A 57,671-nucleotide genomic window follows, 5' to 3' on the forward strand; every position below is an offset into this window, starting at 1 on the left:
CGGTCAATTAAAGGGTTTGACCAAAACTACTCAATTACACCGTAAGTCGATAGAAGCCATTAGCAAACTGGTATGTATTCAATAGCAATCCGTCAGCACCTGCCCGTGGGCCTGGTAATGGCTGAGGGGTTGGCCGAGTTGAGTCTGGCAGATGGTTTCCAGCAGCGCGAATACGTCCCGCTGCATGGCCAGCGAACCGCAGATCATCACCACGCCGTTGCGTTTAAGCAGACTGGCAATCTGGTCGGTGTCGCGGGTAAGCAGGTCGCTGACGTACTGCCGGTCGCCCTCGCGCGAGTAGGCCACGTGCAGGCTAGTGAGCTTACCCGACTGCCGACTCGCATCCAGTAACGTGCGGTACACGTCGAACGAGGTCTGCTGCCGGAAGCCGCAGTACAGGTGCGCGGGCACGTTCGCTTTGTTCTGACTAATCATCCCCAGAAAAGGCGCAATGCCGGTTCCGTTGGCGATCAGCAGCACAGCGGGCGCTTTTCGGGGAAAATGGAAATGAGCATTATCGACGATACGGGCGCGAACGATCTGTCCCGCAGCCAGTTCGTGCAGAAACGTCGAACCAAGGCCACCGGGGTGCAGCCGAACGCTTAGTTGCAGATCGTCGTTGCCCGCTTCCGCAAGTCGACCGATCGAATAGAGCCGTTCGCGGTAGTCATTGGCGGGGTAAATCGCCAGCAGGTCGCCGGATGTAACGCGCTGCCGGCGCGGGGGGCGTAGCCGGACCAGGAATGTCCCGTCGGGCTGGGCGGTGCGGGTGTTACTCGTCACGGTCAGCGTCGTGAGCGCGGTGGGTACGTGGCGCAGGTCGTCGGCCAGGGGCATCGGTCGGTCGGCCTGCTGTGACCACGCGTCGGCCCACAACCCAAACTCAGCAGGCGATTTGTCGTTGACGGTGTGGATGTCGACCAGCGCCGTCGCCCACGGTTGTTGCGCGAGCAGTGAATTGACGTCGAACGCAAACTGACAGAAATCGGGATAGGCCCGCGACCCAAAGCCCACCACGGAATACCGCACCGGTTGTGTCTGCGGGTATTGCTCCAGCAGCGACGCAAACTGCCGGGCGTTGGTCGGGGCATCCCCCAGGCCGTAAGTCGCCGTCAGTACGATCAGGTGTTCGGCTTTCGGGTAGGTCGTATACTGATTCAGCTCGGCCAGGTGTACCGGTTCGCCCTGTTGCAACAGTTGCTCCTGCACCGAGCGGGCAAAGCGGAACGTGCTGCCGTTTTCCGACCCAACCAGAATAACGAACCGGCTTTCGCCCGCACCGAACTTATTTTTGATCCGGTTGGCCCGGCGTTTCAGCGTGATGGCAAAGCCCGACCAGATAAAGAACAGGATATTCCCCGCAGCCAGTGCCAGTACCAGCGCCCAGATGGTGTTCGTCCGGCCCGTGTGCAGGTTCAGGCTCAGGTTGGCCAGCAGCACCGTAGTCGGGTACAGCGTTTCGTTCAGGACGTCGCCGGTGATCTGGTTGACGGTCAGTTCGCGATCTCGCAGTTTGAGGACGTAGAACTCTTCGGGATCGTCGGCAAACGGAAACTCGATGCTGCGCACGTCGGCCAGCCGGATCGTCTGAAACACCGGCATGTCGGCCAGCTTGCGTTTGGGCGCATCGTTCACTGTATCGAGATCGATATTGGCCGAGGTCGGCTCCGTTTTACCGAACACCCCGAACCGTTCGAGCGAGAGATACGTGCCCGACAGGGCAATGATAAGAATGGGAATGAGCGACAGTCGTCCCAGCACCACGTGCCAGTACTGCGCAAAATTCTCACGAACGATACGGGTGAAAAAGCGTTTAAGGCCCCGCTGCCGCTGCACGATCAGGGCCGTACCCGAGACGGCGATGAGCAGCAGCAGGAAGGCCGTCAACCCAATAAAAAACCGGCCCAGCTCGTGCAGAAACAGCGACCGGTGCAGGGCTTCGACCCACTCAAAAAATGCGCTTTTCCCGGTGTACAGCCCCAGTACCTCGCCCGTGCGGGGATCGATGTAGCCGTCTATTTTATCGCCCTTGACGTTGTTGCCCTGAAGCCGCACAAAGCCATGCACGTCGACGGAGAGTTTAGTCAGCTCGCTGTAGTTTTTCTGCAACGCCGGCAGTGTCTGCGCCAGCGTAACATCGGCAAATCGTTCGACACGATACGGCCGTAACTTCTGCGTAATGGGCTTGAATGCCAGAATAATACCCGTAACCGAAGTCAGCGTCAGTAGTAAAAACGAAGATACAGCCAGCGCCAGGTGGCTGTATCTCCAGATCGAAATCGTCATTAAATCAGGCTGTTATACATGTACTGAAACTGTCGGCAGCTTCAGATCGGATAGACTCAAACCAGCCGATTCGGGCCGGACCAAAACCACACATGACGAAGATACGACGTAGGCACCTACGTCGTATCTTCGTCGTTTCCACGCGCGACACGCGTAGTACCCATCAGCCAGTGGAACGACGACCGCTAGTACGCGTATCTGGACCGCATCGGCTAGTGCTGATTCCCTTTACCGTTGGCCGGGAAAGCCCCCATATCAGTGCTGGGAAGCGTGATTTCCGTCGACCCAAAGTTGGCGCTGACGGGTACGACACTGGCCGGACTAAAGCTCGTCGTTCCCTTGCCCAATGCCGGCGACGCCGACTGTAGGCGGAAGTTGAACGTATTCACGACCGATACGTCGCTCAGTCGCCGGGTGGTTTGCGGCAGGGGGAAATTCACGAACATCGGGTTGTTCTTACCCACTACGGCCGATCCATCATAGGCCTGACCGGGCTTATACCCCGTCGGCAGGAATGAACTGGGCGTCGGCACGTCGGAGGTTTGCGGTTTGGTCGCGAAGCCGACCGGGTAAATCTGATTGGCGATGGCGACCGAATCGACATAGCTGTAATTATTGCTGTACCGAAGGTTAGCGGTATCGGCTACGACAAGGGCATTTCCCGAGTAATTAGCCGTGGCCCCCACTACACGCGGACCGTATTTACAGTTGACCATCAGGTTGTTGTAGAAACCACCCCGCGCACCTTCCTCAATGTTCAGCGAACCACCCCGGCCAGCCGCAGCCCGGCGATAGCCACAGGCCACCATCGTATTGTTGTAAAACAGGAAGCTCGTCTGCGGATTCTTACCACCGTTGTTCGACGCTTTGGGTCCGTTAGTCGCCGAGCCTACTATGAGGTTATAGGCGAAGTTACCCACCGAACCCGACTTGATGTTCATCGACTCGCCACTGGTGAAGCCGTTCTTTTCGAAAGTATTCCGCATGATGTTGTAGCGGCCACCAAACGCCCGCACCGGATCATCGACCGACCCGTACACCCAGGAATCTTCCAGCACGACAATGGCGTCGGGATTGGCATTGGTCAGCGGATAACTGTTGGCACCGTTCGCCAGGTACGTTACCGGCGACGTACCGAGTTTTCCCCCGCCGAACTCAATGTGCGTCCATTTGAGGATAATGTTTTTGCAGTCGGTTTCGCCCATGATGCCGCCCCACAGACCCTTATACGCCGGATCGGCGGTGGGATCGGCCCCGTAGGTATCGGTTTTCACAGCCGTCGGGACGGTGAAATAAACGGGCTTTGCCTGCGTACCCAGCGAGAGCAGCGTGCCGTGCACGATGAAGCTGTACACCTGCCCCGTACCACCGGGGAAATAAACTTTCGCCCCCGGCTGAATGACGAGCGTATCACCCGCGTTGACGTACACGTCGCCCCCGACCCGGTAGGTCGAGTCGCTTTGCAGGGTTCCTTTTACCGGCCCCGACAGTGGTGTTTTGGTACTCACCGCCTGCCCCACTTTGAAGAGCGGCTGCGACACGACGACCGTTTCGTCGGCTGAGTTACAACCCGACAGCGTAGCCAGTACGGCAGTAGCCAGTAAGCTGGCGCAAAGAAGATGTTTCATTGAACTTTACCTTGGTAAGTAGTTGATTGTGAACGATAATTAGTGTCGGTAGCGCAGACCGAGGATGTATGTCTGGCCGAAGGCGTCCTTCTGCACCAGAATCCGGTCGGGGCGGGTCTGTTCGGGGAGGTTGCCCAGGTTATTGGGCTTCATCACTTCCACGATGACGGGGTTGTTGAGCAGATTCTGAAACTTGCCAAAGACGGAGAAGTGACCGCCAAACCGTTTTTCTGCCGACAGATCGACCTGCGAAGTCCCACGCTGCCAGTAATCCAGATCTTTGTAAGGCGAGACGATGTTGATGCGACGGCCGGTGTACACCCACGAAAGCTGTGCGTCGAACCCATGCGCCACGCTTTTGTAGATGAGCGACAGATTGGCAATATGATCCGACTGCCCCTGGAGCGGGCGCGTCTGGTTCTCGATGCTGTTGACAATGTTGCCCGATGCGTCGCGCCCGTACACCCGCTTGCTCGTCGTGATGCGCGAATGGGTATAGGTGTAATTGCCCGACACGCCCCACTGGTTGATATACTTGGCGAATACCAGTTCAGCCCCGTAGTTGACGGCCGTGCCGAAGTTGAGCGGCACGTAGACGTAGGTGTTGTTGGTAAACTGGTTGAAGCCGTACTCGATCGGGTTTTTGATGTTCTTCGCGAAGCCACCAATCAGCAGTTGGTCGTTGTTTTTCGCGAACAGCTCGTAGCGCAGGTCGATGTTGTCGGCAACGGTATGCTTGAGGGCGTAGTTGCCCTGCTCGCTGAAGTAGTCGCCGGGAAACATGGCCGGTACCAGTTCGAAGTAGCCTGGCCGGCTGATACCCCGGAAATACGACAGGCGCAGATTAGCCCGGCTCGACAGCGGGTACTTCAGGTGGAGGCTCGGCAGCAGGTCGAGGTACGAAATGGTACCCGATTTACCCGTGGCCGTCACCGGTATCTGCGAATCGTAAGCCTGCTGCGTCTGTTCGGCCCGCAGCCCGCCCAGTAGCTGAAGCTGGTTCGGCAGCGTCACCTTAGCCTGCACGTACCCGGCGGCAATGCGCTCCTGCGCCGTGTAGTTGTTGCCGTTGGTACTGTCGGCATAAGCGTAGGACTCGGGGCGGAACGAAAATATGGCCTTGTCGATGCCGGCGAATACCTGCCGGTCGCCACCGGGCAGTACCGTCGCCAGCGTGTAATCGTTAAAGAAATTGCTGCGGTTTTTGGCACGGTACAATCCCCCGGTCGCCAGTTCCAGGCTGGGCGACAGGGCATAGGTGAGATTCAGATACCCCGTCAGGTCTCGGTCCTGATTGTGCGTCCAGTAGTGGGTTACCGGATCGATGTAGATAGCCGACGCGACGGGTTTCCCCTCCGCATCGGGGGCCGTCCGGTACGTCAGCGACTGATCGACCCAGTCGGGCGTCTGGCTGATGGCCAGCGACTGTACCGCCGACCAGTTCATCGTCAGCCGGTCGGTCAGTTTGTGATCACCCTGTAGCGTGACGTTGGCGACGTTCTGCCGCCGAAACACGGACCGATCTGTAATGCTTACGTCGCCGTACTGTGTCAGCTGGTTCCCGTATATGTTCCGGTGTTGCTTGTCGTCGAGTTGCATGAACAACCCGTACAGGTTCAGCTTGTGGCGCTCGTTGAACACGTAGTCTAGCTTGAGGTTCAGCCCCAGCCGCCCCTGCTCGTTGGAATAGGTGCGTTTCTCGACCATTTCGAAGATGGGCGTGTTGGCCACCGGGTCGGGTCCGGGTTGCCCGTTCAGCCGGAAGAACAGCGAGTTGCTGCCCCGGTACGTGTGCTGGTAGCTGCCACCCAGCATAAAGCCCAGTCGCCGGTTGAGCAGCCGGTTGCCTACCGACAGGCTAAACAGGCCATTGACGGGAAACGAAACGGTACGGTACTGAAGCGGTTTGACCGAAAAATCGGATGGCTGGGCCGCGTACTGATTCCCGTGTAGTTCCGACGGCGATTTAAACTGTGTTCCGGCGGTACTGAAACCCGAAAACGGCTGACTCGAAAACAACTGGCTGTACCCACCCGAGGCCGTAGCCGACACGGTCAGGTGATTGGGAGCCGATTTCATAATCATGTTCATCGCCCCGCCAATCGCGTCACCTTCCATGCTGGGTGTCAACGCTTTGACGACCTCCAGCCGTTCGAGCAGATCGGCGGGAAAAATGTCCATCGGTACGTAACGGTTCTTGTTGTCGGGCGAGGGGATTTTGATGCCGTTGACCAGCGTGTAATTATAGCGTTTGTCCATCCCCCGGATCACGGCAAACTGCCCGTCGCCGGTGGCGTTGCGCACGACCGACACACCCGATATGCGTTGGAGCACGTTACCGACGGTAATGTCGGGGAGCAGTTGAATGGCTTTTGCCCCGATGATGTTCAGCACATTGTCGGCTTTCTGTTCGGCTTTACGAACGCTTCGGTCTCCTTCCCGGTCGCTGCCCGACACCACTACTTCGGCCAGGTCCCGGCTGGCTTCGGGCAGTGCGAAATCCGTTGTCATCAGCCCCGCCCCGACCACGACCGCTTTTTCCACCGTCTGGTAGCTGACGTACTGCGCCCGAAGCACGTAACTACCGGCCGGAACGTCGTTGATGTGGTACTGGCCGTCCAGTCCGACAACGCCACCGTAGCGGGTGGCGGTCCCGTTTTTCATCAGTTGCAGGGTTGCCCCGATAAGTGGCTCACCGGTTTTCCCATCGGTAACTGTACCTCGTAAGGTGGCCGCCTGGGCAGTAGCCGCAGCCAGGAGGAGGAATGCGTAAAGCAATAATTTCATGTGTACTGGATGTATGTATTTTCAGTCTGATTCCGCCACCGACGAAGCCCGTCGATCTGGCTGAACTCCGGATCAAATCCGGCAAAGCGTGGCCTGACAGGCTCCGTCGGAAGCCTTGGGATCAACAAGCGTCGTGTGTGGTGAAGAGCTCTCCGTCGCAGCAGCGACGGGGCTGGCAGGCGGGTGGTTTACTCGTTGGCAGCCGGGCCGTACACGTACACCCCGAACGTGCCCGCTACAGGTGTTTTGCCGTCGGCCTGTAGGTCGGCCCCGCTGAGGTAGATCCGGTGGGTCGTTCCCCGGTGAACCAGCGTTTTCTGGCCGGGCTTCGTCGGCAGTGTCTGTACGACGGAATAGGTATCGGGGGAATCCTGATGCATGATCGTCACGGTCCCTTCACCGTTCGACGTCATCACCAGTTTGCGTTCTTTGTCGAAGACGACCGCATCGACCCCGCCCCCGATCGGCACTGTCTGCACGATCTTACCGGTGGCCGCGTCCAGCACGACCAGCGTTTTGCTCTTGCGACAGACCGAGAATAGCCGGTTCGTAGCCGCATCCATCGCCAGCCCCGTAGGCTGTACGCCGGTACCGAGCGAGAATTTGTGTTTTACGGTCAGCGTTTTGGGGTCGAAGGCAACGACTTCGTTGCTGTCCTCCAGGTTAACGTATACCAACCCGTCGTCGGTAGTGACGGCAAATTCGGGCGCTTCACCGACCTCGACTTTACCCACCACCTCGTCGGTTTTGGCGTCGATGGCGATGGCAACCTTATCACCGTTGCAGAACGCAAAGATCCGGTTTGCGTATTTGTCGAACAGGATGGCGTCGGGCTTTTTACCGGGCACGTTGATCGTTTTCAATACCCTGAACGTGTTGTAGTCGAATACCGTAACGGTGCTGTCGGTCCCGTTGCTGATGTAGCCTTTTTTCAGGGCTTTGGCCAGTGCGATACCATGTACGCCATGCAGACCGGTGATGTCGCCGATGGGCTTGCTGGTTGCGAGGTCGATGACGTGTACCCGGTCGAAATGCGACACAAACAGCCGCTCCCGTTCGCCATCCATTTTCAGATAATCCCACTTGCCGTCGCCCGGCAGACTGATCTTCTGGATAAAGGAGTAGGCCGGACTTTTCTGGGCCATTACAGACGATTGAGCCAGGCCCGCCAGGCTGGCAACGACAACGACGTTGTGAAACAGTGAGCGCATAGTTACGATGGGTAGCTGCGTATCCTTCCGATACATCTTCGCTGCAAAACTAGTAGCCCAAGTCCATCCCAAAGTAATCATTTTCCAGAATTAACTATTTGATAACAAGCGAGTTATCTTCAAACTAAACGCACAAAGCCATACCCACTCGACGGTAGTTCTCCTACGTCTCGCGGGTATGGCGTCGCTATGGTGGTACGGCTTAGTTGCTGAAATCGATGTCCGGGCGGTTGATTTTACGTTGACTCCGCTTGCCGGTGTCGCTGCCCAGCGGAACCTGAACGGATAGTTTGTAGAAGCGTACTTCCCGCCGATTCATCGATACCTGATACGCCCCCGGCTGGTCGTAGACGGTAATGAATCGACGGGAGTTGAATATATCGTTGATGGCGAAGGTCAGGCTGGCCCGGTTCTGCCAGAAGCCTTTTCGCAGCGCGAAATCGAGACCGCGCACCGCTTCCCGGTAGCCTTGCAGCGTGGGCGCTTTTCCATCATTGGTGCCGGTTAGCTGAGCCGAGATATTGGCCGGAAAGCGATAGGTCAGGTTCAGCTTGGCGTTGTACGACAGCAACCGGTTGCTGACATCGACGGATTGAAGTATCACGTCGAACACGTTGAGGTTTGCCACCGCGCTCAGGTTCGGTCCAACGTTAAACCTGAGCGTGTTGTCGATCCCGTACCGAATATCCGCTTTGACATTGACGAACGTCGTAATCAGCACCAGCGAGTCGGTGGCGGAGGGCGTCGTAAACGGCTTGATCGTATGGTCTTCGTAGATGTAGTAGCCCGTCGCCAGCCAGGTCAATCCGCCAGCCGTTTTGCTGTAATTCACCTCCGCTGTATTGACGAATTCGGGCCGAACGGCGGGGTTGCCGATGGTGATGTTCTGCCGGTCGTTGGCCTGAATACCGACGAACAGGTGCCGGAACGTCGGACGACCGACCTTGCGACTCAGACTCAGGTTGATATCGGCGGTTTCACTCAGCTTTTTAGCGAAGGTCAGCGACGGGAAGAACGACTGGAACAGGTTCTGCCCGCTAGCTGAAGGATAGTTGTAGCCAAAAGTCGTACCGTCGAAGCGCGACCGACCGTGCAGACTCGACTGTTCGAGCCGCAGCCCCGCCTGCATGTTCAGCCCCCCGCGAAACTGACGGGTGTAGAGCAGATACAGCGCGTTGACCGTTTCGGCGATGCGGGCATTCTGCGAGTAGGCCGGCAGCAACTGGTACGTCTGCCCGTCGCCATCGAGCCGGTTGAACAGGTACTGCTGATCGCGTACGTAGGTGTAGCTCCGCAACCCCATTTCCAGTCTGGTCGAATCGTTGATCGGATGAACGTAGTCGAGTTGGGTAATCTGCTGGTCGCCGATGGTACGCCCCGTGATTTTGTCGCGCTCAGGAAAGCCTGCTTCGCTGTTGCCGCTGGCCGTCAGAGCCGTCGTGTACCAGTCGGCCGCGTTCGACAGGTGATTACGGCTGTACTGCGTCATCAGACTCAACTCCTGGCCTTTCCGGGCGAACTGATGCTTCCAGTCGAACTCCAGATTGAGGTTGGTAAATCCATTCTGGGGAATGGTGCTGCGGTTGCCCGTGCTGGTCACGGTACCGGTATTGTCGCGGTACACATACGGCTGATCGCTGACCGTATTGAACGCCCCACCCACGACGGTTCCCGCCAGCGACAGCGTGTTGTTTTTATTGAGCGCGTAGTCAGCCGCGATACGGCCAGTCTGAAACCGGTTGTTCAGACTGATTTCGGTCGTTTGATCGAAATAACTCGTTGGGTTACCCCGCGTATCCCGATTGATCCGATTGACGTAGCCGGTCAGCGGATTTTTCGTCGCGTTGATCGAATAGAAACTGGTCAGGTTCCACTTACCGCGTCGCCAGTCGAGATTAAGCGTGCCGTCGAAGCGGGCGTTATTACCGACCCCGATGTTGACCAGTCCGTTATAGCCTGGCTGGCGATTTTTCTTCAGCACCAGATTGACGATGCCACCCGACGTCGACGCATCGTAACGCGCCGACGGGTTGGAAATAACCTCGACGGATTCGATCTGATTGGCGGGAATCTGCGCCAGTGTCAGCTGCGTCGGTTTACCGTTGACATAGATTGTCGTGGGCATGTTCCGCAGGCTGGGACTCCCCGTTTCGTCCAGCGTGATGGACGGCACATTTTTCAGCACGTTCTCGGCGGTTCCACCGATGGTCGTCAGGTTTTTGGCGACGTTGAACGTTCGTTTCTCCATCGTCATGCTCATCTCGCTTTTCTCGCCGGTGACCTTTACTTCCTTCAGCGTACTGGCATCCGGTTGCAGCATCAGTGTTCCCAGTTCGGTTCGGGCCTGACTGCTTTGCACAGACTGGCTAAGCGACTGATAGCCAATGAATGTCACCCGCACGATCAGGCGTCCGGCCGGCAGGTTTGCGATCGAAAAAATTCCCTGCTCGCTGGTCTGACTACCCGTCAACAGGCTATCGTGGCCGACCATCGGTTTATAAACCGCGACAGTCGTACCGGGCAGAGGTTGTCGGGTTGCGGCATCGACTACGGTTCCTGTCAATTGATGAGCAGCCGATTCAACCGACTGTGCCGAAGCCGGCCCGACGTACCACCAACCGATCAATATTCCGAAAAGTACCCCCCTTATCCGCATAACGGCCACTAAACTGGGGGGGAATTATGAAGCAATTCTGAAGTTAATGATGAATTAATCTGATCGGCGATCGACTGGCGGGGCAACTTCAGACTGTCTTCAGAATGCGGCCTTTGCTTTGTGGTTGCTGGATGGCATCCGCCAGCTGTTGGCCTTCGCCACAGACCCGATTCGTCTTTATCCCGTTGTTTCCCATGCTTTTTTCTGGATTTCTGTTGTTTGCCGGGGCCGTGCTGGCGTTCTCGCTCAGCGCCGTGTGCGGGGGCGGAGCCGGCTTGTTGCTACTCCCGCTGCTGGGGTCAATGCTGCCGGGTGCGCAGGTTCCGGCCGCTCTGTCTGTCGGAACGGTGTTCAGCTCGGCCTCCCGCATCGTCACGTTCTGGTCGCGTATTCGCTGGGACATCGTACGCTGGTTCGTCCCGCCCGCCCTGCCTGCTGTCTGGCTCGGGGCCAGACTGCTCACGTTCATCAACCCACTGTACCTGGAATTAGCGATGGGCCTGTTCCTGATGGCCAATCTACCGCTGATTTTTCGTTCGTCGGCACAACTGGATACCGCCGATCCGTCGCCCCACTGGGCGCTTTCGCTGATTGGGTTAGCCGCCGGATTCGTGTCGGGTCTGACGGGGGCTGTGGGGTTGTTGTTCAACCGATTCTATCTGCGGTACGGTCTGACCAAAGAAGAAATCGTAGCGACTCGCGCAGCCAACGAAGTAGTACTACACATGGTCAAACTAGGGCTCTATGCCTCATTCGGGCTGTTGACGGGACACGCCCTTGCACTCGGCGGAGTCATTGCGCTGGCAGCTATCCTGTCGGCCTGGGGTATGACCTGGCTACTGCCCCGTCTGAGCGACGGGTTGTTCCGGCGAATCGGCTACGCGGCCATGGTTGTATCGGGGCTTAGTCTGTTCACCGAAGCCACCGGGCAGGTAGTCAGCAAAAACAGGGTCGATCTCGACTACTCGCCGATGGCCAACGGGCTGGCCACGCAGCTACAGTGGCGCAATAAACTCTTCGCGCTGGAATTTGAGTACGACGGTGGGTTTGAATTCGAGCACAGTATTCCGTTTAGCGAACTCCCCGCCGACAAGCAGACGCTGGCTAAAAAACTCAGTCGAGGTGCCGACCGCCTGTTCGTCGAAGAGGTTTTTGGCGTGGGCGAACACGCCTACGAACTGTACGTGTACCGTCACGGTAACCTCCACAAGTTCGATATGGTCGACAGTGACTGATTCAATGGTATCGTAAGTCGTGACGCATTGGCAGTCGATGCTACCCCAAAGCTGGCGATCAACCAGACCTGACAGGTTTCGGAAACCTGTCAGGTCCAGGAAACTCAGGTCTACGTCGGGGAAGCCAGTTGAATCTGGAATACGTGCTCGCCCGTTTCCCGATCGTACTGATACGCCAGTGGCAGCTGGTAGCGATCGCAGATCTGCCGAACCAACGCCAGCCCCAGCCCAATCGAATCGGGGCGGGTCGGGTTCTTGATAAAGCGACCAAACAACTGACTTTCGGCAAAGGGAAGCGGCTCACCCGTGTTGCGGATGGTAAGCACGGATTGGGTCAGGAGAATGGTAACCCGTCCGTTTGCGGGTGCGTGCCGGGCCACGTTTTTAAGCAGGTTGGTCAGCAGTACGCCGGCCAGTTGCCGATTCATCCGCAGATAAACCGCCGGCTGCACCTCGACCCGGCACGTCAGATTTTTGTGCGTGAAGAACGGCTCGAAGTCGCCCAGGTATTGCCCGACCAAATCTCGTAGATTCAGTACTTCTGTCGCCGAAAACTGATCGTTCTCTACCTGCGTGAGCAACAGTAACGACCGGTTGAGCTGACTGAGCCGGTTGAGCGCGTCGGTCGCCCGTTGTAAATGCGTGTAGTCGGATTCGGTCAGTTGCGGAGATTGCCGGATGAAATCCAGTTCGGCGGACGCGATAGCCAGCGGGGTTTGCAACTCGTGCGATGCGTTTTCCGTAAACTGTTTCTGTAACAGAAACTGCTGCTTCAGTTTACCCGTCAGGTCTGTCAGCGAACGACTCAGCAAGGCAAACTCCCGCACGCGGGCCGGCGGAAAAGCAGGTTGCCCCGGCTGATCCAGCCGGAACCGGTCCAGCTCCGCAATGATGCCGTAGAACGGTTGCCAGAGTCGCCCCGCCAGCCCCAGGCCAATACCGACCGCCAGGGCCATCAGCACCAGAAAAAAGAGAATAACCCATACCGACAGATCGATCGTCAACTCGGTAAATTCGTAGTAGGGTTGCCAGACCCGCACCCGGTAACGCTGTCCACCGGCGCTTACCGTAGTCAGCAACTGCCGCATAGCGACCAGTTTACCCGGCTTGAGCGCATTCGGCACCAGCGTATCCGTAAACACAGGCACCAGCGACTGACGGACACGCGTAACGAGCAGGTTGTCGTCGATCGTATCAATGCTGCGAAGCCCGCGCTGACCCAGTCGCCATTCGACCTGCCGGACCTGATTTGTCAGCAGTTCGTCGACTTCATGACGAATTTTCCAGTGAATGAGCGCATAGAATCCGGCCGAGCCAACGATGGCCGTCAGCAGGGCAGCCAGCAGTAGGTAGCGGGCTGTCTGACCGAACAGGCTCATGCGTTTTTCACCGAGAAAAGGTACCCCATGCCGTATCGCGTCTGCACATAGTCGGGACAACCGGCAGCTGTCAGTTTCCGGCGCAGGTTTTTGACGTGCGTGTACAGAAACTCGTGAGAGTCGGCGACATCCATGGCATCGCCCCAGACATGCTCGACGATAGCGGTTTTCGACAGAATCCGCTCCGCATTCGTGGCCAGAAACAACAGGAGTTCATACTCTTTGCCGGTCAGCTTAACGTCTTCCCCCTGCACACTGACGCGCTGCTGACCAGGCCACAGCGTCAGTTCGCCCACCTGCCATTGCTCCTGTCCGCCAAACAGCCGCCGACGCAGCACAGCGCGCAGCCGGGCGTTCAACTCGGGCAGGTGAAACGGCTTTGTCAGGTAATCGTCGGCCCCGAGTTCGAGCCCTGTCAGCTTATCGGCCAGCGCGTCTTTCGCCGTCACAATGATGATACCGGCGGGCGATTTACGCTGTTTCAGCGTACGCACCAGATCGAGCCCCTGTCCGTCGGGCAGCATCAAATCCACGACGACGCATTCATAATCGTAGTCATTGATTTTCTGCGATGCTTCCTGATAGGTACCAGCCGTAGTGACCAGGTACCCTTCTTCGTTCAGATACTGACAAACCGACTGCGACAGCAGGGGTTCGTCTTCCACCAGCAAGAGTTTCATTCGAGTCGATCCGCTACTGACCGCCTGTTTCATCCGGCAGTAGTATCACTGGTAAAGATAGTCAGTCGTGCCGAATCGGGCCGGCTGGTGCAGCTTACAAAATCAGGCGTAGCCGGCCGCAGCTGGTTTTCCGAAACGCGGTGCCTACCAAAACGAACGCACAGCCGGAATCAGGTGGCTGTGCGTTCGGATGCGTTTTCAGGCTTTTTAGTTGGCAGCACTGGGGCTGAACCGTACGTAACGGATGTAGCCCGTCCCTTCGTTTTTGGCGGCAAGGGCTTCCGTCGTCAGGGGCACTTCCAGGTCTTTGACGTAGTACTTGTTATCCTCGACGGCGCTTTCGAAGCGAATCTTGTAGCCTTTGTCGATCGTGGCCGGGTCGAGATCGAGTACGTTAACGGCCCGGTCGCCCCCACCAACCGACGCCCCCGTGATGGCGCTGACCGCCGGGCTTTTTTTCGCCAGTGCCTTGTGCCATTCCTTCAGGTCGGGATACCATTTTTTGTTGGAGCCCAGCACGTATAACGTTTTTTCGTAAGCCCCTTTCGGATTGATCAGCGATACGACTACGTAGGCTTCCTCACCCATGTAGTTGGTCATCTGAATCATGCATTTGTACTTGGCGGTCTGCTGCGCCTGCGACGCGGTAGGCTGTACAAAAGCCAGCACGAGCGCCAGCAGACCGATTTTCGGCAGAAACGACATAATTATTTCAGGAAAGTAAGCGATACATTACCCTTCGACAGCGACTCGTTTTCGGAGGCCAGGTCGTAGGCAGTTTCTTTAAAGTTGGTCGAGATATCTTTCTTCGCGCCGATCGACAGCAGGTACTTCATCATGGCGTCGTCTTTAGCGATCATCGCGGCCTTGTGCAGGGCAGTCAGGCCTTCTTTGTTCCGCGCATTCACGTCGATCTGCAACGGCTCCAGCTTTTTCAGCAGGCTCATGTCGTTTTTGGAAACGGCCAGGTGGTAGAGCGTATTGCCGTTTTGCTGGGGCCCTTTCACGTCGAGTCCTTTCTGTTGAAGCAGGGCTAGTTTGGCACCGAAATCATCGCCACGCGAACCAGCCTGTCCGGGACCAGCCTGTCCGGGACCCATCGGGCGATAGCCCTGAATCAGGTAAGCGGCTACGTTATCACCCGCTTTGTCGGTCACGCCGATGGTAGCGCCTTTGTCGAGCAGAAATGCGACTACTTCCGGCGAATTGCCCCGCACCGCCATCGCCAGCGCGGTTGTTCCCTTCGCGTTACCCTGATTGACGTTTTTCACCTTCGGCATCAGCCGTTCCAGCGTAGCCAGGTCGCGGTTACTGGCAGCAGCATTCATAAACGGCGTGTTACCATCTTCATCGGTCTGATTCACATCAGCACCTTTGCTCAGGAAGTACTCGATCAGGGCCGTCTGACCGGGCCGACGCACCAGCGCATGCAGCGCGTTTTCACCGGTCTTATTCACCGCCGACGGCTTTACGCCCACGCTTTCCAGGTATTGAAACACCTCCATCGGGGCAGGCCCCCGGCGCGAGCCCTGTGCCGCCATAATCATCGCGTTCGGATCGGCAGGTACTCCACGCTGCTGCAAGGCTTTCAACACATCGAGGTTACCACCACGGGCGGCATAGCCAAAGGCGTTGTTACCGGCGGCATCGGTACTTTTCAGGTCCACCCCTTTCGAGACGAAATACTCCGTCAGCTTCAGGTCTTTGTCGTTGGCAATGCCCAGCAGCAGCGCGTTGGCACCATCGTGGTTAACGTCTTTCTTCAGGTTGGCCCCTGCCTTTACCAGTTTATCGTAAAGCTGTGGGTCGGTGACGCCGGCACCGGCCGCAAAGTTCAGGGGGGTAGCGCCGTGGCTGTCTTCCGTGCTGGTTTTGGCACCCTTGCTGAGTAGGTAATCGACGATCTCTACATTGTCGCGCATGGCAGCCCAGTGCAGGTAGTTGCGGCTATCGTGGGTAATTTTGTCGACGCCATTACCGGGTTGCGCCAGGAGGTATTTGATCGTTTCGTTGGGTGCCTGCGTGTTGATCGCCAGCACGACGGGATCAAAACTCGACGGGTTGAACTGCGAAGGGCTGTTCCCTTTTTCGACTTCGGCCTTAACCTGATCGACAGTAGGCTTTCCCTGCCAGAACGATTGCTCCAGCAACGTATTTTTCTGCGCCTGCACCGACAGGGCTACGCCGACGAGTGCAATGCTGAGGAGTTGTTTCATCACGATATGGACTGAGACTGGGGTTAACGCACGAATGAAACTGGTGTAGTTATCGATAAGCGGCTGCAAATTAATAAGATCCATTCTAAACAACTTGCCTGATGTAGCCCAATGACCTGAATTTTCGATTAAATCGTCGCTTTACCTGACTGGAAATCCGTACACGTTGTCCGTAGTGTGCCCCCGACTTCATCGGTTTACATGCCACAAATCGATGGCTGACCGCGTACGTCATCTAACAGTACCGCTTATTAGCCGTCGTGTCAGGGAGGGACACATATAAAACCCCTGCTCCAGGAGTGAAGCAGGGGTCGTTGACGAAGCCAGTTAATCAGGGTGTTTAGTTCAAGGGCAGGTGGTCGAAGTCAAACAGTTTCGCCAGGGATGATGCGTTGTTTCCCGTACGGCACCGTTCTTTTTGCAACCAATACTGCTCAAGGTGCTGAATTTCCGCAGCCATCTTCGTTATGCTGAACGTCTTGGTCAGGAACTCGTTTGTGCCCAGCTGATAGCAGCGATCCCGGTGCTCGTTCGCATCAGAGTCCGACAGAATCGCGACCGGAATGCCTTTATAATCCTGGTTCTGCTTCAACCGTGACAGCAGCTCAAAGCCATTGAACATGGGCATGTGCAGATCCATGATAATCAGGTCTGGCAATCGACCATCGAGCTGATGCGTCAGATGGGTTATTAAATCCGCTCCACTGGTAAACACACGAACCGAACACGCACTGTGATGATTGTCGAAGATAGTCTGCAACAGGTACCGATCATCGTCGTCGTCATCAACCAAATAAATCAACGGAGTAGATTTTGCGAACATAGAGACACGTTAAGATGCGGTAAGCGTTTTGTTAGCGTAACCATGCCGGCGAATGCCCGGTCATATTTTCGCCATACCTACGGAATACCGATTTGTTTGGATGCTATGGACTTACAAAATTTCCATAGCGTTGGTGTATTACCAGGCAAATTTACTGGACGGTAGGTCGTTCACCCACGCTGACGCCCAAACCCGCTAATGAATTGTTCCCGAAGCAGTCCTGTTACCATCACAGAATCATTAACCATTCTCGATCATGAAAGCTGTTGTTTTAAGCGACTGGGGCGATGCCAGTAACTTTTCGGTACGCGACGTTCCGAACCCGGTCATCCAGCCTAACGAAGTACTGGTTCAGGTAAAAGCGTTCGGCGTAAATCCGGCTGATTACAAAACGCGCAGCGGTACGGCCCCTTACGCCAAGCAGTATACGCACCCCATCATACTGGGCTGGGACATGGCGGGCGACGTCGTGGCGGTCGGTAGCAGCGTCACCGATTTTAAGCAAGGCGATGCGGTGTACGGTATGGTCAACTTCCCGAATCCGGGGCAGGCCTATGCCGAATACGTAGCTGCCCCAGCCGCCGACCTGGCTCTCAAACCCGCTAAGCTCACCTACACACAGGCGGCCGCAGCACCGCTGGCTGTTCTGACGGCCTGGCAGGCGCTTACCGAACATGGTCATCTACAGGCAGGGCAAACGGTGCTGATACAGGCAGCGTCGGGGGGAGTTGGTCACCTGGCCGTTCAGCTGGCGAAAGCACTTGGTGCAACGGTGATCGGCACGGCGTCGGGAAAAAACGAAGCGTTCGTCCGGTCGCTGGGCGTCGATGAGTTTTTCGATTACACGACGACTGACATCGGCCATACGCTGAACGACATTGATCTGGTGTTCGACACGGTAGGTGCCGATACCATTTTTCAGTCGGCGGAAGTCCTGAAACCCGGTGGCCGACTGATTTCGATCGCGTACGGAGCGATGGACAAGGTACTGGCGGAGCGCCCCGACATTAGCGCCGAGCGCATTCTGGTACACACGAGTGGCGACGACCTCCGCAAAATCAACGCGTTGATTGACGCCGGAAAACTACGCATCGAAGTAAGTGAAGTACTCCCCGCCGACCTGATCGCCGACGCGCACCGACAGCTGGAAAGCCGCCGTACCACCGGTAAAATCGTGCTGCATTTTTAAGTATAGACAGGATTACAAGATTGACAGGATTCGTTGTGTATCCAATTCTTGCAATGGTATTGGTGTCAGGTCCCCGACCCATTCTCCGTCGAAGCTGTTGGTTGACACTACAAATCAAATCCTGTAATCCTGTCCAAAAACATTACGTCTTGCGCTTCTTCTTTCGGGCCGATGGAAACAGCACGTTGTTGAGAATCAGCCGGTAGCCGGGTGAATGCGGGTGTAGATTCAGATCGGTCGGATTGCGCCAGCCGCCCCCACCCCGTATCCCCTCGGGGTCATGCCCGCCGTAGAACGTCCACTGCCCTTTCCCGACTTCACCGTAGATGTAGCGGTCCGACGTTTTTCCCTCCCCCATGACCAACGTACTGGGCTTGACCGTCGATTTACGAAAGGCCGTCGTTTGCCCGAAAAATTCCCGGATAACGGTTTCGTGGTTCTGCGTCAGCATGGCCGGAATGGCGTCCCACTTGGCGGAGAAGTTGAATAGCTGAAAATAACCACCCGGCTGATCGTAGCCGCCCACACCGGTAGCGTTGATGTCGGAGAACGTAGAAAAGCCCCGGTAGCCATTGTCGCCTTCCAGCGTGAAGTTGTGAAACGCCAGGCACTTGCTGTAATCAAGCTTGCGCTGGGCATCCGCATCGACCCCATCGCCGTCGTAGGCGCTACCCACAATGTCTACCCCCTCGGCCGCCAGGGCAATGTCGAGCGTTTCGGCCCCCGAACACATCGCGAACAGATAGCCGCCCCCGGCGCAGAACGACTTGATACTTTTGGCCACGGCCAGCTTCATCTGCGACACTTTCGCAAAGCCGTATCGCCGGGCAATGTCTTCCTGCGCCTTGATGTCGGTCAACGTCTGCCGGTGGAGATTCCGCCCGAACTGCCCCGTAAAATCTTCGTGGTGCAGGTGTAGCCAGTCGTACTTGGGTAGTTCGCCCTTGAGGATTTCTTCGTCGTACACGACCTCGTACGGAATCTCGGCATAGGTCAGCACGAGCAGTACGGCATCGGTATTTTCGAATTCCGACGGGCTGATTTTAATCGGCGAATAGACAATGATTTTAGCCGCCTTGTGCAGCGTTACCACGTCCATGTTCAGGTCGGGATCGGCCAGTTTCTGCCTGATCGCTGCCGCCTGCGCGTCGGAAATGGTTTCGAACGAGACCCCCCGCACCCGACACTCCGTTTCGACGGCCGCGCTTTGTCTGACCATGAAGCTGCCGCCCCGGTAGTTGATCAGCCAGTCGACCTCCTGATCGTCTTTCAGCACTTTATAGGCGATACCGTAGGCTTTGAGGTGGTTGGCCTGTCGGTCGTCCATCGGTATCAGTAGTGAATTGGCCCGCGCCATCAGCGACCCGGCCAGCAAGCCCAACAGAAGCAACTGTTTCATACGCCACACGTTTCGGCAACTCGTTCGACAACATCCTGCTTATGATTCGTTACGGCTTACTTGCTGAAGCAGGAAACCCGCTGATTCCTACTCACTTGCCCATAAACGAAAGATAGCGTTTTTTGCCGGAATGACCGTATACGCAAATCGGGGTCTTCGCCAAGCAGCTGTTGACTACCTCGCAAAGACCCCGATTGGATGATGCTATTCGTGACTCGTTACTTCAACCGGCTTAGCTGCTCGGTATTGCGCGCCGTACTGATGCCACCGGCACGCGCCTGCTCCATCGACTTCTGCGCAGCCGTACGGGCTTCAGCCACCTTGCCAGCCCGACGGTACGCTTCGGCCTGCTCGTAGTACAGGTCAGACTGTTCTTTCGCCGGTGGTTTCATGGCCAGTCCCTTGCTCGTCCATTTCACGACCGTCGGCACGTCGCTGGGGTCCGGGCTGGAGCGGTTGAACAAGTGCGCGATGTAGATGTACTCCGGCACCGACAGTTGGTTCGACGTCGTCTGGTTGTCCATCCGCTCGACCGCTTTCGCCGTTTGCCGGGCGCGGAAATACGCGTTCACCTCGGGCAACAGTGTCCGGTTGGCCGCTACTTTCGGCTCGATACCAATCTTCACCAGATCCTGCCGAATCTGAAGAATTTTACTGATTGGGTACTGCGCCCCCCGGCCGCTGTACAGCGACGACATCAGAATATTTTCCGCCACCTGATGAGCCGTAAAATTCTCGTTGTCGTACTGCTTGTACTTGCCCAGGTTAGCAAACATGTACTGCGCCATCGGATTCTCGAAGTCGAGCACAAGCTTTTGCAGCGCGAGGTAGTTGGTCTGACTGGCATAGTTGGCCGGCGACTGCGTTTTGGCGTAGTCGTTCATGGCCGCGATCCCAGACGCCGTATCTTTCGTCACCCGGCACTGCATGGCATAGTCGATCAGGAAATTAGCTCCGCGTTCACCCTGCTGGTAGCGCGCCTTCATGTTCTGGCTGCGCGTCTGCGGGTTGAGCGCGATTGTTCCCTGCCGGATCACTTCGTCGACGGAGTTGTTACTCATCGCGAAGTGAATCATGTTCTGCTGCGAGTCGAAGAAAAGAAACAGCGGCAGCGACGGCACAAACAACTTCTGACTGTTCAGAAACTGCTGCGTCGACGGCAGGGCGATGTCCAGCTTGGTACTGACGAACTTGTCGTTGTAAAAACGACCTACCCGGCTATCGGCCAGCGTGGGCACAAAACTTTGGCAGACGTGGCAGGTTGGCGAGAAGATTTCGATGAAGACGGGCTTTCCCGTCCGGCGGGCTTCCTGAAAAATGCCCGCTACCGGCCCTGACTTGAACTGAATGCCGCCCGATTTGGTCGCGGTTTTCTGTCCCATAGCCAGATGCGTCAGCAGCAGCAGCGCGAGGAGTTTTTTCATGCAGAGGTAAGGGGCGGGCCGTAACCCGGTTTAGTTGGATTGCTGTTGACGTTGCTGCTTGATTTCTTCGTCGAGACGCTTGCTCAGTACCCTGCAGGTATTTTCAATGTCGGTGGCCATCTGCTTGTCATTGGTAGCGTTGATCGCCGTATCGGCCAGGCCACTCATGATTTCGATCAGGAAGCGCTTCATGTCGATCACTTCCATCTCTTTGGTCCAGAGGTCGATTTTGAGGGTGCCGGTTTTGTAGTGATCCCAGAGCGCAATGGCGATGGCGCGGGTGTCGCTCAACCCTTCGTTCGGGTTTTCGGTGGCGTCCCAATAGATTTTATCCGGGATATTCTGGTTGTCGAGTTCGACGGTAAAATGAATGTCAGACTTTTTCATACTAGCAAATTTACGCAGCCCATCCCAAAACGCCCGCCGTCAGCTTCCAAACTTCCACCGGAATCGCGTCCTTTGTGACCGAGTTTACGGTATTCTGTACACGGTTCACGGTAGTCCGACACGTCGGTGGCTATCGCATCAGCACAGCCAGATCACCACGAACTGTACGCCGAAAACCGTAAACTGTATACCGTAAACCGACTACCAGCCATGTACACTCTATATGCTATCCCCAACTGCGACACGGTCAAGAAAGCCCGTGCGTGGCTGGCCGAAAACGACGTCGACTATCAGTTCTACGATTATAAAAAGCAGGGAGTCGACCGGCTGACGCTGGTGCGCTGGCTGACGCAGATGCCGTGGACGCAGCTGGTCAATCAGAATGGGCAGACCTGGCGGAAACTGCCGGAAGCCGAGCGGCCTACTGATGCCGACGGCGCCATTACGCTGATGCTGGAGAAGCCCTCGGTCATTCGCCGGCCCCTGATCGAACAAAACGGGCGGGTCGTTGCGTTGGGTTTTTCAGGGGAGCAGTATACGGAGGCTTTCCTGTAACTTCCTCCTCGACATGACCAAACGATTGCTGGATTCGCCGGAGGCCATTCGGCTGCTGGTGGATTCGTTCTACGAAAAAATACAGGTCGACCCGCTGCTGGCACCAATCTTTACCGACGTCGCGCAGGTCGACTGGGCGCATCACCTGCCCAAGATGTACGCCTTCTGGGAAAACATCATTCTGGGTAACAACGTCTACCACGGTCATCCCTTCCGCCCGCACCTGCTTGTCAACCAGAAGCACACCTTGCGGGTCGAGCATTTCGAGCGGTGGCTTCAGCTGTTCACCCAGACCCTGACCGAGCGTTTCGAAGGCCAGACCGCCGACGATGTCCGGCTACGCGCCACGCAGATCGCCGTCGTCTGGAATCAGAAGCTGGCCTATTTGAATGGGTAGTCAGTTTACGGTATGCAGTTTACAGTTTGGTCTACTTATGCGACGCAGGCCGTAAACTGAATACCGTAAACCGAAATTATTGTCGCCCGAACACCCGTTTCAGCAACTCCGTAACGCGGGCGGCCGGGTTTTCGCGGATCTTTTTCTCTTCCTGGGCGACCAGCAAAAACAGCCCGTCGACGGCTTTGTTAGTGGCGTACTGCGTCAGGTCGGGGTTAACTTTCTGCACGAATGGCAGGCGGTTATAGGTGTTTACCAGATCGCCGTAGTAGCGGGTAGCGCTGTTCAGCTTGAGTGTACTATCGACGATGGGTGTGAATTGCGACACTAGTTCCTGACCCGACGTCCGGCGAAGATAGGCCGTAGCCGCCGTATCGGACCCGCGCAGAATACCCACCGCATCCTGAATGCTCATCGACGTGATGGCTTTGACGAATACGGGCTTTGCTTTCTTGGCAGCATCTTCGGCGGCCCGGTTCAGCGACAGTTCGAACTTGTCGACCTGCGCGCCCAGGCCAATCTGCCGGAGCCGGGTCGCTACTTTCTGCGCTTCGGGCGGGAACGCCAGCCGAATCAGCGCGTTACCGAAAAAGCCATTCGTTGCCGATGCCTGATCGGCCCCTTTGCTGATACCGATGCGTAAGGCCTCTTTCAGCCCCGACGCGATTTCGTTGCTGCTCAACCCACCGATTGACGCTGAACTTCCGCCCGTAACCTGATCAAGTATCTGTCCGAAGATACCGCGCTTGGCCGGTTGCTGTGTTTTCGACGAATCCTGGGCCAGCGCGGGCGTTACGAAAAGCGGGGTCAGGCAAACAGCCAGACAAATCATCTTGTTCATGTACTTAGGTGTTTTGTGTACTTTTGACCGCCCAACCGGCGGAACGTTTAATCTATTTTTCGTCAGTTGACCGACTTCGTTAAGTCGGCAGCGGCACTCTATATAGTATGACCAACTCCATCAGCGCCGAAGTAGTTACCATCGGCGACGAAATTCTCTTCGGTCAGATTACCGATACCAACACCCAGTGGATCGGCACCGAACTGACAAACATCGGCATCCGGGTCGTTCGTAAGTCGTCGGTTGGCGATCAGGCAAGCGCTATTCTGGCTGTTCTCCGCGAAGCGCACGACCGAGCTAACGTCATCATCATCACGGGCGGACTGGGGCCGACGAAAGACGACATCACCAAGAAAACGCTCTGCGATTATTTTGGGGTAGGTATGGTCCGCAACGAAACGGCCCTGGCTGTCGTGACCGGTTTTTTTGAGAAACGGGGTCGCCCCATGACGGATCTGAACCGGGGCCAGGCCGACCTGCCTGCCAATGCCGTGTATATCCAGAACGACTGGGGAACGGCTCCCGGCATGTGGTTTGAGCACGACGGCCGGGTGTATGTATCGTTGCCAGGTGTTCCATTCGAGATGAAAAATCTGATGACGCACCGGATTCTGCCGAAGCTACAGGCGCATTTTAACCCGCCGATCATCAAGCACAAGATGATCCTGACGGCGGGCATTGGCGAGTCGTTTCTGGCCGAGCGAATCGAAGCCTGGGAAGACGCGCTCCCCCCGCACATTCGGCTGGCGTACCTGCCCAGTTTCGGTGGGGTGAGGCTTCGGCTTACCGCAACCGGCACCGACGATGCCTTGCTAAGTCGCGAACTCAATCAGCAGGTAGCCAGCGTTCTGCCAATCATTGAGCAGTACGTCTATGGCTACGATGACGACACGCTGGAACGTATCGTTGGTCAGTTGCTGAACGCCAAACAATGGACGCTCGGTATAGCCGAGAGTTGCACCGGAGGGGCTGTCTCGGCCCGGATCACCAGTGTGCCCGGCTCGTCGGCTTATTTTCAGGGAAGCGTTGTCAGCTACAGCAACGATGTCAAGGTCAGCCAGCTCGGGGTATCGCCCGACACGCTGGCAACCGTTGGGGCCGTTAGCGAAGAAACGATCCGACAAATGGCCGAGGGCGTAGGCAAGGCGCTAAACACCGACGTTGGTATCGCGACCAGCGGCATTGCCGGCCCCGACGGCGGCACACCCGACAAACCCGTCGGCACCATCTGGATTGCGGTGGCGACACCAGCCGAAACCCGTACCCGTCTGCTGACGCTGAGTCAGTACCGCGACCAAAATATTCAGCTAACGACTACCTATCTGTTAAACCTCCTGCGCGAGCAGTTGGAAAAATAGTATACCGTTTTCGGTATACGGTTTAAAGAACTAGCGACCGAAAACCGTATACTGAAAACCGAAAACCCTTCATCTATGCTTACTGAAATGGTGATGCCCAAAATGGGCGAGAGTATTATGGAATGTACGGTTATTTCGTGGCTGAAACAGCCCGGTGACCGGATCGAAGTCGATGAATCGCTGCTGGAAGTGGCTACGGACAAGGTAGATACAGAAGTACCAGCCTCCTATAACGGCATTCTGCGCGAACTGCTCGTCAACGATGGCGATGTGGTAGCCGTCGGCGCCCCAATTGCGCGTATCGAAGTCAGTGAGGGAGCAGCCGTCGACAAAACTCCCCCCGCCGATCAGCCCGAATCACCGGATCAAGCGCCGGTCGGTATTGGCGACGTTGCCAAACCGGACGTAGACAACGGCCCTGATCCCACCCAGCCCGTAGCGGCCGGACCAACCAGCGAATCAATGGATGAGATAGCCGAGTCAGCGCGGGAAATGGAAGCGTCTATTTCGGCCATGAGCAGCCGGCCATCCCCGGTAGAAAAAGCGGTAGCTGCTTCCCCTACCCGCCTGGCCGACGACGCCCCCCTGTTTACCGACCGGTTTTATTCGCCGTTGGTGCTGAACATTGCCCGGGAAGAAAACGTATCGCGCGATGAACTCGATCGGATTCCGGGATCGGGCGCAGAAAACCGGGTGACGAAAAAAGATATTCTGGCGTATGTGCTGGAACGGGCCGAAGGGCCGGCCCCGGCGGCTACGCCCAAGCCAGCCGCTGATTCGAGATCGGCCCAAGCCCCCACAGCACCCAAACCGACTCCCACCCCGGCAGTCAATGGTTCAGTGAGCGGCCAGAATGACCTGATTCAGATGGACCGGATGCGGAAGATGATTGCGCAACGAATGATCGAATCGAAGCAAACGTCGCCCCACGTCAGCTCGTTTGTCGAAGCCGATCTGACAAACGTTGTCGAGTGGCGCAATCGGGTCAAAGACTCGTTTAAAAAGCAGACGGGCGAAAACATCACGTACACGCCTATTCTGGTCGACGCGGTGGTAAAGGCGATTCGTGACTTCCCGATGATCAACGTATCGGTTGAAGGCGATAGCATCCGGGTCAAGAAAGCCATCAACATCGGTTTGGCTGTGGCGCTACCGAATGGCAACCTGATCGTGCCAGTTATCCATGATGCAGGTCAGTACAACCTGATTGGTCTGACTACGAAAGTCAACGATCTGACCAAGCGTGCCCGAGAAAACAAGCTTACCGCCGACGATCTGGCGGGGGGTACGTACACAATTTCCAACATCGGTACGTTCGGTAACCTGATGGGCACACCGATCATCGTACAACCCCAGGTGGCGATCATGGCGTTTGGCGCTATCGTCAAGAAACCGGCCGTTATCGAAACTCCACAGGGTGATTTTATCGGTATCCGGCAACTAATGTTTCTCTCGCACTCCTACGATCACCGCGTCGTCGACGGGTCGCTGGGTGGTCAGTTCGTCCGCCGGGTCGCCGATTATCTGGAGCAATTCAACCCTGAATCATTCTGAACTGTGATTATCGCGGATTGATTTGATTGCGCTGATTGAATAATCACGGTTAATCAGTGTAATCAGCGAGAAGAATCATAGCCCATCAGTGTAATCAGCGACAATCACAGTTCAAGACTACGATTCGCGTGATTGATATGATTGCGTTGATTTCAGCGAGAATAATCACAGCCCATCAGCGAAATCAGACGAATCACAGTTCAAGACTCAAGACAATCATCACTACAACTCAAACTATGAAACAACGTATTGCCATCGATATGGACGACGTCATGGCCGACACACACGCCAAATTTGTTCGTTTGTATCTGGAAGGCGAAACAGCCCGCTACACGCTGGAGGAGCTGAAAGAAAAATCGTTTCACGAACTATTCGACGAAGACGAGTACGCAGCGATTTCGAACCGGGTCTACGAGGTCGGCTTCTTCCGCGACATTCCCGTTATGGACGGCGCGCAGGACGTTATCGCGGATTTGATGACCAAGTATGACATATTCATCGCCACAGCTGCCCAGGAGTTCCCAAACTCCCTCCGCGAGAAATGGGATTGGCTTCAGGAGCATTTCCCGGCCATTTCCTGGCGTAACTACGTGTTCCTGGGCGACAAGAGCGTGCTGAACACAGCGTACCTAATCGATGACTTACCGCGCAACCTCCGTACGTTCGACGGTGAAGGACTTCTGTTCGACGCGCTGCATAACCGCGACGACACCGAGTTTAGACGCATGCGCTCGTGGCAGGACATCGCTAAAGCACTGCTGTAGGTCTGTGTCCTGAACCGCCGGGCGGCCCCGTGTGATTGTCTTGAACTGTGATTATCGCTGATTACGCTGATAGACTATGATTCTTCTCGCTGAAATCAACGCAATCAAATCAATCAGACGGATCATAGTTCAGACAATCTTGAACTGTGATTATCGCTGATTACGCTGATAGACTATGATTCTTCAATCAGGCAAATCAATTGATCACGCGAATCACAGTTCAGACAATCTTGAACTGTAATTATCGCTGATCGCACTGATTAACTGCGATTTTTCTCCCGGAAATCAACGCAATCAAATCAATCAAAAAAATCACAGTTCAAAACAAAATGGGGTACCTGATTAATCAGGCACCCCATTTTCATATGCGTTGTACGTTGTATCAGCGGTTACGCTTCGACTTTTTCTTCGACGCGCCGATCATGACCTACTTCCTGCTGTGCTTTTTTCGCTTCAGCCGATGGACGCAGGCGGACAATATGCAGTTTGTGTAGCAGCGTGATCACCGGATAGGTCGGGTCGAATTCGAACCACTTCGCACCGAAGTTAGCCGCATTGGGACGCTTGTGGTGGTTGTTCTGGAACAGCTCACCCATCATCACCACATCGAGAATCAGCGAGTTTTTCGATTGATCCTGGTTGTCGAAGTTCGAGTAACCGTATTTGTGACCACTCCAGTTGATGATCGCACCGTGCACGGGTCCCATCACGAAGTGAACCGGCAGCAGGAAGAAGAACGCCCAGTGCATGTCCAGATAAATGAACGCGAAAATGTAGAACAGGCTGTAAACAACGCCCCAGGCAGCACGCGAAAACCACGAATCCCCCACTTTCTCGATGAACGACCATTCGGGGTAATTACGGTCGAACTGACGTTCGACAACCTGCCGACGGTGCAGTACGGCGTTGTAAATATCTTTCGTCTTCCACATCATCGTGAAGATGTTTTTCGTGTGGTGGGGCGAATGCGGATCACGCTCGGTATCGCTGAAGGCGTGGTGCATCCGGTGCAGTACCGCATACGCCCGTGGGCTCAGGTATGACGATCCCTGGGAGATGTAGGTTAAGGCGTAAAAGAAGCGCTCCCAGAATTTGCTCATCGAAAACATCTTGTGCGCCGAATAGCGGTGCAAGAAGAATGTCTGACAGAACAGCGACAGGTACCAGTGAGCAACAAAAGCGATTAAAACGTAAATCACGAGAACGATTGGTTATAGTGGCTAAGCACGGAGCAACTATGAATACTCCTACAAAACTAACGTAATTTTAGGCTATTTAGACTCGTTCCTAAAAATAATACTGTAGTCAATTTACAGTGGTAGCGTACTGTAACAGGTTGGCACCCATGCGCAACGCCTGTTGCCGAATGGGCTCCGGGTCATTGTAAACGCTCTGATCCTCCCAGCCGTTCCCCAGATCGCATTCGTAGCTGTAAAAGCAGACCAGCCGCCCCTGATAAATAAGGCCGAACCCCTGCGGAGATTTACCGTCATGCTCATGCACCTTAGGCAACCCGGTCGCAAATTTGAACCGCTGCTGGTAGACGGGGTGATTGAACGGCAGCTCGACAAAGTTAAGTTCGGGAAAGACCTTTTTCATTTCCCGCCGGATGAATTTATCCATGCCATAGTTGTCGTCGACATGCAGAAAACCGCCCGACATCAGGTACCGGCGCATGTTCTGTACATCGGCATCGCTGAACGTTACGTTGCCGTGACCAGTCATGTGCACAAAGGGGTAACTAAACAGGTCAGGACTGCCGGGCTCGACAATGTCTTCCTCCGGGAAAATGTTCATCCGCAGGTTGGCATTGGCGAATTTAATCAGGTTGGGCAGCGATGTTTTGTTGGCGTACCAGTCGCCCCCGCCGTTGTATTTCAGCTTAGCGATCTTATACGCGTACTGCTGCCCATACGACAACTGAAGCACGGCCGTCAGACCAAGCAGGGTGAACAGTATTCGTTTCATTGGTTCAAAAAGTTGAGGTACTGACAGGCGGTCAGCGCGGCTGTTTCGGTACGCAGTCGCGTATTACCCAGCGTCACCATACGAAAACCAGCATCGAGTGCCTGTTGTAATTCATTAGTTGAGAAATCTCCCTCCGGTCCGATCAGCACGGCATAGTGCCCTCCCGGCATAGCCACTTTTGCCAGGCCAACGGGCGGTTCGTTGTCGGGCAGATGCGCGATAAACCGCTGCTCCTCGCTTACGCTCTTCAGCAATTCGCCGAACGAAACCGGTTCGTCGAGCTGCGGCAGGTACGTTTGCAGGGACTGCTTCATGGCAGCTACCGCAATTTTTTCCAGCCGGTCAGTCTTCAGATGACGTCGTTCGGAGTGCTGCCCGAAAAAGAAACTGATCCGCTCGATGCCGACCTCCACTGCCTTCTCCACGAACCATTCGATACGATCCGGGCTTTTGGTTGGCGCTACGCATACACGCACCGAGAACGGGCGGGCAGCTGCCGCCTGAACAGATAAAACCCGGAACGTACACCGACGCGGATCAGTCGCAGTAATAACGGCAGAATACGCGTTTCCTTGCCCATCCGTGACAGTTATCGGATCGCCGTTGTTCAGGCGAAGTGTCTTGACGGCATGACGCGATTCGTCTTCGGGCAGGAAGAGCGCGTCGGGTAATTCGGGCTGATAAAACAAATGCATACGTTCGGCAAAGGTACGTCTGTCGGGCGACCTACCCATCAAACACCACTTTGGGATTTTTCAGACTCTTCATAGCCAGTGTCAGCCCGCTGATCGTTAGCGGAAACATGCGATTGCCCGACCAGTCGCGAATCAGCTGCGTACTTTTTGCGTATCGCCAGTGCCCGACCGGAGTCGGGTTGAGCCAGACCAGGTTCGGAAACTGCTGCCGGAAGCGATCGAGCCATACCAGTCCGGCTTCTTCGTTGTAGTGTTCGACACTACCCCTCGGTATCGTTAGCTCGAAGGGCGACATGCTCGCATCGCCCACAAAAATTACGTTGTAATCGCGTTTGTATTTAGCAAGCACCTCGTAGGTCGACACCCGGTCGCGACGGCGGGTGTTGTCGCGCCAGAGTGTTTCGTAAACGCAGTTGTGGAAATAGAAAAATTCCAGCTGCTGAAACTGGTAGCGGGCTGCAGAAAACAGATGGGAACACAATTCGATATGGTCGTCCATCGACCCGCCTACGTCGAGTAGCATCAGTACTTTAATCCGATTTTTCCGGGCGGGCTGCGTCCGTATGTCCAACAGGCCCGCATTGCGGCTCGTCTGATCAATGGTGCCGTTTATGTCGAGTTCCGTACCCCTTCCCTCGCGCGTCAGGGTGCGGAGTTGTCGGAGCGCCATTTTCAGATTGCGCGTGTTCAGTTCGAGCGTGTCGTCCAGATTCCGATAATCGCGCTGCTCCCAGACCTTTATAGCGCCCTGCTGCTGACCGGGCTGCGGCTCGTCATCGGCTACTGCCTGGTCACGTTGCCCGGCAGCGCCCGGAGCTGGCTTCTCCTGATTGGTGAATTCGGTCTGTTCGTCGGCTGCTGCGAGCTGCCGACGCAGTTCATTCCAGAGTTCATCACCCCCCCCCGCACTCCCCAACAGTTGCTGTTCATCGGGATAAGGCGAGCTCTCGAAAAGCTGAACAAACCAGTCGGGTGGCGTGTCCGGTAAGAACAACGACACGGTGATTTTCTCGCGGTCGGCGACGTACTGCTGAAACAATCGATCGAAAAGGTCGAGTTGTTGCTCATGCTTGATAAGAATTGTCTTACTCAGCGCGTAAAACGCGTCGATACTTACGCCACCAACCGAACTCCGCAGCGCAGCCAGCAGAGTCAGGTATTCCGGTATGGTCACCGGAATAGCGTGCTGACGCAACAGCAGAAAAAAATCTAGAAACATGGCTCGTTTAGGTTAATCAGCTGAGTCATACGCTGTACAACTCCCTAAAAAAGCCGCAAAACACTTGCCAGATTGATGCCAGCTTAGTAGGGTCGTGTCCCCTTGTGTTTGAGCGCCAGCATCAGGTTGGTATCCTGCTCATTTTTCAATAGTGCCCCCAGGTAGGGCGGCATCTCATTGAGTGCTTCCAGATCGATCAGATCCTCTTCAGTAACGCCAGCCGCGAGCAGCAGCCGAATCCAGTCGAGCAACTCACTGGTCGATGGTTTTTTGCGGAGTGCCTTGATGTCGCGGATACCGTAAAACACAGACATCGCCCGCAACAGCAGGTTATGAGGCAGTTTCGGGTAATGCGTTGTCACGATCCGCTGCATGGTAGCCCGGTCGGGAAAGCGGATGAAGTGGAAAAAGCAACGACGCAGAAACGCGTCGGGTAATTCTTTTTCGTTGTTGGAGGTGATGATAACGATCGGGCGATGCCGCGCAGCGATCGTTTGCTGTAATTCATAACAGTAGAACTCCATTCGGTCGAGTTCCTGCAACAGGTCGTTGGGAAACTCAATATCGGCCTTGTCGATCTCATCGATCAGCAGCACCACCTGCTCGTCGGCCGTAAAGGCTTCCCAGATTTTACCTTTCCGGATGTAATTGGCCAGGTTGTTTACCCGGTCAGTCGATTCGGCAGTTGCCCCGACGGCCAGTTGAGAATCCCGCAGCCGCGAAATGGCATCGTACTCGTATAGCCCCTGCTGCGCCGTCGTCGTCGATTTAACGTGCCAGGTATGCAACGGCTTCTTCAGCGCCTGGGCGACTTCGAAGGCCAACAGCGTTTTCCCGGTGCCAGGTTCACCCTTGATCAGCAATGGTTTTTGTAACTCGATAGCTGCGTTAACCGCGATACTTAGCTCATGTGTAGCTACGTACGAACTGGTTCCCGTAAACGATTGCATGGTGGTTAACGCTTATAGTTTGTAGTCCTGGACTTGTCGCCGAAAACTACAAACTATAAAGCAAAAACCACTATTAATAAACGCTATTCATCATCCTCGCTTGTGAACGAATACAGCGTTGTGTCCAGCGCCAGCGTATTCGCTTTGAACTGCTGAATAAAGTTTTCAATCACCTCGTCGGAAATGTCTTCGGTGTTCAGACACACGTCCAGGGCAACACCATAATCGGAGTCGGTATCGATTTCGATATGTTCCTGTACCTTAACGGTTTCCGTGTCTTCGATCTCACCGATAATCTCCGTCAGCGCCGTTTCCGCTTCTTCTTCGCGGTCAGGCGCGATTTTGTAACCAGCCTCGCGCTCTTCGGGTGGCGTGTAGTCGGGGTAGGTCTTCTGTACCTCTTCGACAGCCATTTCGTACACCAGACTGCTGTGGTGCAGCCGCAGGGTATACACTAGCGCGTCGTAGATAACCTCCTGTCCCTGATACTGTCCCGGAAACTGAATGTGTACGCACTCACCGGATTCCAGTACGTCCAGATCGTTGTCATCCACATACACAAACGACTTACCTGCCGCCTGACACTCTTCTTTGAGTGCGTCGATTTCCTCGGGATCAAATCCCTCGTTCTTGTAGTTTGCCATACGTCAAAAATAGAAGAAAACATTAGTTTGTTCACGCAACCAGACCAACGGTGCGTTTCCGACTCAAACGCACCTGCCTACCAATCAAGTGCTATCTACTTCACAAACAGCAGTTCACGGTATTTAACCAATGGCCAGTCTTCATCATCAACGATCTGTTCGAGTTTGTCGACTTCGTAGCGGATCGTCTCGAAATGTCCTTTTACGTCGTTCGCGTACAGCCGGGCGCGCTCGGTCGTATCGGTCACGTTGTTGGCGCGTTTGCGGGCATCGATCATCGACTCAGTCTGTTTCTTGATCACGATAACCCGCGCCGAAATATCCCGCAGAATATCCTTGATCGGTTCGGCTTCGGCTGTCATACCAAGTTCAACCAGGTTCCGGGCCGTTTCAGCCAGTTTATGCTGGTATTTGAGCGCGGTCGACACGACGTGGTTCATGGCCAGGTCGCCCATCACCCGCGACTCGATCTGCACCGTTTTGATGTACTTCTCCAGTTCGATCTCGTACCGTGATTCGACTTCGGCGTGGTTCATGATACCCATCCGCTCGAAGAGGGCCAGCGAGTTTGGCTGCATGTAGATACCGAGCGCGTCGGGTGTCGAAGCAATGTTACTCAGGCCCCGCGTTTTGGCTTCAGCCACCCACTCGTCGGAATAGCCATTTCCTTCGAATAGAATCCGTTTGCTGGCTGTGTAGTACTCTTTCAGGATCTCGACGATAGCGAGTTCTTTCTTTTCGCCCCGCCCCAACCGCGTATCCAGATCATACTTGAACTTTGTCAGCTGGTCGGCGACGATCCCATTTAACACGGTCATTGTCGAGGCTGAATTGGCTGAGCTGCCCACGGCCCGGAATTCAAACTTGTTACCCGTAAAGGCGAAAGGCGACGTCCGGTTGCGGTCGGTGTTGTCGCGCAGCAGATTGGGAATCCGGTTCAGGCCCAGCTTGTAATACACATTATCGCCTTTGCTGATCGAAATTTCGTTCTTGGTTTCCAGATCTTCCAGCGTTTTCGTCAGCGTTTCGCCCAGGAAAATCGAGACGATAGCCGGTGGTGCTTCGTTGGCCCCCAGCCGGTATTCGTTGCCCGCCGATGCAATGGTGGCCCGTAGCAGATCGGCGTTGTCGTGAACGGCTTTAATCACGTTTACGAGGAACGTCAGGAAGCGCAGAATCTCTTTTGGCTTGCTTGTCGGTGCCAGCAGGTTGACCCCCGTGTTGGTCCCCATCGACCAGTTGTTGTGCTTGCCACTACCGTTGATACCCGAAAACGGCTTTTCGTGGAACAGCACTTTCAGGTTATGCTTCTCCGCCACCTTTTCCATCAGATCCATCAACAGCGCGTTGTGATCGATGGCCAGATTTACTTCCTCGAAAGTCGGGGCCACTTCAAACTGCCCCGGTGCTACTTCATTGTGCCGCGTCCGGACGGGCATACCCAGCTTCATCGACTCAAACTCAAAGTCGACCATGAATGCGTTGACGCGGGGCGGAATCGAGCCGAAGTAGTGGTCGTCCAGCTGCTGTCCCCGCGCGGGCTGATGCCCGAATACCGTCCGGCCAGCCAGCACCAGATCAGGCCGTGCATAGAACAGGGCCCGGTCGACAACGAAGTACTCCTGCTCCGGCCCGAGCGTGGGCGTCACCTTCGTAATGCTGCGGTCGAAATACTGACAAACGGCCGTGGCAGCCCGGTCGAGCGCATTGAGCGACTTGAGCAGGGGTGTTTTGTAATCGAGTGCTTCGCCGGTATAGCTGATAAAAACCGATGGAATGCAGAGCGTTTTACCACCCGCGCCGTTGTCCATCAAAAACGCCGGTGAGCTGGGGTCCCAGCCGGTATACCCACGTGCTTCGAAGGTATTGCGCAGGCCACCGTTCGGAAACGATGATGCATCGGGTTCCTGCTGTACCAGCGCACTGCCTTTGAATTTTTCCATTGCCTTACCGTCGGCCGAAATGTCGAAGAAGGCATCGTGTTTCTCAGCCGTTTCACCGGTGAGCGGCTGAAACCAGTGCGTATAGTGCGTAGCGCCTTTCGACACCGCCCACGACTTCATGGCACCGGCTACTTCGTCGGCAATGGCGCGGTCGATAGGGCCGTTGGTATAAATGGCTTCGGTCACTTTCAGGTAGGCTTCGGGCGACAGCAACCCCCGCATCACTTCACTGCTGAACGTGTTGGTACCAAAAAAATCGCCGACCCGTTCGGAGGGTGGCGTGACAATTATGGCCTGACGGCTCTGCGCAATCTCAAGCGCTTTAAAACGAAAATTAGACATACAGTGGGTGTAGGTAAAAATGCGTGATCAAACTTACGCGACAGCCGGTTGCTTTTCCAACGGCTCCACGAAAAAAGCCCGGTTCCTGACGAAACCGGGCTTCTCACTAAAAGATAGTAGCAAACTAAGCCGTTTCCAGCACGTCAGCCGACTTAACGGTCTTGATGATAACAGCCGCTACTTTGTATGGATCGGCAGCCGAGTTCGGGCGACGATCTTCCAACCAGCCTTTCCAGCCGCGCTCTACCGTAGCGATAGGGATACGGATCGATGCACCCCGGTCAGATACGCCGTACGAGAACTGCGTGATCGACTGGGTTTCGTGCTTACCGGTCAGACGCAGGTGGTTATCAGCCCCGTATACGTCGATATGTTCTTTGATAACTTCAGGCGAGCTACCGAACGATTCGCAGATTTTCGAATACACTTCTTTGCTACCCGCCGTACGAAGCGTCGAGTTCGAGAAGTTTGCGTGCATACCCGAACCGTTCCAGTCGGTGTCGCCCAGGGGCTTGCAATGCCAGTTGATCGATACGTTGTATTTCTCACCGATACGCTCCAGGAGGTAACGGGCTACCCAGATTTGGTCACCGGCAGCCTGTGCGCCTTTGGCGAAGATCTGGAACTCCCACTGACCCGTCGCTACCTCAGCGTTGATACCTTCAACGTTCAGACCTGCGTCCAGACAAGCGTCGAGGTGTTCTTCTACGATGTAGCGGCCGTAGGCGTTCTGTGCGCCAACCGAGCAGTAGTATGGACCCTGACCGCGCGTTGGGAACCCTTCAGCCGGGAAGCCCAGTGGCTTGTCGATAGCCATGTCCCACAGGAAATACTCCTGTTCGAAACCAAACCAGAAATCGTTATCGTCGTCCTGAATCGTTGCCCGACCGTTTGATTCGTGCGCTGTTCCATCGGCGTTCAGTACTTCGCACATAACGAGGTACCCGTTTTTACGCTGGGGATCAGGGCAGATGAAAACGGGCTTCAGCAGACAGTCTGATGAGCCACCCGGTGCCTGTTCGGTCGATGAACCGTCGAACGACCACATCGGGCAATCGTCCAGATTACCGGAGAAATCGTCTTCAATTTTCGTCTTAGAACGGAGGCTTTGAGTGGGCTTATAACCATCAAGCCAAATGTATTCCAGCTTCGACTTTGCCATGAGTACAGGTGGATTATTTTTTAATTGGGCTACACAATAGAATGTCCGGCAAATATACGCGGCAATAACAGAATTAATAAAGGTGCTTTTGACTGATTACCTTATTTACTACTGATTTTACGGAAAAATTATAATTTTAATTCGTAATATACCTTACTACGCCGTATTTTAACTGGATACTCATCTCTATGCATACGCAGGCCAATCTTCAGTGATCGGCATCAGCCCGGGCCCTATAACCCTCATTTTTAGGGCTAAACACCAGTCAGAACGGCACAATTGACCTGTATCCGACTGATAATCAAACCGCCAGAAAAGCCAGACAATGCCGGGGCGGAACCCGTCACCGCTATTTTTTGTACTTTTGCCAGACAGTACAATCGATCGTGAAAAAAGTAGCTTTCTATACACTCGGCTGTAAACTCAACTTCTCCGAGACCTCAACGCTGGCCCGACTGATGGAACAGCAGGGTTTTGAGCGGGTAGAGTTCAATCAGCGGCCCGACGTCTTTATCATCAACACCTGCTCCGTTACCGACAATGCCGACAAGAAATGCCGGAAGATTGTCCGGGAAGCGCAGAAAATCAACCCGGACGGTTACGTGGCCATCCTGGGCTGCTACGCGCAGCTGAAACCGCAGGAAATTGCCGGTATACCGGGCGTCGACGCAGTGCTGGGTGCATCGGAAAAGTTTCGGCTGCACGAGCTGATGCCAACCTTCGTAAAAGTACCGAGCGGCCAGCCGGCGCAGGTGTTCAACTCCCCGATCGAACACGCGATCGAATACCACGCCAGCTATTCGCTCAACGACCGTACGCGGACATTTCTGAAGGTTCAGGACGGCTGCGATTATCCCTGCGCCTACTGTACGATTCCGCTGGCACGGGGCAAAAGCCGCTCCGACACCATAGCCAACGTAGTGCGCTCAGCGCAGGAAATTGCAAGTCGCGGACGGTCGGCCGCTGCCGTGAAGGAAATCGTATTGACGGGGGTCAACATCGGCGACTTCGGTCTGATCGACGGGCAACGGCAGACAACATTCCTGGCGCTGATTCAAGCATTGGATGAGGTCGAGGGTATCGAGCGCTTCCGCATTTCGAGCATCGAACCAAACCTGCTGACTGATGAGATTATCGCCTTTGTGGCGCAGTCGAAACGGTTTGTGCCGCACTTCCACATACCACTCCAATCGGGTTCCAATCAGGTGCTGAGCCTGATGCGTCGGCGCTACAAACGCGAACTCTACGCCGATCGCGTGGCAAAAATAAAGGCACTTATGCCCGACGCCTGCATCGGTGTCGACGTGATTGTCGGTCACCCCGGCGAAACCAACGACGCTTTCCTGGATACGTACACGTTTTTGAACGAACTGCCGGTGTCGTACCTGCATGTGTTCACCTATTCGGAGCGGCCAAATACAACGGCGCTGGGCATCAAACCCGTCGTGCCGGGATCGGTACGGGCCGAACGGTCGAAGATGCTGCATATTTTGTCCGACAAAAAACGGCGGGCGTTCTACGAATCGCAGGTGGGTCGGGCGGCTACTGTGCTGTTTGAAGAAGACGTAGCCGACGGTCAGATGCAAGGCTTTACCGAAAACTACGTCCGCGTCGTAGCCACCTACGATCCGCTGCTGATCAATGAACTGAAGCCAGTACAGCTTACAGGTTTGACGCCCGACGGGCTGATGAACGTCAGCGAACTGGCTGAGGTCGTAGCGGCCCATTGATAAACAGCGCAGCGGGCACCGTTACCGATACCCGCTGCGCTGTCACTAATACGGTTTTGATCAATAGGAATCGATTCCGATCAAACTGACGATCGTGCCGAGTGCCCCGAATAAGGTTACGACAAGACCGATGAAAATAAGCGGTCCCGTACTTAGCGTCATCAGCAGTATCCCCGCAATCAATACAGCGATGCTGAGGATCAGCTTTCCTTTCATGATCATCGGCTTTTGCGGCTGATTGGGGGCCAACTGCCGGCTGATCTGTTTGTTTACTTTCCGCAGCACCAGCCGCTCCATACCGGTCAGTTTACGCGGAGTAGTGGTTTCCGTTAAACGCCGGGTTTCAGCGGTCGACACCAGCCGCGTTCCCGCCTGACTTACGCGGTTATCCAGCGACTTGCTGACCGGCAGCTGATCGGTTTGCCAGACATAGGCATTCGCGGGGTCAACTTCTGTGCGCGACGGGGCAATTGTCTGACTCGACTCACCCAGTGGTTGAACGGGTTTGGTCATCGTCACGGTCTGTCCGCCCAATCGGGATGCGGGCTGAACGGGACCACGGTGGAAATAAGCCACTGGACGGCTACAGGATGCTAACAGGGCGACGGCGAGTACGGTACTGCCCAGCGATCGGGTAAAGAAGCGAGTCATCACATTGAGGTTTTAAAGAAACTGATCGGGCGTTGATCTGCTGTGACGCGAACGTACCCACGGCCTAAAAGTAGGCGAATTGATACCAGCCTTTTGACACAGCCAACGTTTCTAATCACTTCTTAACCGTTCTATAAGTAGTCTATAATCAGTACTTTTACAGAAAAAGTAAACCTATACAGGAGTTTTCGCGCTATTTATCACTGCTTTGTTCCCTATTTAGTTTGTGCCAAACTGGCAATTCATAGTTCAGCCCTCTTTACTAACGACTATCACCGTATGCCGATACGTTTATCTACCGTAGCTATTGTTTTGTTTTTCGGTCTCCAAGGGCTTTGGGGGTGTCAGCCATCCGATCCGGTAGCCACCGGTATACCAGTAGATAGTACCCCTGAGGTCAATAGCTATGCCTGTAAATTTTATAAGAAAAGCATAAAGATGTCGGGGGTAGGCGAATTTGGCGAATCTACAGGTGCGTCCGAAGATTTCTCGATAGTCTCTTTTTTCGATACCGTTTATACCAGAGCAAGCGTCGTCAATTCGTATAAACACACATTCGACAGCCAGAAATTTCTTACGAAACGAACGGCGTCTAACTACCACCAGCTAATCAGCAGCAACCCTATAAACGGCCAGTCGGAAATCATCTATCAGTACACGGCCGGAAAACTTACCAGCGCCATAACGTCGTCGACGGTAAGTACCGGTACGGTATATACCAGCTCACAGCGATACACCTATGACGCCAACGGGCAAGTGACGCAGTACGTCAGTACGGGTACTAATGGCGCTACCGACACACAGACCTTTGAGGGGGGTATCTTACGATCCTACCGAATTGTCGACGGCCAGGGGGATGTCCATGACCGCACACCATATATCAACAGCCAGGGGCTTGTCACGCAGGTCGACTTTACAAAAGGAGTCTACTTTTCCCGGTTTGCATACGATCCGGCCGGTAATCCCATCCGGGTCGAAGAGTGGCGACAGGGGAAACTGGACGCGTACACAACCAATGAATACGGGGCTAAAAGCAACCAGAAGAGCGCAACGTTTGCGCACAAAGGGCACCCTGTATTACCCGACGCATTCTGGTCTGGCGCTAATCATATGGTAAAATCTACCTATTACAGTTCTGCCAGCGGCTACAGTCAGCCTATCAAGCGGAGTGTGTCTGATTATGCGTATACGTTCGATGAGCGTGGGCTGGTAGCCAAGTGCATAAAAACTACGCGCTGGTTTTCCTTAACTGGCAGCGTATATCAGACAGACACCACTGAAGAAGTATACGGGTATCGACCATGCCAATAGATACGATGACTGACACACCGCGTCCTGCCAGGCTAAATTCACCCTGACAGGCACTTTGCAGAGCGGGTATCTTGTAAAGTGCCTGTCAGACACGTATTCGCTGCTTTACTGACAATCAAAAGCGCAGCCGTACTTGCTTATGTATGCCCGGTCGTCCCGGCATATTTCCGGTGAATGAGCCCCGCCACCAGCCCTGTCCAGCCAGTTTGGTGACTGGCACCTACCCCACGCCCGTTGTCGCCGTCGAAATACTCGTAGAACAGTACATGATCGCAGAAGTTGGGGTCCTGATTTTTAGCGTACTGCTTCAGCACGGCCCGCTGCCCGTTGGCGTCGCGTGTAAACAGTGAGATAAGTCGGTTTGCGATTTCGTCGGCAGCCGTGCGCAAACTGATCTGCTTGCCCGACCCGACCGGGTATTCGACCGTAAAGCCGTCGCCGAAGTAGTGGTAAAACGTATCCAGGCTTAGCACCATCAGGTAATTGGTCGGCATCCAGACGGGGCCGCGCCAGTTGCTGTTCCCGCCAAACAGGTCGCTGTTGCTCTCGGCGGGCGCGTAGTCAAGGCGGAAGGTGGTTCCATCGAGCGTGAAGGTGTATGGATTATCGCGGTACGCCTGCGACACCGCCCGAACGCCGTGTGGACTAAGAAATTCCTTCTCGTCCAGCATCCAGCGGAGCAGCGACTTCAACCGAAAACCGCGCAGCAGGCTCAGCAGGCGGGTTTCGTCGGCCCCCTTCTCCGTATACCGTGACACCTGATTGTAGAGGTCGGGGCGGTGACTGCGGAACCATTCCATCCGGGCCAGAAACGACGGGTTCTGCCGCAACAGATCATCATCCAGCACGTCGACGGCGAACAGCGGAATCAGCCCGACCAGCGTTCGGACTTGCATCTTCTCGACGCTTCCGTCCGACATGCGCAGTTGATCGTAGAAGAAGCGGTCCTGCTCATCCCACAGGCCTACGCCATCCTGTCCGATATGGGTCATGGCGCTGGCGATGTAGAGAAAATGGTCGAAGAATTTGGTAGCCATCTCGCCGTACACATCGTCGTGGCGGGCCAGTTCGAGGGCGATCCGCATCATGTTCAGCGCGTACATCGCCATCCAGCTCGTTCCATCGGCCTGTTCCAGATGGCTCCCGTTAGGCAATACGGCATTGCGGTCAAACACACCGATGTTGTCCAGTCCCAAAAAGCCGCCTTCGAAAATGTTGTTGCCCATTTCGTCTTTACGGTTCACCCACCAGGTGAAGTTGAGCATCAGCTTGTGAAAGATGGCACGGAGGAAGCCATGATCGGCTTCGCCGGTTGGGTGCACCTCGCGGCACAGCATAAAGACGTGCAAAGCCGCCCACGCCTGTACGGGCGGATTGACGTCGGAGAAATTCCACTCATAGGCGGGGAGCTGCCCGTTGGGATGCATGTACCATTCGTTGGTCAGCAGCATCAGTTGCTGTTTCGCCAACTCCGGATCGATCAGCGCCAGTGTCACGCAGTGAAACGACCAGTCCCAGGCGGCATACCAGGGGTACTCCCACTTGTCGGGCATGGAAATCACCCCCGCGTTGATCAGTTGCAGCCAGGTATGGTTGCGCCCGTACTTCCGCTCCGGTGGTGGTGGGGGTTGCGTTGGATCGCCGGCCAGCCAGCGCGATACGTCGTAATAGTAGAACTGTTTGCTCCAGAGCATCCCAGCAAAAGCCTGTCGCTGTACGTGCTTCTCGTCGTCGGTTGCGTTGGCGGGTTGCACAGCTGCGTAGAACAGATCAGCTTCTTTTTTTCGCTGGGCGACCAGGCCATCGAAGTCCCGAAAAGGTTCCGGCACCAGTGTGTGTACGTCGGTCGTCAGCGCGAGTCGCAACCGGACAACGGCCTGTCTACCAGCCTCGACTGTCAGTTGATAGCGGGCTGCCGCCTTTGTTCCCGTTTGTTCAGGATTAACCGTACCGGCTCCGTGAACGACATGGTCGTTGATGCCATCTTTAGGGTATGGTGTCCCATCGTGTGCGTTGTACAGCCGCGCCCGGTTCGACTCGTTTTCGCAGAACAACCAGTCAGGCTGTCCGTCGGCGTAGAGTGCGTAGTTGCCCAGTTGCTGATGCGTTGCCCGTAAAAAACCGTCCTGCCGCAGGCTAATCGTGGGGCGCTGACTCGTCACTCCATCGGAATCGTCGCCCCAGCGCCAGGTATTACGAAACCAGAGTGTTGGCAGCACGGTCAGGCTGGCACGCTCCGGTCCCCGGTTATGCACCGTCACGGTCATCAGTACATCCTGGGGCCCCGCTTTGGCGTACTCGACAAACACGTCGAAGTAACGATCCTCATCGAACAGACCCGTGTCGAGTAGTTCATACTCCGGTTCCAGGCGCGTACGCCGACGGTTTTCGGCTAGCAGTTGCTCGTAGGGGTAAGCCGCCTGCGGGTATTTGTACAGCATTCGCTGGTACGAATGCGTGGGGGTATTGTCGAGGTAATAGTATAACTCCTTGACGTCCTCGCCGTGGTTACCCTCGCCATTGGTCAGGCCGAAATAGCGTTCTTTCAGAATCGGGTCCTGCCCGTTCCAGAGCGCCAGTCCCAGACACAGTGTCTGATGATCGTCGCAGAAACCCGCGATGCCATCTTCGCCCCAACGGTAAGTATAGCTACGGGCCATATCGTGCGTGGTGAACCCCCAGGCGTCACCATTGGCGCTATAGTCTTCACGAACGGTTCCCCACTGCCGGTCCGACACGTAGGGGCCCCACTGCCGCCACGCCGGATCGTCAAGCCGTTTTTGTTCAATAGTCATGCGGTAAACCGTTTACGGTACACAGTATCCGGTTTACCGTAGATAGCCTGCGCCAGCCACCGTAAACCGAATACTGTATACCGTAAACCACTAGTATTTATCCATTATCCGAAAAACTCTCCAGCACGGTCATGCCGCCGTCGATGAAGATACTGGCCCCCGTAATGTAGTCAGACTGGTCTGATGCCAGGAAGACGGCCAGGTTACCGATATCCTGCGGTTTGCCGATGCGATTATAGGGGATCAGCGTCATCAGACTGTTATAAGCCTGTGTCGTACTCCAGGCGTCTTTATTGATTGGTGTCTGAATGGCACCGGGGCAAATGCTGTTTACGCGAATCTGCCGGTCGCCGTATTCCTGCGCCAGCGACTGCATCAGCATTTTAATAGCCCCTTTCGAGGCTGCGTAGTTGACGTGCCCCGCCCAGGGGATTTGCTCGTGGACTGAACTCATGCAGATGATCTTACCCGTCGCGCTCGACACCTCCGGCCGGGGACCCCGACGCAGAAACTCGCGAATAGCGGCACGGGCACACAGAAACTGCCCGGTCAGGTTAACATCGATAACCGTGTTCCACTGCTCAAGTGTCATGTCTTCGAACTTGGCATCCCGCTGCAAACCGGCATTGTTGACCAGGATATCGAGCGTTCCAAACTGAGCCACGATGTCGGCAAACAGCTTGGTTACTTCGTCTTCTTTACTGACATCGCACTGGGCGATAATTCCTTTTCCACCGGCCGACGTAATCTCGTCGAGCACAGCCTGAGCGGCCTCTTTCGTGCCCGCCACCGGGTAGTTAACAATTACTGTAGCGCCAGCGGCCGCCAATGATTTCGACACGCCCGCACCGATGCCGCTACTTGCTCCCGTAATCAGCGCAATCTGCCCGTCCAGTACTTTATCCATCTGTATTTATCCGTTAGTGACTACGTACTACCTACTGTTTTTGGCCTGCTTTGTTCACTACACGTTCTAACGCCAGGCTTATATCGGAGCCTATTTTACAGGTTGATTCCGATTCGCCAACCACGACAGCGAGGGAATTAATAGTGTTTCAACTGATTTACCATCGCCCGAACCGCCCTTCCCTCCCCACGAATCAGCCAATAAAACCTACCCACTCATACAGGATCAACGCATCCCTGAAAACCCACTTTTTCAAATTTTGCATTTTTCTGTGTTTTGTTTTGCTACGAAAAATACAAAGTCCTAAAAGTTAGAAATATTGGAAAAATACAATACATGCGCTATTCCAAGGGACTTATTGACTTTTTTTAATAAATGCCCTACAATGCCAATACTGAATATAAGGAAAGAAAGAACTTTCGCTAAAAGCCTGACCGTCAGGGATTGTTGACTTGCATCGAATCCGCCTTACCGCACACCTTTGTCACGGTAAAACAAAACTTTCAGACCAATGAAACAGATCCGTTTATCAATCGCTGTACTATTATCAGTACTTAGTGTAGCTGGCGCAGGAGTCGCCAAAGCTGACACCGGTTCGCTTGTTGAAGGGGTGAAAATTGCTAAGGCCGACCAAAAGAAAGTCCGCATATATACACAAGCCAACGCCCCCGTCGATGTAACGATTGCCGATGCTGATGGCAACGTGCTTTACAAAGGTGCCCTTTCTGGCAAAAAGCATTCCGCTTCGTTCGACCTCAACAGTCTGCCCGACGGTCAGTACTACCTGACAGCTGGTAACAAATCGTGGTGGCTATCGCAGGGCCTGAACATCAAGGACAACGCCCTGAACATCGAAGATCGTAACCTGCAACAAGTGGTTCAGCCAACGATCACGACCTACAACAACAACAAAGTTGAGGTTGTCATGCCCGCTAAAAACGTAGACGACGCAAATGTTGCCATCTACGATGCGCAGAACGTACTGGTACACACGGGTTCATTCTCGGGTCCGGTTGGTCGCTTCGACCTGTCTGCCCTGCCCGATGGCTCGTACACGTTCGTTGTCGGTCCTGAGCAGAAGCAGTTCGTAACCCGCGTTGGCATCAAACACTAATCGGCAATCGATTGCACCAGCCCGGCAACGGGTTCACTACACAGGAATCTGTACCCACCGGTACACAAACGCCCCCACTTTCGATTCGAAAACGGGGGCGTTTTTGCTTTACAAGCGGCTCATGTTGCAACGTGCTCAAAAGTGCCGGACCAGGAAATCGATGGCGTTTTTAACGCGGTCGGTATAAGGTGGGTACAGGAATTTCAGCGTTCCAAACTGCCGCTTCAGGATACCCCGCTGATTGGAAAACTCCTGGAAGCTGAAAAACCCGTTCGACTTACCCAGCCCGCTGTTGTTGACGCCCCCAAACGGTAGTTCGACGTGCCCGAAGTGAAGCAGTACGTCATTCACGACGGTATCGCCGGCCGACGTTCGGTCGATGATATACTGCGTATGTTGCCGATTACGGCTGTGGATATACAACGCCAGCGGCTTTTCGCGCTGATTCACAATGCGCAGCGCGTCGTCTAGTGTCCGATATGTCAGCACGGGCAGCACAGGTCCGAAGATTTCATCCTGCATGATGCGCATGTCGTCGGTGACGTTTTCCAGGAAAGTCGGTTCGATGAAGTTGTCAGCTTCGTTCGTCTGTCCACCCAGCGTAATCGTTGCCCCCTTCGTCAAGGCATCCTCAATCAGGTTTTTTATGCGTCGGAAATGGCTACGGTTCACGATCCGGGCGTAACTGTCCGACGCAGCTACCGGCTGTCCATCCGGGCTGTACATGCGGTCGAGCGTCTTTTTCATCGCGTCCATCAATGGTACTTTCACCGACGCATGCACCAACAAGTAATCCGGCGCGATGCAGGTTTGGCCGTTATTCAGGCACTTACCCCACACCAGTTGCCCGGCGGCCTGTTGCAGATCGGCCGACTCGTCGACGATAGCGGGCGATTTTCCACCCAGTTCAAGCGTTACCGACGCCAGGTGTTTGGCCGCTGCCGTCATGACGATACGCCCCACGGCTGGACTTCCCGTAAAAAAAATGTGGTTAAACGGCAGGTCGAGCAGAGCGGTCGATACGGCAGCGTCGCCCTCGAACACGGTCACTTCGTCGGGTGGGAACAACTCGGCAATCATCCCGCTGATTAGCGCAGCCGTATGCGGGGTCAGCTCGGAGGGCTTGATAATTACCACATTGCCAGCCGCCAGTGCCGATACCAGCGGGCGCATGCTCAACACGAACGGGTAGTTCCAGGGGGCAATAATCAGCACATTTCCTTTCGGCTCGTGATGAATCCGGCTCGTCGTTCCGATCATGCTCAGGGGCGTTGGCACCCGTTGCGGTTTCATCCAGCGTTTCAGGTTGCTGACCGTATGCCGGATCTCGGCGTTCAACGCCATCAGTTCACCCAGCATCACCTCCGCCGACGGTTTGCGAAAATCAGCGTACATGGCCTGCTTGATGTCGGTCTCATGCGCTACCACCCAGCGTTGAATGCGCCGGATACGCTCAATCCGTTCAGCAGCTGTCGTCAGTGCCATTCGGGGAGCGTTCCGGCGCTGTGCGTCGAACGCAGCTGTAAACGGTTCAAGATAATCCGTTGACGTAGGGGTCGTTAGCATAATCGGTCAGTCAAGCCGGACGAACCCGGCTCAGCTGGTTAAATGTAACAAAAACGCGACGAATTTGCCCATTTTGCAAATTCATTGGCGAAACAACTATCTTTAGCAAAACTTTAGTAAACCCGCTACCGAATGTCTCTCGTCAGCGAAAACATCCGCTATCTGCGTAAACTGAATGGGTTGACGCAGGAGCAATTTTCCCGAAAAATAAACATAAAGCGCTCGCTGCTGGGGGCTTACGAAGAAGGTCGGGCCAACCCCAACCAGCAAAACATGACGGCCATTGCTAAAGCGTTCAATACTACCATTGAGCTGCTGACCCGGCAAGACCTGCGTAAGCTGCGCGAAACACCCAACCTGAGCATCCCACTTGGCCAGCCAAATCGGCACAGCGAACCGGCTGTTCGCGTCGACGGGTCAAGTATTCGCTCGGATGGTAAAATCGATGCCGATTCCGACCCGTTTCAGCACCCCGATTTCCCCGATATCTTCGGCGATTCGGCCGACGATGCGCCCAAGACACCCATGCCACAGCCCTTGGCCAAGGTGCTGAATAAATATTACCAGGACACGCCCATCCGCGAAACCCGTACGGCCCCGGCTCCGCCCATCATCACGCCACCCATGCGACCGGCAGACGGACAGGCCAATGTGTCTTTTCAGGCCGCACCAGCAATGGCACCGGCAGACCCCTTGTTTGGTCGGTCGGAGTCCCGCCCGGCTCCGGCACCACAGGCACGGCCGGCAGAACTACCGACCTTCAACCGCAATTACGAAACACCAGCCGTCTCCGCCCCCACCATTCCGGTCGGATCGGGCGTCGCTATTCCGGTCGTGATGCAGGGGCAGTTTACCGAGTACCAGCAGCGGCATCAGCAGGCCGAATTCGTTCATCAACTGCCGGTCATGACACTACCTAACCTGATCGACGGTCATTACCGGGCGTTCGAAGCGGGTGCTGATTTCACGTTTCCCGGTGCCCTGCTCGTCGGTCAGTTCGTCCGCAACTGGTTCGACATTGCCGATGGCAAATTCTACGTGCTGCTGACGGCGCACCAGGGCATTTGCAGCCGCCGGGTGTATAACCAGGTAAAGATCAAAGGCTCACTGCTGCTCACCGCCGACCGGGCCGACATTCCCAATGTCGAGGTTGGCCTGAAGGACGTACTGGAAGTGTGGGATATCTGCGCCTTCGTTAGTCAGCAGTTGCCGCCACCCATGCCCAGTACCGACCGACTCCGGCAGCTCGTCGATGAACTACGGCTGGAAGTCGGGCGCTTCTAGCGCGATGCATCCGGGGAAGTAAACGGCGGGGGAACCTTTACTTACGCAGTAACCGTTCTTACCTCGATGGTGTCGTTTTATACGGACCAGCTCGTTCAGTGCCCATTTATTTATATACACTTGTAAAAAAAACAGCGTTAATACTTGTCCCGTTGCCGCTCCGACACGAGATTTGTACTGCTCTGTAGAAATACTATAGTTTGATTGGAAACAGTGGTCAGCGTGTACGATTGATCACAGAACCGGTCTTCCTTCCTCTTTTGAACGGGGTCCTGGTGTGGCTGCTCTTGCGGCTGACGTCAGGACCCTTACCCGTTTCTAGCGGGGTAGTTTGTAGCTTTGCCGCACCTATGCGTTATTTTCTTGAACTGGCCTACCGGGGTACGCACTACCACGGCTGGCAACGACAGCCTAACGGGATCAGTGTGCAGGAAGTGCTGGAAAACGCCCTGAGCACAATACTGCGCGAACCCACGGCGCTGGTCGGCAGTGGCCGGACGGATACGGGCGTGCACGCGGGGCAGCAATTCGCGCACTTCGACACCGACCTGACGTTACCGGACACACTCATCCGCTCACTGAACGGCATGACGCCCTCCGATATCGCCGTCTACGACTGTTTTCCGGTTGCGCCCGACGATCATGCCCGCTTTACGGCTACGTACCGATATTACCAATACCAGCTTTGTCGGCGGAAAGACCCCTTCCGGGCCGACCTGGCGTATCAGTTTGTGTTCCCGCTGGATGTTCCCCGTATGAACGAAGCCGCTGCTCTGCTGCTGAAACATACCGACTTCGAAAGTTTCAGCAAAGTAAAGACTGACGTCAAGACGTTTAACTGCCGTATCGATGTTGCGTACTGGGAGCAACACCCGAACGGCGATCTGACGTTTCATGTTCGGGCCGACCGTTTTCTGCGGGGTATGGTGCGGGCGCTCGTCGGCACCTTACTGGCTGTAGGACAGGGCCGTCTGTCGGTCGCGGACTTCGGCAGCATTATCGACGCTCGCGACCGGAAGCGGGCGGGCCGGGCCGCACCGGCGGAGGGCCTCTCGCTGGTGGGCGTGGGCTACCCCGACAGTGTCTTTACTCAGCGAACCACCGGACCCGCTCAGGCGTTCTGATACTAACTAACATACGCTGAATCGTGGCCGTCGCTGCGGTTCCCAAACGAGCCTTCTTTTGAAAATCGGAACAATTATTCTGGCAGCGGGCGATGCGTCGCGCATGGGCGGCAATATTAAGCAACTGCTTGTGTATAAAGGACAAACGCTGGTTCGGCGCACCGTCGAAACGGCGATAGCACTGCAAAGCGGACCCGTTGTCGTGGTGTTGGGTGCCAACCGCGATCAGATCGCGACGGAACTCCGCACGCTACCTGTTACCCTGGTCGACAATTCCGCCTGGCCAACCGGGCAAGCGTCGTCGCTTAAAACGGGGCTGGCTGCGCTCTACCTGACCCATAAGGATATCGACGCCGTACTGGTGCTGCACATCGATCAGCCGATGGTGTCGCTGGGTTTGCTCCTGCACATGCGCGAAGTGTGGCAGGACGAGGACAAAGGAATCGTGGCCTGCCGCTACGACACGCAACTAAGCGTACCGGCCCTGTTCGATCGGAAATACATCGACGAACTGCTGCAACAGAAAGACGACAAGGGCGTGAAGTGGGTGATCGGGCGGCACCGCGACGATTGTACGGAAGTCCCCTTTCAGGCGGGCGCCGTCGACCTCGACTCCCCACGCGACATCGAACTGTTCCGGCAGGCATATCTGGCCGCGTCGTCAGGCGAACTACTCTCCGACGAATAAGGTCAGCCTGCGTTACCGGTCAATTACGGTACATGGTATGAATTCCCAAACACGCATCGAAACGCTGACGTGTTTGGGGATTCGCCATTTTACAAAGGTATATTTCTGCAAGCTACGCTTTCGATTAACCTGTTATCCCAAGCGAAGAAATAAGCACCGGTCGACAGTTTTAACCATACTACCCGCCCTCTGAATGGCAGGGCTGTTAAGTTCTTGATTTGATACTATCAGAAGCCAAATTCCCTTCGGTTCATCTACCCCCCAGCCCCCTGAAGGGGGAGCGTTCCGCGAAGAAATTTCTCCCCCTTTAGGGGGCTGGGGGGTAAACAGGCTAGAACTTAACTGCCCTGAAGGGGGAGAAATTAGCACACAAACTTCTCCCCCTTCAGGGGGCGGGGGGTAAATGGGACAGAACTTAACAGTCCTTGGCCAACATCGTACAAGTAGACGGAGCAACGGGTCGAACTTATGGTTGTCGTGTCGGCTTCCGATCACGCGCAGGCCTGTACACAGACAGCCTGCTGCTATCAACGTTATTTTCGCTACCCGTAATGATTCGACGTCTCCGCCTTGATTTTCTTACTCAGCAGCTACTCTTTCTGATCGTACTGGTGTCACCGGTTAAAAAGGGCTGTGCCCAACGCGCTGCCTTGCCAACCCGCTGGACCAAAGAAGCCCTGACGGCCCCTGTTCCGTTGAATGAGTACCCACGCCCGCAACTGCGTCGGCAGCAGTGGTTATGCCTGAATGGGCTGTGGAACTATCAGGGTGGCCCAACGATAGCTTCCGCCAGGCAGCCGACGCAGGCAGTGCCCTTCCCCGCAACCGCTGAGCGTATCCGTGTTCCCTACTGCCCGGAGTCGGTGCTGTCCGGCATTCAGCGCAAGCAGGAAATCAACATGTGGTACCAACGCACTTTTACGCTCCCACAGGACTGGCGGGGCAAGCATGTCTTATTGCACTTCGAAGCCGTCGACTACCAGTCGACGGTCTTTGTCAACGGGCAGAAAGTGGGAAGCCATGCCGGTGGGTATGATCCGTTTAGTTTCGACATCACAGCCGCGCTAAAACTCGGCGCGAATAGTCTGATCGTAGCTGCCTACGACGCCAACGACGGGCGAACCCCATCGGGCAAAAACGGCCCGCGCGGGGACTACACCTTCACGTCCGGCATCTGGCAATCCGTCTGGCTGGAACCGGTCAGCGAGCAGCATATCAACGGCATCCGGCTACTGCCTGATCTGGCTGGGAAGCGACTCCGCATCGATGTCGATGCAACCACAGCGACTCCGGTGCAGGTAGCGGTTTTTGCCGACAAGAAACTGGTGACCCGCGCGCAGGGGCAGGCCGGCACGGCGTTCTACATCCCGATCGCCAACCCGAAAGCCTGGTCACCGGATTCGCCGTTCCTCTATGATCTGACCATTTCGCTGCAATCCGCCGACGGTCAACCCGTCGATCAGGTAAGCAGCTACGTTGGGATGCGGGACGTCAGCCTGGGCAAAGTCGACGGCGTGGTCCGGCCACTGCTGAACGGCAAATTTGTGATGCAACTGGGCTTGCTCGATCAGGGCTACTGGCCCGATGGTATCCTGACGGCACCCACCGAAGCGGCCCTGAAATCGGATATGGAGTTCACCAAAAAGGCGGGCTATAACCTGATTCGCAAGCACATGAAAACCGAACCCCAGCGGTTTTACTACTGGGCCGACAAGTTGGGCCTGCTGGTATGGCAGGACATGCCGGCGCTCTGGTACCCCGACGAAGACACGCTGGTCAACCGGGGAGCCTTCCGGCGCGAACTCAAAACACTAATCGACACTCATTATAACTCACCTTCGATTATCGCCTGGGTGCCGTTCAACGAAAACTGGGGTGCTTTCGACGTGCGTACCATTACCAACTGGGTCAAACAGTATGACCCCTCCCGACTCGTGAACGGTAACTCGGGCTTCAACAATAACCCTTCCTACCAGACCGCTTACGGCGACCCTAAAAACGGTGATTTTGTCGATACGCACATTTACGTCGGTCCCAACAAAGCCTCGGTGCCGGACAGCCTGCGAGCCGCTTCGCTGGGCGAATTCGGGGGCGTTGGCTTATTCGTGCGGGGGCATATGTGGCCCGTTGAGAACAACGCCTATGCCTACGAGCCAACGCAGTCGGCCCTGACGGATCGCTACGTTTTCTTACTGGATCAGGTCGAGCAATTAATGCGCTACCGGGGGCTTAGCGTGGCGATTTACACCCAGACGACGGATGTAGAGCACGAGGTCAACGGGCTGCTAACGTACGACCGGGCGGTAGAGAAGATGAACGTAAACCGGGTTCGTCAGGTCAACCAGGCCGTCATCAACGCTGGTCGTCAGCTAAACCCGCCAGCAAAGTAAACCGCCGGTGCCCAGCATCATTCGTCGTAAACAGAACGCACGGTTTATGACTTAGGTAGTCAGGTACATCCATTCGGTAAGCCCAGCGAATGCAGGACTCTTGTCGGAATTTTGCGTAGATGAGTCCGCGATGCTATTTGCAGACTCTGTCACCCCTAAATCCCCTAAAGGGGACTTTATCTACGTGCGAGTAAAGTCCCCTTTAGGGGATTTAGGGGTGACAGAGCTTAGTTAACCCGCACCAATTAAAATACTATAAGAGTAGACGAACTCAACGTATCCGTTCAAATCATGCAGAAAAAAGCACTTGTCGTTGGGGTCAGCGGCATCACGGGCGGTAATCTGGCCGAAACACTACTTGCCCACGATTGGACAGTATACGGGCTGGCCCGTACGCCCGGCACCGGTCCGGACGGACTCATTCCCGTTGCCGCCGATTTATTAAACTTGGATAGTCTGAACACGGCTCTGGCTGCGGTTAGCCCTACCCATGTGTTTATCACCAGTTGGATGCGCAACGATACCGAAGCGGAGAACATTCGGGTCAACAGCCTGATGGTCCGTAATCTGTTGACGGCTGTTTCACCGAAGAAAACCGTGCAGCATGTGGCGCTGGTCACCGGCCTGAAGCACTACCTGGGGCCGTTCGAGGCTTACGCAAAGGCGGGTACGCTGCCCCTGACACCTGTCCGGGAAGAGCATCCCCGGCTGACCATCGAAAACTTTTACTACGCACAGGAAGACGAGGTCTATGCGGCTGCCGAACGCGACGGTTTCACCTGGAGCATTCATCGGCCGCATACGGTCATCGGCAAAGCGGTAGGTAACATGATGAACATGGGCACGACCCTGGCGGTCTACGCGTCGATCTGCAAGGAAACCGGACGGTCGTTTCAGTTTCCCGGTTCGGCCGCGCAGTGGAATGGAATTTCGGACGTGACCGACGCTCGGCTTCTGGCCCAGCACATGCTGTGGGCGGCTACGACGGAAGCAGCTCACAATCAGGCTTTCAATGTGGCCAACGGCGACGTGTTCCGCTGGAACTGGCTCTGGCTGCAACTGGCCAACTGGTTCGGTATCGAAGCCAGGGGGTTCGACGGGGCCATTCGCCCGCTGGAAGCCGAGCTGGCGCACGACGGTGCGTTGTGGGCAGCCATAGCCGCCAAATACGGATTGACCGAACCGGACCTGAACCGACTGGCGTCGGCCTGGCACACCGATCTGGATTTAAGCCGCCCCATCGAAGTCATGACGGATATGGCGAAAAGCCGCAAGCTGGGCTTTACCGGCTACCAGGACACGCGCGACTCGTTTGTCGACCTGTTTACCCGGCTTCGGGCGGAGCGCTTGATTCCGTAAGGGCCGTATAGCCGGCCTATTCGCCAGGTGTAAGCCCGGCTTTGCACTTGACCACTTGCACCGCAGCTCACGGCAACCGAACCACCAGTTGCGGGTTCAGCACGACGCGTTGAAAATCGTCCGCCGATGCGCCACTCGACGGGTCGTTCAGGGACAGCAGAATCTCGACGGCTTTGTGGCCGATCTGATACGGGTGCTGCTCGACGGAGGCCAGGGGCGACTGATCCATGTAGGCCGTCAGCGGCAGGTTGGCGAAGCTGACGAACGAAATATCCTCGTTGATCCGTAGTCCCTGCCGGCGACAGACCTGCATGGCGTCGAGGGCCACGTAATCGTTGAAGGCCAGCACAGCGTCCGGGCGATGGGCTGATTCGATCAGTTGCGTCATCTTTCGACTGGTGTCGTCGGTTGTCAGGTCGACCCGCTTGACGAGGGCGTTTTCGACGGGCAGCTTCTCTTCGATCAACGCCCGAATGTAGCCTCGGTACCGGTCTTCGCTGGCGACCAGCGGATACGGGCCGTTCAACAGCGCAATCCGCCGGAATCCCTGCCCCGACAGCCACTTCGTCGCGTCGTAGGCCCCTTTCTCCATATCGCAGCCCACCTGATGGGTGTTGATGTGGGGCGGAATCCGATCGAACAGTACAAGCGGGACGCCCCGGTCGATCAGGTGCTGAATATGTCCGAACTGCTGCGACTCTTTCGCCACCGACAGCATTACCCCGTCGACCTGGTTGCGGGTCAGCATCGATAGTATCTGCTGCTCCCGTTCGTAGGAGTCGTGCGACTGATACAGCGCCACGCTGTAGTGATGCTGAAACGCCAGTTCCTCGACACCATTAACGACTTCCGAGAAGAAATTCTCCCGAATCTCCGGCAGCACCATGGCGAAGACGCTCGTTTTCCCGCTGCGCAGGTTGCGTGCTGTCTGGCTGGGCGTGTAGTGCAACTGAGCCGCCAGTTCACGCACGGCATCGCGCGTTTTCTGCCCGATGCGCGGGTTGTCCTGTAGCGCCCTCGACACCGTCGACGGCGACACCTTTAATTGACGGGCAATTGCTTTGATGGTTGTCATTTCTTTTATAAGACGAGCCAGTCTCCTCTTTAAGCTACGCAAAATACGGCAAATGGCGAAATTAGTTTCGGTTTTAGACAAACGTTTGCGCACGGCAGGACAATCGTTTGCACACAGTGAGCGGCACGATTTTACGAAGAATGGGTCGGTTCCAGCCTTTACGAGCGTCGCCTACGGACCTACTTTTAAGTATTCGTTAATCACCTGTACCAGGCCAGATCAACCGCTCGGCTAGTCCAACCCTACGAACGCTCATGACCCCTACTACCCGTCGTTCTTTTCTAAAAACAGCCGCTGTCGGCAGTGCAGCCGCATCGCTCCTGCCGTCTTTCGTCACGTCAACCCTGGCCCACGATCAGCCACCGATGCTCGCTACGGTCCGGCTGGCCTTTATCGGACTTGGCCTGCGCGGGCGAAGTCATTTGCAACAGGCCCTGTACCGCCCGGACGTTGAGGTAGTTGCCCTGTGCGACATTTCCGACGACGCCATCGCCCGTGCCAATGCAATGATTGCAAAGGCCGGTCGAAAAGCACCCGCCACCTACAGCAAAGGCGATAAAGCGTTCGAACAGATGCTGAAACGCGACGACATCGACGGTGTGGTGATTGCTACGCCCTGGGAATGGCACGTACCGATGGCCGTGGCGACGATGAAAGCGGGTAAATACGCCGGACTGGAAGTATCGGCTACGGTTACGCTCAAGGAATCCTGGGATCTGGTCGACACCTACGAGAAGACCAAATCGCACTGCATGATTCTGGAAAACGTCTGCTACCGACGCGACGTGATGGCCATTCTCAACATGGTTCGTCAGGGAATGTTCGGCGAGATGACCTACGCCCACTGCGGCTATGAACACGACTTGCGCAACATCAAATTCAACGACGGCAAGGGCCACGGTGTCGGCGCGGAATTCGGCAAAGGTGCTTTCTCGGAAGCCAGCTGGCGCACGCAGCACTCCGTCGACCGCAACGGCGACCTCTACCCAACGCACGGGCTGGGGCCGGTCGCTCACTGGCTTAACATCAACCGGGGCAATCAGTTTGTGCGGCTCACCAGCATGGCTACCAAAAGCCGGGGGCTGCACAAGTACGTCGTCGATCATGGTGGCGAAAACCACCCCAATGCCAAGGTCAATTTCAAACTCGGCGACGTCGTCACGACGATGGTTGAATGCGCCAACGGGGAAAACATCGTGATTATCCACGACACCAACTCGCCCCGCCCCTACTCGCTGGGCTTCAGGGCGCAGGGTACCGAAGGCATCTGGATGGACGACAATGATATGATCTATCTGGAGGGAAAAAGTCCCAAGCCGCATACGTGGGAACCGTTTGCACCTTATCAGGAAAAATACGACCACCCGCTCTGGAAGCAGCACGCGCAGACGGCCCAGAACGCCGGTCACGGAGGCATCGATTTCTTTGTGCTGCGTGGCTTTATCGAAGCGATCAAAAACCAGACAGCGCCACCGATGGACGTGTACGATGCTGCGGCCTGGAGCGCCATCAGCCCCCTGTCGGAAGAAAGCATCGCCAAAGGCAGCAAGCCCGTCGACATCCCCGATTTCACGCGCGGCAAGTGGAAAACCAATAAGCCGATCTTTGGCCTGAACGACGTCTATTAGTCGCTGCCACTTCGCACTAATTCGGTAAGCAGCAAGGCGAATCCACGCCTTGCCTGCGATAGCTATGCCCAGCGTGGATTCGCCCAGCGTGGACTCGCCCAGCGTGGATTCGTCTATGTCCTCATGGCATAACCCATGTAACAGTTATCCCCCGGTCTGCCACCGTGGCGCGGTGGCAGACCGGGGAGTCAGTATCCAGCTACCCAACAGTTTATTTCTCTCCTGTATAAACCGACACCACTATGAATCAAACTTGTCTACAAGCAGTATCCATCGGTAGCGCGTCAGCACGTTGGTTGTGGCTGGCCATGTTGCTGTTCGTCACCCTGACCGGGCGGGCACAAGCCCCGATTTCCGTCAGCGGGCAGGTTACCGATGCCGAAAACGGACTAGGTATCCCCGGCGTCAACGTCGTCGTCAAGGGACAAACGCGCGGCACCACGACGGATGGCAACGGCCGCTATCAGTTATCCGTCAGCGATGCCAGCGCCGTGCTGGTGTACAGCTCGGTCGGGTACGTATCGCAGGACGTAACGGTGGGCAATCAGACGTCGATCAGCATCCGGCTGGTCAGCGACAACAAAAGCCTGAACGAAGTGGTGGTCATGGGCTATACGACGACGACCCAGAAGAACCTGACCGGCTCCGCCCAGGCGATATCGGCCAAAGAGCTGAAAGACGTGACGACGAACAACCTGGGGCAGCTATTACAGGGTAAAGCGGCCGGGGTCTTCGTGGGAAACACATCGGGCGACCCCCGGTCAGCACCCAAAGTACTTATCCGGGGCGTCGGTACGCTGACGGCCAGTTCGAACCCGCTGTACGTAGTCGACGGCGTCATCGGCGGTATCCCGAACCCCAGCGACATCGAAACGATCACGGTGCTGAAAGATGCGTCGGCCACGGCCCTGTACGGCGCACGGGCGTCCAACGGGGTTATCGTCGTGACTACAAAACGGGGTACGTCCGGCAAACCGCAAATCACAGCCCGATTCAACAAAGGTGTCGGCTACCTGAGCCTGGGCAATTTCGGGCTGTTGAATGGGACGCAGTTGTATGACCTGCAACGGGCTGTTTTCCAGCGCGACCGCCCCACCGCCGACGTCAACACCTACCTGCCCACGCCCGAGACCAATGCCAACACCAACTGGTTCGATCAGGCGTTCCACCCGGCGGGCAACACCCTGGCCGAACTCAGCGCAGCCGGTGGCAGCGACAAAACCCGCTTTTTTCTGAGCGGTAACTACTATCAGGAAGACGGCATTCTGCGGGGCACCGGCCTGAATCGATTCGGGCTACGACTCAACTTCAGCCACAGCCTGAGCGAGAAACTGCGGATCAGCCTGAACACCGCCGGGACCGTGACGCGGGGGTACGACAACAGCAACGGCTCGCTGTACGGCGCGTATACCTACCTGCCCTACGACGATCCGTATTACAACGGCGCGCCCTATAACCCCATCACGGGGGCCAAGCGGTGGTACGGTCGCGACAACGCAAACTTCATTTATAACCAGCAGTTCAACACGTTCAAGGAGAACACGCTGGCTGGCGACGCGTTGCTGAAAATCGAGTACGACCTGCTGCCCTGGCTCTCTTTTTCGACGACCAACCGGGCGCAGACCACCATCTACGGCAGCGAGAGCAACCAGGATTTGCGGGGCAACGCGGCTGCCGACGTGCTGGGCCGACTCACCGACTTTAGCAGCAACACCTACAATCTGCTGACCTCGAATCTGTTCAAGTTCCGGCGTAGCTTCGGCAACGGCCACAGCCTCGACGGACTGGCGGGCTACGAATACCAGACGTATTACTACGAATCGCTCGGCGCAACGGGTAAGGGCATTTTCTCCGGGCTGAACATCCTGGACGCTACCTCGCAGCCCGAAAGCATCAACGGTACCAAGACCGACAATGCGTTTCAGTCGTACCTGTTTCAGGCCAACTATGGCTACAACGAAAAGTACCTCGTCACGACCTCGTTCCGGCGCGACGGCTCGTCAAAGTTCGGCCGCGACCGAAAATACGGCAACTTCTACGCCGTGGGCCTGACCTGGATTGCGTCCAACGAAGCCTTCCTGCGCAACAACGCGACGATCAACAACCTGAAAGTCCGGCTCAGCTACGGCACCACGGGCAACGCCGACGGGATCAGCGACTATGCCGCGCAGGGCCTGTACAGCCTGACGGGGCAGTACGCGGGCGTCCCATCGGCCATGCCGACCCGCATCGAAAACCCCAACCTGTCGTGGGAAATATCCAGAAACACCAATATCGGCGTCGACGCGACGCTCTGGAATCGGCTCAACGTATCCGTCGATGCGTATAACCGCCTGACCGACAACCTCCTGTTCAAC

General features: G+C 55.7%; 44 protein-coding genes (1 of these 44 only partly in view). 17 read left to right on the top strand and 27 right to left on the bottom strand.

Annotated features, from left to right (window positions below):
- Positions 1-78 precede the first annotated feature (78 nt).
- From CLV58_RS04950 to CLV58_RS04970, 5 genes are all read right to left on the bottom strand, one after another.
- Complete coding sequence (locus CLV58_RS04950; protein ID WP_106136664.1) at positions 79-2,286, bottom strand: PepSY domain-containing protein; 2,208 nt, start codon at positions 2,284-2,286, stop codon at positions 79-81.
- 212 nt (positions 2,287-2,498) lie between these two features.
- Positions 2,499-3,914, bottom strand: a complete 1,416-nt coding sequence (locus tag CLV58_RS04955) for a hypothetical protein (protein ID WP_106136665.1) — start codon at positions 3,912-3,914, stop codon at positions 2,499-2,501.
- Positions 3,915-3,953: 39 nt separating this feature from the next.
- Entirely contained in the window at positions 3,954-6,701 is a 2,748-nt protein-coding gene (locus CLV58_RS04960) for a TonB-dependent receptor (protein WP_106136666.1), read from the bottom strand.
- Positions 6,702-6,889: 188 nt separating this feature from the next.
- The gene (locus tag CLV58_RS04965; protein ID WP_106136740.1) at positions 6,890-7,912 is read right to left on the bottom strand and encodes a YncE family protein; all 1,023 of its coding nucleotides are present in this window, start codon (positions 7,910-7,912) and stop codon (positions 6,890-6,892) included.
- Between the two features lie 202 nt (positions 7,913-8,114).
- Positions 8,115-10,475, bottom strand: coding sequence for a TonB-dependent receptor (locus CLV58_RS04970; RefSeq protein WP_245882211.1), 2,361 nt, complete (start codon positions 10,473-10,475; stop codon positions 8,115-8,117).
- A 287-nt stretch (positions 10,476-10,762) separates the two neighbouring features.
- Between CLV58_RS04970 and CLV58_RS04975 the strand changes: the two genes are divergently transcribed.
- On the top strand, positions 10,763-11,803 hold the full coding sequence (locus CLV58_RS04975) for a sulfite exporter TauE/SafE family protein (protein WP_106136668.1): 1,041 nt from the start codon (positions 10,763-10,765) through the stop codon (positions 11,801-11,803).
- A gap of 110 nt (positions 11,804-11,913) precedes the next feature.
- Here the strand turns inward: CLV58_RS04975 and CLV58_RS04980 are convergent, their stop codons facing one another.
- The 5 genes from CLV58_RS04980 to CLV58_RS05000 all read right to left on the bottom strand — a co-directional run bounded on the left by CLV58_RS04980 (position 11,914) and on the right by CLV58_RS05000 (position 16,901).
- A complete protein-coding gene (locus tag CLV58_RS04980) occupies positions 11,914-13,182 on the bottom strand; it encodes a sensor histidine kinase (RefSeq protein WP_106136669.1) in 1,269 nt (422 codons plus the stop codon).
- Positions 13,179-13,862 (bottom strand): response regulator transcription factor, encoded by a 684-nt coding sequence (locus CLV58_RS04985; RefSeq protein WP_106136670.1) that lies wholly within the window; start codon positions 13,860-13,862, stop codon positions 13,179-13,181. The genes CLV58_RS04980 and CLV58_RS04985 overlap by 4 nt, the downstream gene beginning before the upstream one ends.
- Before the next feature lie 207 nt (positions 13,863-14,069).
- Complete coding sequence (locus CLV58_RS04990; protein WP_106136671.1) at positions 14,070-14,567, bottom strand: DUF2271 domain-containing protein; 498 nt, start codon at positions 14,565-14,567, stop codon at positions 14,070-14,072.
- A 2-nt stretch (positions 14,568-14,569) separates the two neighbouring features.
- Entirely contained in the window at positions 14,570-16,078 is a 1,509-nt protein-coding gene (locus CLV58_RS04995; RefSeq protein WP_106136672.1) for an ankyrin repeat domain-containing protein, read from the bottom strand.
- Positions 16,079-16,418: 340 nt separating this feature from the next.
- Positions 16,419-16,901 carry a response regulator gene (locus tag CLV58_RS05000; RefSeq protein WP_106136673.1) on the bottom strand — a complete coding sequence of 161 codons (483 nt, stop codon included), beginning with the start codon at positions 16,899-16,901 and terminating at the stop codon, positions 16,419-16,421.
- A 256-nt stretch (positions 16,902-17,157) separates the two neighbouring features.
- Here CLV58_RS05000 and CLV58_RS05005 point away from each other — a divergent pair, with 256 nt between their 5' ends.
- A complete protein-coding gene (locus tag CLV58_RS05005) occupies positions 17,158-18,090 on the top strand; it encodes an NADP-dependent oxidoreductase (RefSeq protein WP_106136674.1) in 933 nt (310 codons plus the stop codon).
- Between the two features lie 142 nt (positions 18,091-18,232).
- On the opposite strand, the gene CLV58_RS05010 is transcribed toward CLV58_RS05005, so the two are convergent.
- The 3 genes from CLV58_RS05010 to gldC all read right to left on the bottom strand — a co-directional run bounded on the left by CLV58_RS05010 (position 18,233) and on the right by gldC (position 21,300).
- Positions 18,233-19,489 carry an asparagine synthetase B gene (locus CLV58_RS05010; RefSeq protein WP_106136675.1) on the bottom strand — a complete coding sequence of 419 codons (1,257 nt, stop codon included), beginning with the start codon at positions 19,487-19,489 and terminating at the stop codon, positions 18,233-18,235.
- Positions 19,490-19,707: 218 nt separating this feature from the next.
- Positions 19,708-20,913, bottom strand: a complete 1,206-nt coding sequence (locus tag CLV58_RS05015) for a thioredoxin family protein (protein ID WP_106136676.1) — start codon at positions 20,911-20,913, stop codon at positions 19,708-19,710.
- Between the two features lie 30 nt (positions 20,914-20,943).
- Positions 20,944-21,300 (bottom strand): gliding motility protein GldC, encoded by a 357-nt coding sequence (gene gldC, locus CLV58_RS05020; RefSeq protein ID WP_106136677.1) that lies wholly within the window; start codon positions 21,298-21,300, stop codon positions 20,944-20,946.
- A gap of 210 nt (positions 21,301-21,510) precedes the next feature.
- On the opposite strand from gldC, the gene CLV58_RS05025 reads away from it, so the two are divergent.
- Together CLV58_RS05025 and CLV58_RS05030 are read left to right on the top strand one after the other, a co-directional pair.
- Complete coding sequence (locus CLV58_RS05025; RefSeq protein WP_106136741.1) at positions 21,511-21,855, top strand: ArsC family reductase; 345 nt, start codon at positions 21,511-21,513, stop codon at positions 21,853-21,855.
- A gap of 13 nt (positions 21,856-21,868) precedes the next feature.
- Positions 21,869-22,252, top strand: a complete 384-nt coding sequence (locus CLV58_RS05030; protein ID WP_106136678.1) for a group III truncated hemoglobin — start codon at positions 21,869-21,871, stop codon at positions 22,250-22,252.
- A gap of 76 nt (positions 22,253-22,328) precedes the next feature.
- Here CLV58_RS05030 and CLV58_RS05035 read toward each other — a convergent pair whose 3' ends face one another.
- Positions 22,329-23,093 carry a DUF4197 domain-containing protein gene (locus tag CLV58_RS05035; protein WP_106136679.1) on the bottom strand — a complete coding sequence of 255 codons (765 nt, stop codon included), beginning with the start codon at positions 23,091-23,093 and terminating at the stop codon, positions 22,329-22,331.
- 107 nt (positions 23,094-23,200) lie between these two features.
- Between CLV58_RS05035 and CLV58_RS05040 the strand changes: the two genes are divergently transcribed.
- The 3 genes from CLV58_RS05040 to CLV58_RS05050 all read left to right on the top strand — a co-directional run bounded on the left by CLV58_RS05040 (position 23,201) and on the right by CLV58_RS05050 (position 26,769).
- Positions 23,201-24,451 (top strand): competence/damage-inducible protein A, encoded by a 1,251-nt coding sequence (locus tag CLV58_RS05040; RefSeq protein ID WP_106136680.1) that lies wholly within the window; start codon positions 23,201-23,203, stop codon positions 24,449-24,451.
- Positions 24,452-24,526: 75 nt separating this feature from the next.
- A complete protein-coding gene (locus CLV58_RS05045; protein ID WP_245882212.1) occupies positions 24,527-26,005 on the top strand; it encodes a dihydrolipoamide acetyltransferase family protein in 1,479 nt (492 codons plus the stop codon).
- A 236-nt stretch (positions 26,006-26,241) separates the two neighbouring features.
- Complete coding sequence (locus CLV58_RS05050) at positions 26,242-26,769, top strand: 5' nucleotidase, NT5C type (RefSeq protein ID WP_106136682.1); 528 nt, start codon at positions 26,242-26,244, stop codon at positions 26,767-26,769.
- A 389-nt stretch (positions 26,770-27,158) separates the two neighbouring features.
- Here CLV58_RS05050 and CLV58_RS05055 read toward each other — a convergent pair whose 3' ends face one another.
- The 8 genes from CLV58_RS05055 to CLV58_RS05090 form a co-directional block, all read right to left on the bottom strand.
- Positions 27,159-27,965, bottom strand: a complete 807-nt coding sequence (locus tag CLV58_RS05055; protein WP_106136742.1) for an acyl-CoA desaturase — start codon at positions 27,963-27,965, stop codon at positions 27,159-27,161.
- Positions 27,966-28,074: 109 nt separating this feature from the next.
- Positions 28,075-28,737 carry a DUF4159 domain-containing protein gene (locus CLV58_RS05060; RefSeq protein ID WP_106136683.1) on the bottom strand — a complete coding sequence of 221 codons (663 nt, stop codon included), beginning with the start codon at positions 28,735-28,737 and terminating at the stop codon, positions 28,075-28,077.
- On the bottom strand, positions 28,734-29,432 hold the full coding sequence (locus CLV58_RS05065) for a 16S rRNA (uracil(1498)-N(3))-methyltransferase (protein WP_106136743.1): 699 nt from the start codon (positions 29,430-29,432) through the stop codon (positions 28,734-28,736). The genes CLV58_RS05060 and CLV58_RS05065 overlap by 4 nt, the downstream gene beginning before the upstream one ends.
- Positions 29,433-29,463: 31 nt before the next feature.
- The gene (locus CLV58_RS05070; protein ID WP_106136684.1) at positions 29,464-30,651 is read right to left on the bottom strand and encodes a vWA domain-containing protein; all 1,188 of its coding nucleotides are present in this window, start codon (positions 30,649-30,651) and stop codon (positions 29,464-29,466) included.
- 83 nt (positions 30,652-30,734) lie between these two features.
- Positions 30,735-31,601 carry an AAA family ATPase gene (locus CLV58_RS05075; protein WP_106136685.1) on the bottom strand — a complete coding sequence of 289 codons (867 nt, stop codon included), beginning with the start codon at positions 31,599-31,601 and terminating at the stop codon, positions 30,735-30,737.
- Between the two features lie 83 nt (positions 31,602-31,684).
- Positions 31,685-32,245, bottom strand: coding sequence for a hypothetical protein (locus CLV58_RS05080; protein WP_106136686.1), 561 nt, complete (start codon positions 32,243-32,245; stop codon positions 31,685-31,687).
- A 95-nt stretch (positions 32,246-32,340) separates the two neighbouring features.
- Entirely contained in the window at positions 32,341-34,530 is a 2,190-nt protein-coding gene (locus CLV58_RS05085; RefSeq protein ID WP_106136687.1) for a glutamine synthetase III family protein, read from the bottom strand.
- Between the two features lie 124 nt (positions 34,531-34,654).
- Positions 34,655-35,692, bottom strand: a complete 1,038-nt coding sequence (locus CLV58_RS05090; RefSeq protein ID WP_106136688.1) for a glutamine synthetase beta-grasp domain-containing protein — start codon at positions 35,690-35,692, stop codon at positions 34,655-34,657.
- Between the two features lie 386 nt (positions 35,693-36,078).
- Here CLV58_RS05090 and mtaB point away from each other — a divergent pair, with 386 nt between their 5' ends.
- Positions 36,079-37,422 (top strand): tRNA (N(6)-L-threonylcarbamoyladenosine(37)-C(2))-methylthiotransferase MtaB, encoded by a 1,344-nt coding sequence (mtaB, locus tag CLV58_RS05095; protein WP_106136744.1) that lies wholly within the window; start codon positions 36,079-36,081, stop codon positions 37,420-37,422.
- Between the two features lie 60 nt (positions 37,423-37,482).
- Here the strand turns inward: mtaB and CLV58_RS28735 are convergent, their stop codons facing one another.
- Entirely contained in the window at positions 37,483-38,073 is a 591-nt protein-coding gene (locus tag CLV58_RS28735) for a hypothetical protein (RefSeq protein ID WP_245882213.1), read from the bottom strand.
- Positions 38,074-38,352: 279 nt separating this feature from the next.
- Here CLV58_RS28735 and CLV58_RS05105 point away from each other — a divergent pair, with 279 nt between their 5' ends.
- Positions 38,353-39,384: a hypothetical protein gene (locus tag CLV58_RS05105; RefSeq protein WP_146141367.1), complete on the top strand. Its 1,032-nt coding sequence runs from the start codon at positions 38,353-38,355 to the stop codon at positions 39,382-39,384.
- A gap of 137 nt (positions 39,385-39,521) precedes the next feature.
- Here the strand turns inward: CLV58_RS05105 and CLV58_RS05110 are convergent, their stop codons facing one another.
- A complete protein-coding gene (locus CLV58_RS05110; RefSeq protein ID WP_106136690.1) occupies positions 39,522-42,179 on the bottom strand; it encodes an MGH1-like glycoside hydrolase domain-containing protein in 2,658 nt (885 codons plus the stop codon).
- A 97-nt stretch (positions 42,180-42,276) separates the two neighbouring features.
- Positions 42,277-43,086 (bottom strand): glucose 1-dehydrogenase, encoded by an 810-nt coding sequence (locus CLV58_RS05115; RefSeq protein WP_106136691.1) that lies wholly within the window; start codon positions 43,084-43,086, stop codon positions 42,277-42,279.
- A gap of 511 nt (positions 43,087-43,597) precedes the next feature.
- Between CLV58_RS05115 and CLV58_RS05120 the strand changes: the two genes are divergently transcribed.
- A complete protein-coding gene (locus CLV58_RS05120; protein WP_106136692.1) occupies positions 43,598-44,200 on the top strand; it encodes a hypothetical protein in 603 nt (200 codons plus the stop codon).
- A gap of 135 nt (positions 44,201-44,335) precedes the next feature.
- Here the strand turns inward: CLV58_RS05120 and CLV58_RS05125 are convergent, their stop codons facing one another.
- Positions 44,336-45,766 carry an aldehyde dehydrogenase family protein gene (locus CLV58_RS05125; RefSeq protein ID WP_106136693.1) on the bottom strand — a complete coding sequence of 477 codons (1,431 nt, stop codon included), beginning with the start codon at positions 45,764-45,766 and terminating at the stop codon, positions 44,336-44,338.
- Positions 45,767-45,898: 132 nt separating this feature from the next.
- On the opposite strand from CLV58_RS05125, the gene CLV58_RS05130 reads away from it, so the two are divergent.
- From CLV58_RS05130 to CLV58_RS05150, 5 genes are all read left to right on the top strand, one after another.
- Positions 45,899-47,050, top strand: coding sequence for a helix-turn-helix domain-containing protein (locus CLV58_RS05130; RefSeq protein WP_106136694.1), 1,152 nt, complete (start codon positions 45,899-45,901; stop codon positions 47,048-47,050).
- A 350-nt stretch (positions 47,051-47,400) separates the two neighbouring features.
- Positions 47,401-48,174: a tRNA pseudouridine(38-40) synthase TruA gene (gene truA / locus CLV58_RS05135; RefSeq protein WP_106136695.1), complete on the top strand. Its 774-nt coding sequence runs from the start codon at positions 47,401-47,403 to the stop codon at positions 48,172-48,174.
- Between the two features lie 58 nt (positions 48,175-48,232).
- A complete protein-coding gene (locus CLV58_RS05140; RefSeq protein ID WP_106136696.1) occupies positions 48,233-48,862 on the top strand; it encodes a nucleotidyltransferase family protein in 630 nt (209 codons plus the stop codon).
- Positions 48,863-49,413: 551 nt separating this feature from the next.
- Positions 49,414-51,252 carry a glycoside hydrolase family 2 protein gene (locus tag CLV58_RS05145; RefSeq protein WP_106136697.1) on the top strand — a complete coding sequence of 613 codons (1,839 nt, stop codon included), beginning with the start codon at positions 49,414-49,416 and terminating at the stop codon, positions 51,250-51,252.
- 291 nt (positions 51,253-51,543) lie between these two features.
- A complete protein-coding gene (locus CLV58_RS05150; RefSeq protein ID WP_106136698.1) occupies positions 51,544-52,611 on the top strand; it encodes an SDR family oxidoreductase in 1,068 nt (355 codons plus the stop codon).
- A 67-nt stretch (positions 52,612-52,678) separates the two neighbouring features.
- Here CLV58_RS05150 and CLV58_RS05155 read toward each other — a convergent pair whose 3' ends face one another.
- Positions 52,679-53,686, bottom strand: a complete 1,008-nt coding sequence (locus CLV58_RS05155) for a LacI family DNA-binding transcriptional regulator (protein ID WP_245882214.1) — start codon at positions 53,684-53,686, stop codon at positions 52,679-52,681.
- Positions 53,687-53,940: 254 nt separating this feature from the next.
- Here CLV58_RS05155 and CLV58_RS05160 point away from each other — a divergent pair, with 254 nt between their 5' ends.
- On the top strand, positions 53,941-55,314 hold the full coding sequence (locus CLV58_RS05160) for a Gfo/Idh/MocA family oxidoreductase (protein WP_106136699.1): 1,374 nt from the start codon (positions 53,941-53,943) through the stop codon (positions 55,312-55,314).
- Between the two features lie 242 nt (positions 55,315-55,556).
- Positions 55,557-57,671, top strand: partial view of a SusC/RagA family TonB-linked outer membrane protein gene (locus CLV58_RS05165; RefSeq protein ID WP_106136700.1) — the 5' portion only. 864 nt of this gene lie beyond the right edge of the window; the window shows 2,115 of its 2,979 coding nt (coding positions 1-2,115); it begins with the start codon at positions 55,557-55,559; its stop codon lies beyond the right edge, outside the window.

Origin of the sequence: Spirosoma oryzae (genome assembly GCF_003002825.1) — a bacterium.
In the GTDB taxonomy this organism is placed as follows: Bacteria; Bacteroidota; Bacteroidia; order Cytophagales; family Spirosomataceae; genus Spirosoma; species Spirosoma oryzae.

Excerpts from the sequence above, each read along its gene's own strand:
- CLV58_RS04950 (WP_106136664.1), bottom strand. The coding sequence starts at position 2,286 with ATGACGATTTCGATCTGGAGATACAGCCACCTGGCGCTGGCTGTATCT.
- CLV58_RS04955 (WP_106136665.1), bottom strand. The coding sequence starts at position 3,914 with ATGAAACATCTTCTTTGCGCCAGCTTACTGGCTACTGCCGTACTGGCT.
- CLV58_RS04960 (WP_106136666.1), bottom strand. The coding sequence starts at position 6,701 with ATGAAATTATTGCTTTACGCATTCCTCCTCCTGGCTGCGGCTACTGCC.
- CLV58_RS04965 (WP_106136740.1), bottom strand. The coding sequence starts at position 7,912 with ATGCGCTCACTGTTTCACAACGTCGTTGTCGTTGCCAGCCTGGCGGGC.
- CLV58_RS04975 (WP_106136668.1), top strand. The coding sequence starts at position 10,763 with ATGCTTTTTTCTGGATTTCTGTTGTTTGCCGGGGCCGTGCTGGCGTTC.
- CLV58_RS04980 (WP_106136669.1), bottom strand. The coding sequence starts at position 13,182 with ATGAGCCTGTTCGGTCAGACAGCCCGCTACCTACTGCTGGCTGCCCTG.
- CLV58_RS04985 (WP_106136670.1), bottom strand. The coding sequence starts at position 13,862 with ATGAAACTCTTGCTGGTGGAAGACGAACCCCTGCTGTCGCAGTCGGTT.
- CLV58_RS04990 (WP_106136671.1), bottom strand. The coding sequence starts at position 14,567 with ATGTCGTTTCTGCCGAAAATCGGTCTGCTGGCGCTCGTGCTGGCTTTT.
- CLV58_RS04995 (WP_106136672.1), bottom strand. The coding sequence starts at position 16,078 with ATGAAACAACTCCTCAGCATTGCACTCGTCGGCGTAGCCCTGTCGGTG.
- CLV58_RS05000 (WP_106136673.1), bottom strand. The coding sequence starts at position 16,901 with ATGTTCGCAAAATCTACTCCGTTGATTTATTTGGTTGATGACGACGAC.
- CLV58_RS05005 (WP_106136674.1), top strand. The coding sequence starts at position 17,158 with ATGAAAGCTGTTGTTTTAAGCGACTGGGGCGATGCCAGTAACTTTTCG.
- CLV58_RS05010 (WP_106136675.1), bottom strand. The coding sequence starts at position 19,489 with ATGAAACAGTTGCTTCTGTTGGGCTTGCTGGCCGGGTCGCTGATGGCG.
- CLV58_RS05015 (WP_106136676.1), bottom strand. The coding sequence starts at position 20,913 with ATGAAAAAACTCCTCGCGCTGCTGCTGCTGACGCATCTGGCTATGGGA.
- gldC (WP_106136677.1), bottom strand. The coding sequence starts at position 21,300 with ATGAAAAAGTCTGACATTCATTTTACCGTCGAACTCGACAACCAGAAT.
- CLV58_RS05025 (WP_106136741.1), top strand. The coding sequence starts at position 21,511 with ATGTACACTCTATATGCTATCCCCAACTGCGACACGGTCAAGAAAGCC.
- CLV58_RS05030 (WP_106136678.1), top strand. The coding sequence starts at position 21,869 with ATGACCAAACGATTGCTGGATTCGCCGGAGGCCATTCGGCTGCTGGTG.
- CLV58_RS05035 (WP_106136679.1), bottom strand. The coding sequence starts at position 23,093 with ATGAACAAGATGATTTGTCTGGCTGTTTGCCTGACCCCGCTTTTCGTA.
- CLV58_RS05040 (WP_106136680.1), top strand. The coding sequence starts at position 23,201 with ATGACCAACTCCATCAGCGCCGAAGTAGTTACCATCGGCGACGAAATT.
- CLV58_RS05045 (WP_245882212.1), top strand. The coding sequence starts at position 24,527 with ATGCTTACTGAAATGGTGATGCCCAAAATGGGCGAGAGTATTATGGAA.
- CLV58_RS05050 (WP_106136682.1), top strand. The coding sequence starts at position 26,242 with ATGAAACAACGTATTGCCATCGATATGGACGACGTCATGGCCGACACA.
- CLV58_RS05060 (WP_106136683.1), bottom strand. The coding sequence starts at position 28,737 with ATGAAACGAATACTGTTCACCCTGCTTGGTCTGACGGCCGTGCTTCAG.
- CLV58_RS05065 (WP_106136743.1), bottom strand. The coding sequence starts at position 29,432 with ATGCATTTGTTTTATCAGCCCGAATTACCCGACGCGCTCTTCCTGCCC.
- CLV58_RS05070 (WP_106136684.1), bottom strand. The coding sequence starts at position 30,651 with ATGTTTCTAGATTTTTTTCTGCTGTTGCGTCAGCACGCTATTCCGGTG.
- CLV58_RS05075 (WP_106136685.1), bottom strand. The coding sequence starts at position 31,601 with ATGCAATCGTTTACGGGAACCAGTTCGTACGTAGCTACACATGAGCTA.
- CLV58_RS05080 (WP_106136686.1), bottom strand. The coding sequence starts at position 32,245 with ATGGCAAACTACAAGAACGAGGGATTTGATCCCGAGGAAATCGACGCA.
- CLV58_RS05085 (WP_106136687.1), bottom strand. The coding sequence starts at position 34,530 with ATGTCTAATTTTCGTTTTAAAGCGCTTGAGATTGCGCAGAGCCGTCAG.
- CLV58_RS05090 (WP_106136688.1), bottom strand. The coding sequence starts at position 35,692 with ATGGCAAAGTCGAAGCTGGAATACATTTGGCTTGATGGTTATAAGCCC.
- CLV58_RS28735 (WP_245882213.1), bottom strand. The coding sequence starts at position 38,073 with ATGACTCGCTTCTTTACCCGATCGCTGGGCAGTACCGTACTCGCCGTC.
- CLV58_RS05105 (WP_146141367.1), top strand. The coding sequence starts at position 38,353 with ATGCCGATACGTTTATCTACCGTAGCTATTGTTTTGTTTTTCGGTCTC.
- CLV58_RS05110 (WP_106136690.1), bottom strand. The coding sequence starts at position 42,179 with ATGACTATTGAACAAAAACGGCTTGACGATCCGGCGTGGCGGCAGTGG.
- CLV58_RS05115 (WP_106136691.1), bottom strand. The coding sequence starts at position 43,086 with ATGGATAAAGTACTGGACGGGCAGATTGCGCTGATTACGGGAGCAAGT.
- CLV58_RS05120 (WP_106136692.1), top strand. The coding sequence starts at position 43,598 with ATGAAACAGATCCGTTTATCAATCGCTGTACTATTATCAGTACTTAGT.
- CLV58_RS05125 (WP_106136693.1), bottom strand. The coding sequence starts at position 45,766 with ATGCTAACGACCCCTACGTCAACGGATTATCTTGAACCGTTTACAGCT.
- CLV58_RS05130 (WP_106136694.1), top strand. The coding sequence starts at position 45,899 with ATGTCTCTCGTCAGCGAAAACATCCGCTATCTGCGTAAACTGAATGGG.
- truA (WP_106136695.1), top strand. The coding sequence starts at position 47,401 with ATGCGTTATTTTCTTGAACTGGCCTACCGGGGTACGCACTACCACGGC.
- CLV58_RS05145 (WP_106136697.1), top strand. The coding sequence starts at position 49,414 with ATGATTCGACGTCTCCGCCTTGATTTTCTTACTCAGCAGCTACTCTTT.
- CLV58_RS05150 (WP_106136698.1), top strand. The coding sequence starts at position 51,544 with ATGCAGAAAAAAGCACTTGTCGTTGGGGTCAGCGGCATCACGGGCGGT.
- CLV58_RS05155 (WP_245882214.1), bottom strand. The coding sequence starts at position 53,686 with ATGACAACCATCAAAGCAATTGCCCGTCAATTAAAGGTGTCGCCGTCG.
- CLV58_RS05160 (WP_106136699.1), top strand. The coding sequence starts at position 53,941 with ATGACCCCTACTACCCGTCGTTCTTTTCTAAAAACAGCCGCTGTCGGC.